At 62.8% G+C, this 54,262-nt stretch carries 56 protein-coding genes and 1 tRNA gene (2 of these 57 only partly in view); 30 read left to right on the forward strand and 27 right to left on the reverse strand.

What is annotated here, in order from left to right:
- On the reverse strand, positions 1 to 205 hold the beginning of the coding sequence (gene hisC, locus AC3WVQ_RS14925; protein ID WP_034806587.1) for a histidinol-phosphate transaminase. The gene continues 902 nt to the left of window position 1, outside the view; the window shows 205 of its 1,107 coding nt (coding positions 1-205); it begins with the start codon at positions 203 to 205; its stop codon lies beyond the left edge, outside the window.
- Positions 206 to 351: 146 nt separating this feature from the next.
- Positions 352 to 1,116, reverse strand: coding sequence for a class I SAM-dependent methyltransferase (locus tag AC3WVQ_RS14930; protein ID WP_089044490.1), 765 nt, complete (start codon positions 1,114 to 1,116; stop codon positions 352 to 354).
- 81 nt (positions 1,117 to 1,197) lie between these two features.
- Between AC3WVQ_RS14930 and gloB the strand changes: the two genes are divergently transcribed.
- Positions 1,198 to 1,968 carry a hydroxyacylglutathione hydrolase gene (gloB, locus tag AC3WVQ_RS14935; RefSeq protein WP_090299893.1) on the forward strand — a complete coding sequence of 257 codons (771 nt, stop codon included), beginning with the start codon at positions 1,198 to 1,200 and terminating at the stop codon, positions 1,966 to 1,968.
- On the forward strand, positions 1,968 to 2,405 hold the full coding sequence (locus tag AC3WVQ_RS14940; RefSeq protein WP_060518510.1) for a cupin domain-containing protein: 438 nt from the start codon (positions 1,968 to 1,970) through the stop codon (positions 2,403 to 2,405). Before gloB ends, AC3WVQ_RS14940 begins: the two co-directional genes overlap by 1 nt.
- Before the next feature lie 12 nt (positions 2,406 to 2,417).
- On the opposite strand, the gene yddG is transcribed toward AC3WVQ_RS14940, so the two are convergent.
- Positions 2,418 to 3,308 (reverse strand): aromatic amino acid exporter YddG, encoded by an 891-nt coding sequence (gene yddG / locus AC3WVQ_RS14945; RefSeq protein WP_089044491.1) that lies wholly within the window; start codon positions 3,306 to 3,308, stop codon positions 2,418 to 2,420.
- 97 nt (positions 3,309 to 3,405) lie between these two features.
- Positions 3,406 to 4,182: a DUF3108 domain-containing protein gene (locus tag AC3WVQ_RS14950; RefSeq protein WP_034806574.1), complete on the reverse strand. Its 777-nt coding sequence runs from the start codon at positions 4,180 to 4,182 to the stop codon at positions 3,406 to 3,408.
- Between the two features lie 387 nt (positions 4,183 to 4,569).
- On the opposite strand from AC3WVQ_RS14950, the gene rpmB reads away from it, so the two are divergent.
- Positions 4,570 to 4,860: a 50S ribosomal protein L28 gene (rpmB, locus tag AC3WVQ_RS14955; RefSeq protein ID WP_034806568.1), complete on the forward strand. Its 291-nt coding sequence runs from the start codon at positions 4,570 to 4,572 to the stop codon at positions 4,858 to 4,860.
- Between the two features lie 171 nt (positions 4,861 to 5,031).
- Positions 5,032 to 5,673, forward strand: a complete 642-nt coding sequence (locus AC3WVQ_RS14960; protein ID WP_034806565.1) for a VUT family protein — start codon at positions 5,032 to 5,034, stop codon at positions 5,671 to 5,673.
- A 103-nt stretch (positions 5,674 to 5,776) separates the two neighbouring features.
- Here AC3WVQ_RS14960 and AC3WVQ_RS14965 read toward each other — a convergent pair whose 3' ends face one another.
- From AC3WVQ_RS14965 to AC3WVQ_RS14985, 5 genes are all read right to left on the reverse strand, one after another.
- Positions 5,777 to 6,229, reverse strand: a complete 453-nt coding sequence (locus tag AC3WVQ_RS14965) for a GNAT family N-acetyltransferase (protein WP_162731774.1) — start codon at positions 6,227 to 6,229, stop codon at positions 5,777 to 5,779.
- A 270-nt stretch (positions 6,230 to 6,499) separates the two neighbouring features.
- Positions 6,500 to 7,504, reverse strand: a complete 1,005-nt coding sequence (locus AC3WVQ_RS14970) for an esterase-like activity of phytase family protein (RefSeq protein ID WP_090299925.1) — start codon at positions 7,502 to 7,504, stop codon at positions 6,500 to 6,502.
- Between the two features lie 185 nt (positions 7,505 to 7,689).
- On the reverse strand, positions 7,690 to 9,585 hold the full coding sequence (cobT, locus tag AC3WVQ_RS14975; RefSeq protein ID WP_034806554.1) for a cobaltochelatase subunit CobT: 1,896 nt from the start codon (positions 9,583 to 9,585) through the stop codon (positions 7,690 to 7,692).
- A gap of 105 nt (positions 9,586 to 9,690) precedes the next feature.
- Positions 9,691 to 10,686, reverse strand: a complete 996-nt coding sequence (cobS, locus tag AC3WVQ_RS14980; protein WP_034806552.1) for a cobaltochelatase subunit CobS — start codon at positions 10,684 to 10,686, stop codon at positions 9,691 to 9,693.
- Positions 10,687 to 10,760: 74 nt separating this feature from the next.
- Positions 10,761 to 11,396 carry a J domain-containing protein gene (locus tag AC3WVQ_RS14985; protein ID WP_090299898.1) on the reverse strand — a complete coding sequence of 212 codons (636 nt, stop codon included), beginning with the start codon at positions 11,394 to 11,396 and terminating at the stop codon, positions 10,761 to 10,763.
- Positions 11,397 to 11,541: 145 nt separating this feature from the next.
- Between AC3WVQ_RS14985 and AC3WVQ_RS14990 the strand changes: the two genes are divergently transcribed.
- Positions 11,542 to 11,823 carry a BolA family protein gene (locus tag AC3WVQ_RS14990; RefSeq protein ID WP_060518522.1) on the forward strand — a complete coding sequence of 94 codons (282 nt, stop codon included), beginning with the start codon at positions 11,542 to 11,544 and terminating at the stop codon, positions 11,821 to 11,823.
- 15 nt (positions 11,824 to 11,838) lie between these two features.
- Here the strand turns inward: AC3WVQ_RS14990 and AC3WVQ_RS14995 are convergent, their stop codons facing one another.
- Genes AC3WVQ_RS14995 through AC3WVQ_RS15005 form a run of 3 tightly spaced genes read right to left on the reverse strand, consistent with a single transcriptional unit; the run spans position 11,839 to position 14,859 of the window.
- Complete coding sequence (locus AC3WVQ_RS14995) at positions 11,839 to 13,146, reverse strand: HlyC/CorC family transporter (RefSeq protein ID WP_060518524.1); 1,308 nt, start codon at positions 13,144 to 13,146, stop codon at positions 11,839 to 11,841.
- Positions 13,143 to 14,276 carry a 3-dehydroquinate synthase gene (gene aroB / locus AC3WVQ_RS15000; protein ID WP_090299900.1) on the reverse strand — a complete coding sequence of 378 codons (1,134 nt, stop codon included), beginning with the start codon at positions 14,274 to 14,276 and terminating at the stop codon, positions 13,143 to 13,145. The genes AC3WVQ_RS14995 and aroB overlap by 4 nt, the downstream gene beginning before the upstream one ends.
- Positions 14,269 to 14,859, reverse strand: coding sequence for a shikimate kinase (locus AC3WVQ_RS15005; RefSeq protein WP_034806536.1), 591 nt, complete (start codon positions 14,857 to 14,859; stop codon positions 14,269 to 14,271). Before AC3WVQ_RS15005 ends, aroB begins: the two co-directional genes overlap by 8 nt.
- 235 nt (positions 14,860 to 15,094) lie before the next feature.
- Here AC3WVQ_RS15005 and AC3WVQ_RS15010 point away from each other — a divergent pair, with 235 nt between their 5' ends.
- The 5 genes from AC3WVQ_RS15010 to AC3WVQ_RS15030 all read left to right on the forward strand — a co-directional run bounded on the left by AC3WVQ_RS15010 (position 15,095) and on the right by AC3WVQ_RS15030 (position 19,174).
- Positions 15,095 to 15,244 carry a hypothetical protein gene (locus AC3WVQ_RS15010; protein WP_034806731.1) on the forward strand — a complete coding sequence of 50 codons (150 nt, stop codon included), beginning with the start codon at positions 15,095 to 15,097 and terminating at the stop codon, positions 15,242 to 15,244.
- Positions 15,241 to 16,197, forward strand: a complete 957-nt coding sequence (gene xerD, locus AC3WVQ_RS15015; RefSeq protein WP_060518526.1) for a site-specific tyrosine recombinase XerD — start codon at positions 15,241 to 15,243, stop codon at positions 16,195 to 16,197. Before AC3WVQ_RS15010 ends, xerD begins: the two co-directional genes overlap by 4 nt.
- 64 nt (positions 16,198 to 16,261) lie before the next feature.
- Positions 16,262 to 17,215 (forward strand): acetyl-CoA carboxylase carboxyltransferase subunit alpha, encoded by a 954-nt coding sequence (locus tag AC3WVQ_RS15020; protein WP_034806530.1) that lies wholly within the window; start codon positions 16,262 to 16,264, stop codon positions 17,213 to 17,215.
- Positions 17,216 to 17,495: 280 nt separating this feature from the next.
- Positions 17,496 to 18,938 carry a L,D-transpeptidase family protein gene (locus AC3WVQ_RS15025; RefSeq protein WP_060581198.1) on the forward strand — a complete coding sequence of 481 codons (1,443 nt, stop codon included), beginning with the start codon at positions 17,496 to 17,498 and terminating at the stop codon, positions 18,936 to 18,938.
- On the forward strand, positions 18,938 to 19,174 hold the full coding sequence (locus AC3WVQ_RS15030; RefSeq protein ID WP_060518528.1) for a sulfurtransferase TusA family protein: 237 nt from the start codon (positions 18,938 to 18,940) through the stop codon (positions 19,172 to 19,174). Before AC3WVQ_RS15025 ends, AC3WVQ_RS15030 begins: the two co-directional genes overlap by 1 nt.
- Before the next feature lie 45 nt (positions 19,175 to 19,219).
- Here AC3WVQ_RS15030 and AC3WVQ_RS15035 read toward each other — a convergent pair whose 3' ends face one another.
- Both AC3WVQ_RS15035 and AC3WVQ_RS15040 read right to left on the reverse strand, forming a co-directional pair.
- Positions 19,220 to 20,401 (reverse strand): CobW family GTP-binding protein, encoded by a 1,182-nt coding sequence (locus AC3WVQ_RS15035; protein ID WP_110819216.1) that lies wholly within the window; start codon positions 20,399 to 20,401, stop codon positions 19,220 to 19,222.
- 12 nt (positions 20,402 to 20,413) lie between these two features.
- On the reverse strand, positions 20,414 to 21,484 hold the full coding sequence (locus tag AC3WVQ_RS15040; protein WP_034806728.1) for a D-alanyl-D-alanine carboxypeptidase family protein: 1,071 nt from the start codon (positions 21,482 to 21,484) through the stop codon (positions 20,414 to 20,416).
- Between the two features lie 201 nt (positions 21,485 to 21,685).
- Here AC3WVQ_RS15040 and AC3WVQ_RS15045 point away from each other — a divergent pair, with 201 nt between their 5' ends.
- Together AC3WVQ_RS15045 and AC3WVQ_RS15050 are read left to right on the forward strand one after the other, a co-directional pair.
- Positions 21,686 to 22,849, forward strand: a complete 1,164-nt coding sequence (locus AC3WVQ_RS15045; RefSeq protein ID WP_034806520.1) for a M20 aminoacylase family protein — start codon at positions 21,686 to 21,688, stop codon at positions 22,847 to 22,849.
- Between the two features lie 19 nt (positions 22,850 to 22,868).
- Complete coding sequence (locus AC3WVQ_RS15050) at positions 22,869 to 23,333, forward strand: Lrp/AsnC ligand binding domain-containing protein (protein ID WP_034806518.1); 465 nt, start codon at positions 22,869 to 22,871, stop codon at positions 23,331 to 23,333.
- 68 nt (positions 23,334 to 23,401) lie between these two features.
- On the opposite strand, the gene AC3WVQ_RS15055 is transcribed toward AC3WVQ_RS15050, so the two are convergent.
- A complete protein-coding gene (locus AC3WVQ_RS15055; RefSeq protein ID WP_060518530.1) occupies positions 23,402 to 24,454 on the reverse strand; it encodes an NAD(P)-dependent alcohol dehydrogenase in 1,053 nt (350 codons plus the stop codon).
- A gap of 217 nt (positions 24,455 to 24,671) precedes the next feature.
- On the opposite strand from AC3WVQ_RS15055, the gene AC3WVQ_RS15060 reads away from it, so the two are divergent.
- On the forward strand, positions 24,672 to 25,610 hold the full coding sequence (locus AC3WVQ_RS15060; RefSeq protein ID WP_090299906.1) for an AraC family transcriptional regulator: 939 nt from the start codon (positions 24,672 to 24,674) through the stop codon (positions 25,608 to 25,610).
- Between the two features lie 30 nt (positions 25,611 to 25,640).
- Here the strand turns inward: AC3WVQ_RS15060 and AC3WVQ_RS15065 are convergent, their stop codons facing one another.
- Positions 25,641 to 26,075 (reverse strand): Lrp/AsnC family transcriptional regulator, encoded by a 435-nt coding sequence (locus tag AC3WVQ_RS15065; protein WP_034806510.1) that lies wholly within the window; start codon positions 26,073 to 26,075, stop codon positions 25,641 to 25,643.
- Between the two features lie 126 nt (positions 26,076 to 26,201).
- On the opposite strand from AC3WVQ_RS15065, the gene AC3WVQ_RS15070 reads away from it, so the two are divergent.
- A complete protein-coding gene (locus tag AC3WVQ_RS15070) occupies positions 26,202 to 29,258 on the forward strand; it encodes an aminotransferase class III-fold pyridoxal phosphate-dependent enzyme (protein ID WP_110819215.1) in 3,057 nt (1,018 codons plus the stop codon).
- 106 nt (positions 29,259 to 29,364) lie between these two features.
- Entirely contained in the window at positions 29,365 to 30,387 is a 1,023-nt protein-coding gene (locus tag AC3WVQ_RS15075; RefSeq protein ID WP_060518536.1) for an amino acid ABC transporter substrate-binding protein, read from the forward strand.
- Between the two features lie 99 nt (positions 30,388 to 30,486).
- Here the strand turns inward: AC3WVQ_RS15075 and AC3WVQ_RS15080 are convergent, their stop codons facing one another.
- Positions 30,487 to 33,411 (reverse strand): aminotransferase, encoded by a 2,925-nt coding sequence (locus tag AC3WVQ_RS15080; protein ID WP_090299910.1) that lies wholly within the window; start codon positions 33,409 to 33,411, stop codon positions 30,487 to 30,489.
- A gap of 115 nt (positions 33,412 to 33,526) precedes the next feature.
- On the reverse strand, positions 33,527 to 34,270 hold the full coding sequence (hutC, locus tag AC3WVQ_RS15085) for a histidine utilization transcriptional repressor HutC (RefSeq protein WP_034806500.1): 744 nt from the start codon (positions 34,268 to 34,270) through the stop codon (positions 33,527 to 33,529).
- A 136-nt stretch (positions 34,271 to 34,406) separates the two neighbouring features.
- Here hutC and hutF point away from each other — a divergent pair, with 136 nt between their 5' ends.
- From hutF to AC3WVQ_RS15115, 6 genes are all read left to right on the forward strand, one after another.
- Positions 34,407 to 35,783, forward strand: coding sequence for a formimidoylglutamate deiminase (gene hutF, locus AC3WVQ_RS15090; RefSeq protein ID WP_090299912.1), 1,377 nt, complete (start codon positions 34,407 to 34,409; stop codon positions 35,781 to 35,783).
- A 36-nt stretch (positions 35,784 to 35,819) separates the two neighbouring features.
- Positions 35,820 to 36,854 carry an ABC transporter substrate-binding protein gene (locus AC3WVQ_RS15095; protein ID WP_034806494.1) on the forward strand — a complete coding sequence of 345 codons (1,035 nt, stop codon included), beginning with the start codon at positions 35,820 to 35,822 and terminating at the stop codon, positions 36,852 to 36,854.
- 143 nt (positions 36,855 to 36,997) lie between these two features.
- The gene (locus AC3WVQ_RS15100) at positions 36,998 to 37,855 is read left to right on the forward strand and encodes an ABC transporter permease (protein ID WP_034806492.1); all 858 of its coding nucleotides are present in this window, start codon (positions 36,998 to 37,000) and stop codon (positions 37,853 to 37,855) included.
- Positions 37,848 to 38,675, forward strand: coding sequence for a quaternary amine ABC transporter ATP-binding protein (locus AC3WVQ_RS15105; protein ID WP_060518545.1), 828 nt, complete (start codon positions 37,848 to 37,850; stop codon positions 38,673 to 38,675). The genes AC3WVQ_RS15100 and AC3WVQ_RS15105 overlap by 8 nt, the downstream gene beginning before the upstream one ends.
- Positions 38,668 to 40,149, forward strand: coding sequence for an HAL/PAL/TAL family ammonia-lyase (locus AC3WVQ_RS15110; RefSeq protein WP_090299914.1), 1,482 nt, complete (start codon positions 38,668 to 38,670; stop codon positions 40,147 to 40,149). The genes AC3WVQ_RS15105 and AC3WVQ_RS15110 overlap by 8 nt, the downstream gene beginning before the upstream one ends.
- On the forward strand, positions 40,146 to 40,727 hold the full coding sequence (locus AC3WVQ_RS15115; protein ID WP_090299916.1) for a HutD/Ves family protein: 582 nt from the start codon (positions 40,146 to 40,148) through the stop codon (positions 40,725 to 40,727). Before AC3WVQ_RS15110 ends, AC3WVQ_RS15115 begins: the two co-directional genes overlap by 4 nt.
- Positions 40,728 to 40,748: 21 nt before the next feature.
- Here the strand turns inward: AC3WVQ_RS15115 and AC3WVQ_RS15120 are convergent, their stop codons facing one another.
- Complete coding sequence (locus AC3WVQ_RS15120; RefSeq protein ID WP_089044557.1) at positions 40,749 to 41,189, reverse strand: acetyltransferase; 441 nt, start codon at positions 41,187 to 41,189, stop codon at positions 40,749 to 40,751.
- A gap of 311 nt (positions 41,190 to 41,500) precedes the next feature.
- Between AC3WVQ_RS15120 and AC3WVQ_RS15125 the strand changes: the two genes are divergently transcribed.
- The 3 genes from AC3WVQ_RS15125 (at position 41,501) to AC3WVQ_RS15135 (ending at position 43,141) form a co-directional block, all read left to right on the forward strand.
- Entirely contained in the window at positions 41,501 to 41,659 is a 159-nt protein-coding gene (locus AC3WVQ_RS15125) for a hypothetical protein (protein WP_156133954.1), read from the forward strand.
- 216 nt (positions 41,660 to 41,875) lie between these two features.
- Positions 41,876 to 42,241, forward strand: coding sequence for a hypothetical protein (locus AC3WVQ_RS15130; protein ID WP_090299918.1), 366 nt, complete (start codon positions 41,876 to 41,878; stop codon positions 42,239 to 42,241).
- Positions 42,242 to 42,790: 549 nt separating this feature from the next.
- Positions 42,791 to 43,141, forward strand: coding sequence for a hypothetical protein (locus AC3WVQ_RS15135; RefSeq protein WP_146243018.1), 351 nt, complete (start codon positions 42,791 to 42,793; stop codon positions 43,139 to 43,141).
- Positions 43,142 to 43,279: 138 nt separating this feature from the next.
- On the opposite strand, the gene AC3WVQ_RS15140 is transcribed toward AC3WVQ_RS15135, so the two are convergent.
- From AC3WVQ_RS15140 to AC3WVQ_RS15150, 3 genes are all read right to left on the reverse strand, one after another.
- Positions 43,280 to 43,356: transfer RNA gene (locus AC3WVQ_RS15140), tRNA-Met, on the reverse strand.
- Between the two features lie 135 nt (positions 43,357 to 43,491).
- Complete coding sequence (gene mnmA / locus AC3WVQ_RS15145) at positions 43,492 to 44,745, reverse strand: tRNA 2-thiouridine(34) synthase MnmA (protein ID WP_051659745.1); 1,254 nt, start codon at positions 44,743 to 44,745, stop codon at positions 43,492 to 43,494.
- 167 nt (positions 44,746 to 44,912) lie between these two features.
- Complete coding sequence (locus AC3WVQ_RS15150; protein WP_034806462.1) at positions 44,913 to 45,662, reverse strand: helix-turn-helix transcriptional regulator; 750 nt, start codon at positions 45,660 to 45,662, stop codon at positions 44,913 to 44,915.
- Between the two features lie 478 nt (positions 45,663 to 46,140).
- Here AC3WVQ_RS15150 and sciP point away from each other — a divergent pair, with 478 nt between their 5' ends.
- Together sciP and AC3WVQ_RS15160 are read left to right on the forward strand one after the other, a co-directional pair.
- Positions 46,141 to 46,416, forward strand: a complete 276-nt coding sequence (gene sciP / locus AC3WVQ_RS15155; protein ID WP_003527546.1) for a CtrA inhibitor SciP — start codon at positions 46,141 to 46,143, stop codon at positions 46,414 to 46,416.
- Positions 46,417 to 46,622: 206 nt separating this feature from the next.
- Positions 46,623 to 46,904: a GNAT family N-acetyltransferase gene (locus AC3WVQ_RS15160; protein WP_060581188.1), complete on the forward strand. Its 282-nt coding sequence runs from the start codon at positions 46,623 to 46,625 to the stop codon at positions 46,902 to 46,904.
- Between the two features lie 328 nt (positions 46,905 to 47,232).
- Here the strand turns inward: AC3WVQ_RS15160 and AC3WVQ_RS15165 are convergent, their stop codons facing one another.
- Positions 47,233 to 47,583 (reverse strand): flagellar export protein FliJ, encoded by a 351-nt coding sequence (locus tag AC3WVQ_RS15165; protein WP_034806460.1) that lies wholly within the window; start codon positions 47,581 to 47,583, stop codon positions 47,233 to 47,235.
- Positions 47,584 to 48,024: 441 nt separating this feature from the next.
- Here AC3WVQ_RS15165 and ctrA point away from each other — a divergent pair, with 441 nt between their 5' ends.
- The gene (gene ctrA, locus AC3WVQ_RS15170) at positions 48,025 to 48,726 is read left to right on the forward strand and encodes a response regulator transcription factor CtrA (protein WP_025424706.1); all 702 of its coding nucleotides are present in this window, start codon (positions 48,025 to 48,027) and stop codon (positions 48,724 to 48,726) included.
- A gap of 274 nt (positions 48,727 to 49,000) precedes the next feature.
- Here ctrA and AC3WVQ_RS15175 read toward each other — a convergent pair whose 3' ends face one another.
- On the reverse strand, positions 49,001 to 49,363 hold the full coding sequence (locus AC3WVQ_RS15175) for a response regulator (RefSeq protein WP_034806707.1): 363 nt from the start codon (positions 49,361 to 49,363) through the stop codon (positions 49,001 to 49,003).
- A gap of 253 nt (positions 49,364 to 49,616) precedes the next feature.
- Positions 49,617 to 50,267, reverse strand: a complete 651-nt coding sequence (chpT, locus tag AC3WVQ_RS15180; RefSeq protein WP_060518553.1) for a histidine phosphotransferase ChpT — start codon at positions 50,265 to 50,267, stop codon at positions 49,617 to 49,619.
- A gap of 274 nt (positions 50,268 to 50,541) precedes the next feature.
- Here chpT and AC3WVQ_RS15185 point away from each other — a divergent pair, with 274 nt between their 5' ends.
- Both AC3WVQ_RS15185 and AC3WVQ_RS15190 read left to right on the forward strand, forming a co-directional pair.
- The gene (locus AC3WVQ_RS15185; RefSeq protein ID WP_082566315.1) at positions 50,542 to 51,135 is read left to right on the forward strand and encodes a DUF1134 domain-containing protein; all 594 of its coding nucleotides are present in this window, start codon (positions 50,542 to 50,544) and stop codon (positions 51,133 to 51,135) included.
- Positions 51,136 to 51,296: 161 nt separating this feature from the next.
- The gene (locus tag AC3WVQ_RS15190; protein WP_060518656.1) at positions 51,297 to 52,460 is read left to right on the forward strand and encodes a hypothetical protein; all 1,164 of its coding nucleotides are present in this window, start codon (positions 51,297 to 51,299) and stop codon (positions 52,458 to 52,460) included.
- 46 nt (positions 52,461 to 52,506) lie between these two features.
- Here AC3WVQ_RS15190 and AC3WVQ_RS15195 read toward each other — a convergent pair whose 3' ends face one another.
- Positions 52,507 to 53,343: a TrmH family RNA methyltransferase gene (locus AC3WVQ_RS15195; RefSeq protein ID WP_034806450.1), complete on the reverse strand. Its 837-nt coding sequence runs from the start codon at positions 53,341 to 53,343 to the stop codon at positions 52,507 to 52,509.
- Positions 53,344 to 53,347: 4 nt separating this feature from the next.
- Positions 53,348 to 53,731 carry a hypothetical protein gene (locus AC3WVQ_RS15200; protein WP_034806447.1) on the reverse strand — a complete coding sequence of 128 codons (384 nt, stop codon included), beginning with the start codon at positions 53,729 to 53,731 and terminating at the stop codon, positions 53,348 to 53,350.
- A gap of 29 nt (positions 53,732 to 53,760) precedes the next feature.
- On the opposite strand from AC3WVQ_RS15200, the gene AC3WVQ_RS15205 reads away from it, so the two are divergent.
- Positions 53,761 to 54,262, forward strand: the 5' portion of a protein-coding gene (locus AC3WVQ_RS15205) for an RluA family pseudouridine synthase (RefSeq protein WP_090299766.1). It continues 527 nt past the right edge of the window; the window shows 502 of its 1,029 coding nt (coding positions 1-502); it begins with the start codon at positions 53,761 to 53,763; the stop codon falls past the right edge of the window.

The following is a 54,262-nucleotide window of genomic DNA, read 5'->3' on the forward strand; positions in this document are numbered from 1 at the left end:
GCGCCTGGCCGTCCGGATAGCGCTCCAGATTGAAGGCCATCGCCTGGAAGGCTTCTATCGCCTTCGGGCTGGCACCGAGCGGCGTTTCGTTCGACGAGAGCTTATGCACCTTGGCGACACCCGGCGCATGCTCCTTGCCTGGCACATAGGCGGCAATGTCAAGGATGCCGGGACGCGGCTCAGGGCTCTTCGAAGCAAGGCTCATCGGGTCAGCTTTCTATGGCCATCAAGGTGCCACAGCGACCTTTGTCGCGCCTTGGGAGGCGCGGGGCGCTATAGGCAGGAAAAGAGGTCAAGCCATTACCGGCGCAAGCGGCTTTTGTCGAGGGTCCGCCGCCTGTACGCAGCGCCTTATCGGGTGAGGCGTGGCCGTTCGCGTGTGCTCGGCACGCCCTGCGGCGCCAACACCGGCACGAAGACACGGCGGGACGCACGCGCTGCAACCGGTAGCCCCTGGTAAAGCCGCTTCTGCGCCTCGACGACGATGACGCCTGAGAACACTGGCCAGAGCCAGCGGCCGAGCCGCTCAAAGCCTCGGCGCAGCCGCAGGATCGCCCGGAGCTTCGACGGCGGGAAGAACAGCGCGTCGGCCGTAGCCCCCGGCGTGAAGTTGGTCTCGCGCAACAGCGCCGTCAGCTGCCCGCGCGAATAGGGTCGGCCGGAGCCGAAGGGCGTATGCTCCATGCGTGCCCAGACGCCGCGTCGATTGGGCACGACGATCACGAGCCGGCCGCCCGGCGCCAGCACCCGCCAGATCTCCTTCATCGTCTCGCGCGGACTTTCGGCAAATTCCAGCGAATGCACCATCAGCACCCGGTCGATCGATGCGTCCGGCAGCGGCAATTCCTCGTCGAACACCAGCGCCGTCGAGGAAAGCTCGGCAACCGGCCAGTTCACCGCGCCCTGGCCCGCAGGCATGAAGGCGAAGGTGCGCTCCGTGTCCTTGCGGAACCGCTCGAGATAGGGAACGGCATAGCCGAGGCCGACCAGCCGCTCGTCCGGCAGCCGCGCCCAGACGGACGAAAGCGCCATGGTGACGGATTGCTCCGCCATCCGGCCAAGCTCGGAGTGATAGAATTCGCGAAGGTCGACAATATCGGTATGCATTCGCAACATGTTAGCTTCGAAGCGGTAGACTTCAAGGTAAGGCTCGCTACATTCGGCAGCATCTCCCCTCTCCTGACCGGAGGACCTGCCATGGCCGCGCTCGAACTCGATCTTTTCCTCTGCCGCACCGACAATTTCGGCGTGCTGATCCACGACCCCGAAAGCGGCCTGACCGCCTCGATCGACGCGCCCGAGGAGCCGCCAATCCTGGAGGCGCTGGAACGCCGCGGCTGGACGCTCACCCATATTCTCACGACGCACCATCATGGCGACCACGTCGCGGCCAATGACGCGTTGAAAGCCCGCTTCGGCGCCATCATCATCGGTCCGTTCAACGAGGCCGCGAAAATTCCGGGCCTCGACAAGACGGTGCGTCATGGCGAACGCTTCGAGTTTGCGGGCCGCAACGTCGAGGTGATCGAAACACCCGGCCATACCGCCGGCCATATCTGCTTCCATTTTCCACAGGACAAGCTGCTCTTTGCCGCCGACACGCTTTTTGCGCTCGGCTGCGGCCGTCTGTTCGAGGGGACGCCGGCGACCATGTGGCAGTCTCTCAGCCGGCTGATGGCCTTGCCGGACGACACGACCGTCTATTTCGGCCACGAATACACGCTCTCCAATGCCCGCTTCGCGGTCACGGTCGATCCCGACAATGCCGAACTCAAGGCGCGCGCTGCCGAGATCGAGGAAATCCGCTGCGACGGCGGCTTCACCGCGCCGACGACAATCGGCCTGGAGAAGCGTACGAACCCGTTCCTGCGCGCCGCCGATCCCGGCATTCGCGCCCATCTCGGCCTGCGAGATGCCGACGATGCCGCGGTCTTTGCGGAAATCCGCAAGCGGAAGGATAACTTCTGATGGCTGAAGCACAGACGGCGGAAGAGGTCATCGAGGCGCTCGGCCTCACACGCCATCCGGAGGGCGGCTGGTACATCGAGACCTTCCGTGACACGGCCGGCGGCCCGCGGGGTCATTCGACGGCGATCTATTATCTGCTTGAGCGTGGCGACCGTTCGCACTGGCACCGCGTCCGCGACGCCGTCGAGATCTGGCACTACCACGCCGGCGCGCCACTCGAACTCAGCATTGCCGAGGACGGGAAGCCCGCCGAGACGTTGCGGCTTGGGCCCGACATCCGGGACGGTGAGCGGCCGCAGGGCGTGGTGCCGGCCAACTGGTGGCAGTCGGCTGCCTCGCTCGGCGATTGGACGCTGGTCGGCTGCACGGTCGCGCCGGCCTTCGATTTTGCCGCCTTCGAGATGGCAGCCCCCGACTGGCAGCCGCCAACCCGATAGCGATCTTTCGGACTATTCCGCCGGCTGGGTGGCCGCGGCATCCTTGCGCAAGATCAGATCCTGGGCGGCGAGCACCGCCCCGCCGGTGACGAACAGGCAGGCAAGCGCTATGCGCCAGGATGGCTCGGCAAAGCCGAAGAGGATCAGGATCAGCGTCGAGAGCACCGGTGCTGCATAGCTCGAAACGCCGAGAAGCTGGATGTCGCCGTTCTTCACCCCGAAGTCCCAGGCATAGAAGGCCGCCCCCACCGGCAAGAGGCCGAGGCCCGCGACCGCCAGCCACTCGAAGGTCGTCGCCGGCCAGACCGTCGTTTCGAGCGCGAGATGGCAGACGAAGGACAGGATCGAGGTGGCAAGGCAGAAGCCGGTGACCACATCGGTCGAAACCGCCTCGAAGCGGCGTGTGATCAGCGAATAACCCGACCAGGTAAAGGCGCAGAGGAAGGCCGCGCCATAGCCGATGAGATAGGCATCGTCGAAGGCGACGCCGTTGCGCGCGACGATCAGGATCGTGCCGACGAGGCCCGCAAGCGCGCCGGCGATGTGATACCAGCGCAGCCGCTCCCCCGGCAGCAGTGCCGAACCGACAACGATCAAGAGCGGCCAGAGATAGGCGATCAGCCCGGCCTCCACCGCCGGCGCATTGCGCAGCGCCGTGAAGTAGAGGAAGTGATAGCCGAAGAGGCCGGCAATGCCCGTGATCCAGACCTTCGCCGGCTGCTTGAGCAGCGCCAGGCGCTCCGGTTTTGCCACAAGCACCGCAAGGCCGGGCAGGCTGCCGATCAGGAAACAGATTGCCGAAAGCTGGAACGGCGGCATCTTGCCCGATGCCGCCGTGAACAGCGCGAGCAGCGACCACATCAGGATGGCCGAAAAACCGATCAGAGTTGCCTTGAGTTTCATAGTCGTCCCCGGGCGCGATTTCTCTCAACGGAAACCTGCGCCGTCAAAATCACGGTGCTTGCTGGTATTTAACCTTTTAGTTGCACGCGATCGCGCGTCAACCACCAAATCGCGTCGCCGAGACCGTGACCGGCCCGAGCTTGGTGGGGATGCGGACATAGACGGGGGCATAGACATTCATGGTCTCAGCCTTGGCGAACCAGATTTCCATCGTCTGCAGTCGCCGCAGATATTCGACGTCCTCGCGGCCCTTCTTGTAGCCGGCCTTCGGCACGAAGCGGATGCCGCAGACGATCACCTCGCCTTCGAAGCCCTTCGTCTTGAAAGGCCTGGTGCCCTTCGGCGAAAGCTTGATGTCGAGCCGCGACTCGCCGTCGAAAATCGGCAGGGTGTTGGGGCAGACGCGCGCTTGCGCCGGAATGATCAGCCCCGAAAGCGGATCGAGAACGTTGCGCATGTCGCGCGAGGTGACCGGCACCCAGTTCTTCGGCAAAGGCGTGCGCTTCGGCGTCATGCTCGCATGCACGACATTGCCGTTGCGGTAGGTAACGCTGATCGCCCGGCTCTTCGAGCCGCTGCGATAGGACATCGAATATTGCGACGCGCGCAGGTAATCCTTGTCGACAACGCCGGAAACCTGTGTCTGGCCCGACGTGCGGCTGAGGATATCGAGCAGGCCCGCCGATTTCAGCGTCCCCGATATCGTGTAGCGATTCTTCTGAACCTCGGTGTGGAATGAGGCGCGCGCCACCGGCAGACCGGACAGCGAGATGCTGTAATCCGTCAGATGCTCGGCATCGGCGGCCGATGATGCTGTGGAAAACAAGACCGCCGAAAGCAGCATTGCCCCGCGAAAGCCATTTCGCAACTTCATGCCTTTAGGAATCCATCACTTGAACATCGCCGCAATACCCTGAAATGCAGGGTGTTTACGGCTTTTCTGCGCCATTTCGCTGTCGCCGGCTACGCGGTCGGTCCAATCACGGAACCAAACCGTCGTGTGTCCTCGGTCAAGAAATAGCGCATAGCAAAACCGCTTGGAATGGGTCTCACGCACCATTATTGTTGCCCGGATAGCGCTTCGCATGGGCAGATCGGCCGGGAAAAACCGCGGTTTTCCGAGAATGCAAGAGGTTTGGCTTGACGGGCGGGCCGTCTCTGACTATAGAACCGCGACTTTCCAATAATGGCCTAGGAACGCGGCCTGGGCTCTGGGCCCGCTACCGCATTGTCCGGCGGCGATAAAGAGAATAGGTGTACCATGTCCCGTAGTTGCGAATTGACCGGCAAGGGCGTCCAGTCGGGCAACAATGTAAGCCACGCCAACAACAAGACCAAGCGCCGGTTCCTTCCGAACCTGTGCAACGTCACGCTGATTTCCGATGCTCTCGGCCAGCGCTACCGCCTGCGCGTTTCCGCAGCTGCTCTCCGCTCGGTTGAACACCGTGGCGGCCTCGACGCCTTCCTGCTGAAGTCGGACGAGAACGAGTTGAGCATGCGCGCTCGCCTGCTGCGTCGCCAGATCGTCAAGAAGGTTGCTGAAGCCGCCTAATCGGCGCCAGCGCACCGTCTTTGACACGCGTTTAAAAGGCTTGCGGGTTCATCCGGCAAGCCTTTTTCTCGTGCGCACGTTTCTTAACCGATACGCGCTTTTGCCTTCATCGGCCGGGTGCACTGCCCTGCTTTCATCCCTCTAGCTGGTGGCATACCCCAGGATAAAAAAATGCTGATCAACCGCACTTTCTTCGTCTATGTCGCGCTGATGACCCTCGTGGTCGTCGCCTCGAACATCCTCGTTCAGTTTCCGCTACCGGGCTCGATTGCCGGTATGCAGCTCGGCGATCTCCTCACCTGGGGCGCCTTCAGCTATCCCTTCGCCTTCCTGGTGACCGACCTTACCAACCGCCAGTTCGGGCCGCGCATCGCGCGTCGCGTGGTAGTCGCAGGCTTCATCGTCGCCATTCTGCTCTCCATCGTCGCCGCCACGCCGCGCATCGCTATCGCGTCGGGCTCGGCCTTCCTGTTCGGTCAACTCCTGGACATATCGGTGTTCAACCGGCTCCGCCGTCAGAGCTGGTGGCATGCGCCGCTCGCAGGCTCGCTGATCGGCTCGGCGCTCGATACCGCAATGTTCTTCTCCTTTGCGTTCGCACCGTTCTTCGTGTTCTTCGGCCCGAACGACAGCTTTGCGCTGGAAACCGCACCGCTCCTCGGCGTACTTGCGGCTGAAGCACCGCGCTGGATCTCCTGGGCGGTCGGTGACTTGAGCGTGAAGATCCTCTGCGGCCTCGTCATGCTGCTCCCCTATGGCGCGCTGATGAGCATCGTGAAGCCCATGCCCGCTGCGGAAAAGCAGGCGGCCTAAGGGCCGCCTGCCGGCACGCCTCGGCCCGCGCCGAAGCGGCGACCGGGCGTCGATTGCAAGGCGCGGGGAAGAGCAGCAGCCGCCCTTCCCCGCGCCTCACCTTCTAGCGCTGCTTCAAAAGCATCTGAGCGTTTTCGAATGGCAGCCCTTCGTCGTCTTCCGACCGCCGGGACTGTTCTTCAAAGCCGAGGTTCTCGTAGAAGGCATAGGCCTGCGAATTGGCGGTGTAGACCTCCAAGCGGAGCTGCCCCTTCAGCTGCAGGGCATGCGAAACCAGCAAGCGGCCGATGCCGGCACCCTGGTGTCGCGGCGAGACGAACAGCCCGCCGATGAAATCGTCGAGCAAGCTGACGAACCCGGCCGGTTCGCCGTCCCGGATGGCGACCCAAGTCTCCGCGTTCGGCAGATAGACGGTCTCGATCAACAGGCGCTGTTCACACAACCGCGCCTCGCCGACAAAAGCGTGCGCCGTTATCGAGGCCTCGAACCAGATGGCCGACAGTTCTTCCAAATCCGCAGCACGATAGGCGCGGATCATCACACCCATTTTTTTCATGGTTTTTCCGTTCAATAGATATGCGTCAAGAGGGACGCCTGTTCGGCGCCTTGAACAACCGCGAATGCGGGTAAATTTTCAGCCTCTGCGCATAAATCTCCTTCAACGGACAATCGGCCAATAGGCCTTTGCCGGGACACCGTCAAGCATCGGACGAGCTTGTTCGGGCCTCTGCGCAGCCCCGCCGAGCGAGACGGCTCGATCCTTCACCGGCTCTTGGCCGGATCTCCACACGATCGGGCGGATCGCACTATTCAGGAGTTGGCTGGCTTATTGTGTCAGCGCGGTGTTGAGCCGGAACTCCAGCATCAGGTTGCGCTCGAGGATCGAATGGTTGTCGTCGGAGACGACGATGACCCGCACTTCGCCGTCGGGACGCACGACGACGTCGAGGCCTTCCATGTTGTCGATCTGGTAGCCCATGTCCGCTTCGAGGAGGACTTCGCCGTCGACGACCGCGCCGGGCTTGATCTTATCGCCTGGGATCCGACGGATCTGCATGCCGAGACCTGAGCCGAAGGAGAAACGTCGCTCCAGCAGCAAGAGGTCGCCGTTCGGCAGGAAGGCACCATCGGTTGCCGCATAGGGATCCTTGCGCACGACGCTGAATGCGCCGCGCTGTGGCCCGTCGAGGATGCCGGCCAAAAGATTGTCCGCCTTGTCGACGCTGCGTTCGGCAATGGCGATCATGGCGCCCGCGAGGGGGCTATCCTTCGGCGAGACCGCGATCGTCTCAATGCCGGCGTTGCTGCGCAGCTCGCTGATCGGAAACGGCAATGCCAGGCTTCCGATCGGCTTCGAGCCGGCAAAACCCGGATCCGGATAGATGTCGATGCGATGGGCCTGCTCGTAACTGACGATCGCCTGGCCTTCTCGAAGGGCAAGCCCTTCGGAATCCACCTTCCATTTCGCCAGGCCGACATCACCGTTACGATCCGCCATCGGCGTGGCGGTCAGGTTGGTGATACCGGAAAGCCGTCCCTGCTCGTCGCGGGTTACCGCACCTTCCAGCCAGTGGCCGGTATCCATGACGGCAACGAAAGAGCTGCCGTCAGGACGAAAGCGGATTGCCGAAACCGCGCCGAACAGCGGATTTGACGAGGTCATCTCCAGACCGCCGAGAAACTCCAGGGCGCCAAACCGGGTGGCGCTGGAGCCGACAGCGAAATTACTGATCTGGCGGCTGCGGATCGGCAGGTCTTCGCTATCGGAAGCGGACCATGCCGGGCAGGCCGAAGTCAGGAGGAAAAGGGCTAGGAGACCGCGGCCAAGCATCAAGAGAAGTACCTTCAGGGGGGCATCGGGAATGACGCGGCGTGCGCTCACAGTGAGCCCGCCACGCATGGTAGCTTGGTAGACTGTAAAACTATGTCCGTAAATTGACTTCGGCCGCCAGCGATGCGTGCAGGTGCCGATTGGCAGCTCGGAGGCGATGTTCCACCGCCCCCAAGGGGGAAGCATCACCCGGCGCGGCGAAGACGCGAAGAACCGCGGCGCTGGCTTTCGTCCTCGAAGAGTGCGGCCAGCTGTTCGGTCATCGCGCCGGCAAGCTCATCGGCATCGACGATCGTGACGGCACGGCGATAGTAGCGCGTCACGTCGTGGCCGATACCGATTGCCAGCAGTTCCACCGGCGAGCGCGTTTCGATCTGCTCGATGACCGCGCGCAGGTGACGCTCCAGATAGTTTCCGGGATTGACCGACAGCGTCGAGTCGTCGACCGGCGCGCCGTCCGAAATCATCATCAGGATGCGCCGCTGTTCGCGCCGCGCCATCAGCCGCTCATGCGCCCAAATCAGCGCCTCGCCGTCGATGTTTTCCTTGAGCAGGCCTTCCCGCATCATCAGGCCCAGATTGCGTCGTGCGCGGCGCCACGGAGCGTCGGCAGACTTGTAGACGATGTGTCGCAGGTCGTTGAGGCGACCCGGGGCCTGTGGCTTGCCGCCGGCCAGCCACTTCTCGCGTGACTGCCCACCCTTCCACGCCTTGGTGGTAAAACCAAGGATCTCGACCTTGACGCCGCAGCGCTCGAGCGTGCGCGCCAGGATATCGGCGCAAGTGGCGGCAACCGTGATCGGGCGGCCTCGCATCGAGCCGGAATTGTCGATCAGCAGCGTCACGACGGTATCGCGGAAGTTAGTGTCCTTTTCGCGCTTGAAGGAGAGCGGCTGCATCGGATCGATGATGATGCGCTGAAGTCGCGCCGAGTCGAGATAGCCCTCTTCGAGATCGAACTCCCAGGAGCGGTTCTGCTGCGCCATCAGGCGGCGCTGCAGCCGATTCGCAAGCCGGCCGACCGCACCCTGCAGATGGGCAAGCTGCTTGTCGAGGAAGGCGCGCAGCCGGTCGAGCTCGGCCTCGTCGCAAAGCTCTTCCGAGGCGATGGTCTCGTCGAACTCGCGGGTGAAGACGGCGTAGTCGACCTTCTCGTTGAAGTCGGCGAAGGGCTGGTTCGGACGCTTGACCTCGCCGGGCGTTTCGCTGTCCTCGTCGCCTTCGTCCTGGAGGTCGTCGTCGGAGATCTCCGCGCCGTCCATCTCGCCTTCTTCCATCTGCTCTTCGGCAGCCTGGTTCTCGTCGGCGGGTGCGGCATCGTCGCCGGCTTCCTCGTCGCTGGCGTTCTCGTCCTGCTCCTGGCTGCGCGGCTGGTCTTCGTCGGTCTCGCTTTCCTGCTCGTCCGGCTCGTTGTCGTCGTCACCGTATTTCTCGGCGACTTCCATCGAGGTCAGCATGTCGCGAACGACCCGGGCAAAGGCCTGCTGGTTGTTGATCGTCGACGACAGGTGCTCAATGTCGCCGGCAGCCTTGCCCTCGATGAACTCGCGCCAGAGGTCGAGCACCTTGCCGGCAGATGCCGGCGGCTTCTGGCCCGTCAGCTTCTCGCGCACCAGCAGCGCTACGGCCTCGCCGAGCGGCGCGTCCGCCTGGCGCTCGATCGTTGCGAAATTCGCCTTGGCGTATTTCTCTTCGAGCATGACGTTGAGGTTCTTGGCGACACCCGCCATGCGCAGCGACCCGATCGCCTCGACACGCGCCTGCTCCACCGCATCGAAGATCGCGCGGGCATCTGCGCCTTGCGGCGACATGGTCGCGTGGATACGCGCATCGTGACAGGCCTTGCGCAGCGCCATGCTGTCACCGAGCCCGCGGGTCACGGCAAGTTCCTGCAGGGTCGGGCGCTTGGAAAGTTCCGGTAGACGGATGCGTTCGCCGGTCATGCCCGGCCGCTCGTTGGCGAAGGCGACTTCCACCTCGGCATCGCCCGCGATCGATCGGATGCAGCCGGAAAGCGCCCGCTTGAACGGTTCCGCAGCATTCTCGCGCGTGGTTGGCTTTGCCTTCGAATTCGAGCTCACGACAGTTCCTTCTTCAGCCAGAGGCGACGGCGCCCCAGTGGGGCGTCATCCGGTTTGCCACAGCGTCATGGCCCACCCTCCCAAAGGGGACGGCAGGCCGTGGGATCAGGCGGTGGCTTCGAGCACGATGTTGGCAGCGCTTTCCTTCAGCTCGATGCCGAAGGCGCGCTGGTAGTGCTCGGCGACCAGCGCCCGCTCCAGCTCGTCGCACTTGTTGAGGAAGGTCACGCGGAAGGCGAAAGCGATGTCGCCGAAGATGTGGGCGTTCTCGGCCCAGGTGATGACCGTACGCGGGCTCATGACGGTCGAGAGATCGCCATTGATGAAGGCTGCGCGCGTGAGGTCGGCGACACGTACCATCTTGGAGACGGTCTCGCGGCCCTTGTCGGCAGTGAAGCCCTTGACCTTGGCGGCGACGATGTCGACTTCCTTGTCGTGCGGCAGGTAGTTCAGCGTGGTGACGATCGACCAGCGGTCCATCTGCGCCTGATTGATCTGCTGCGTGCCATGATAGAGGCCGGTCGTGTCGCCGAGGCCGACGGTGTTGGCGGTCGCAAACAGGCGGAAGGCCGGGTGCGGACGGATGACACGGCTCTGGTCGAGCAGCGTCAGGCGGCCGGAGGATTCCAGCACGCGCTGGATGACGAACATGACGTCCGGGCGGCCGGCATCGTATTCGTCGAAGACGAGCGCGACATTGTGCTGGTAGGCCCAGGGCAGGATGCCGTCCTTGAATTCGGTGACCTGCAGGCCGTCCTTGACGACGATCGCGTCCTTGCCGACGAGGTCGATACGGCTGACATGGCTATCGAGGTTGACGCGCACGCACGGCCAGTTGAGGCGCGCGGCGACCTGCTCGATATGGGTGGACTTGCCGGTGCCGTGATAGCCCGACACCATCACGCGTCGGTTGTGGGCGAAGCCTGCGAGAATGGCGAGCGTCGTTTCGCGGTCGAAGAGGTAGTCCGGATCCAGATCCGGGACATAGGCGTCGCCCTTCGAATAGGCAGGAACGCGCAAATCCGTATCAATGCCGAAAACCTCCCGGACGGAAATCGTGGTGTCGGGGAGGTTGGAAATGTCGAGGTCAATCTTGCTCATCATGTCTCCAGAGCGGCCACCGGACGGCACCCGCGCATTCGCCTGCAAAAGTGCTTCTGTATTAATCCGGGTTGTTAGCAGAAACCAGCCTGTTTTAACAATTGGTAGGCCTGAATAACCGCGCGAAAACGCTCTTCCGATCCTCTATCTCCGCCATTGGCATCGGGGTGATGCTTCTTGACGAGGTCCTTGTATGCCGCCTTGATGTCGGGAGTGGTCGCCGAGGCTCCGAGACCAAGCGTTTCGAAGGCCTTCGCCTCGAGCGTCTTCAGCTTGCGCTGACGTGGCTCGGGACGACCGGATCGCGCCCGTGCCTCGCTGACAAAGCCGAAGGGATCGCGCATGCGGGCCTGGGCGCCGGCAGAGCCAGACCGCGTCTGCGACTGGGTCGGGCCGTTCTTCGCGTTCTTGTTGACGCCGACAGTCCAGGTGGGCCGATGACCGGTGATCGCTTCCTTCTGGTAGCGGGCGACCTCGCTGTCGGAGAGGCCGGAGAAGAAGTTGTAGCCCTTGTTGTATTCCTTCACGTGCTCGAAGCAGAACATGAAGTACTGCCCCTCGGCGTTGCGACCGACGGGCGCCCGGTGCACACCCTTCTGATCGCAGCCGTCCCACTGACAGACGGGAGCCGCCGGCTCTGCCTGCGGCTCGACCTTGCGCCGGGTTCGAATGCGATCGAAGTATTTTGAATCGAGTCTCATGGCGCTCATTATGGGGTTTGGCGGGAGTCACAACAAGAATTGACAAAGCGGAATGTTGCTGGCTTTGTGCGGGCATTTTGCGCCGCCGTGCCAGCGATTACCGGGTTCTTAACTGCGAGGGGGCGCCAAGCAAACAGCAAAATGGGACGGAAGAATGTCGCTCACCGAGACCATCGAAAAGAAGCTGATCGAGGCCTTCCACCCTGAACGGCTCGAGGTCATCAACGAGAGCCATCAGCATGCCGGCCATCAGCCGGGCTTCGATGGTACCGGCGAGTCCCACATGCGCGTGCGTATCGTTTCTAGCGCCTTTGCCGGCATGAGCCGTGTCGCCCGCCACCGCGCCATCAATGATCTCCTGAAGCCAGAACTCGACGCCGGCCTGCATGCGCTCGCCGTCGAGCCGGCAGCCCCCGGCGAGCCGACCCGCTGGTAGAGGCAATCGCGGCCATCAGGCCAGCGGAGCGCCCTCTTCCGCCGGGCGGATGCGCAGCTTGGTAATGCGGTTCTTCACCCGCTTCATCACGATGAAGCGTTTGCCGTGGAAGGTGAAGGCCTGGCGTTCCTCCGGAATGCTCTTGGACTCGTGGATGACCAGACCGGCCACCGTCGTCGCCTCCTCGTCCGGCAGCGACCAGTCGAGCGCGCGGTTGAGATCGCGGATCGGCACCGAGCCATCGACGACGATCGAGCCATCGGCTTCCTGGCGCACGCCCTGAATGTCGAGGTCGTGCTCATCGGCGATATCGCCGACGATTTCCTCCAGAATGTCCTCCAGCGTCACCAGACCCTGAACCTGACCATACTCGTCGACGACGATCGCCAGATGCAGCTTGCGACGCAGGAACGCGTTGAGCTGATCCTTGAGGTTGGTCGTGTCCGGCACGAACCAGGGCTTCTGCGCGATCTTGACGATATCGAGGTTTTCCGGCTCGACATTGGGTTCGGCCAGCGCCCTCAGCAAATCCTTGGAATGCACGACGCCGATGATGTTGTCCGTCGACCCGCGCCAGAGCGGCAGCCGCGTGAACGGGCTTTCGAGAATATCGCGGACGCAGGTTTCCGGCGGCTCGTCGGCATTGATCGCCCGCATGCTGGTGCGGTGGATCATGATGTCGGAGATTTCAAGCTCGCCAAGATCGAGCACGCCGCCGAGCCGATCGCGGTCGGCCTTGATCACCGAGCCCTCACGGTGCAGCAGGTCCACGGCGCCGCGCAGTTCCTCATGCGCCGACAGCATAGACATGTCGGAGGCCAGGTTGATGCCGAAGATGTTAAGCAGGCGCCGGACGATGCCGTTGACGAGGCTCGAAACCGGGCCGACGACGGCGACGAAGAGACGGACGAGCGGTGCCACGGCAATCGCGAAACGATCCGGCGAGGCAATCGCCCAGCTCTTCGGCAGTACTTCCGAGAAGATGACGAGCAGCACGGTCATGGCGAGTGTGGCGATCGCCACGCCGCTGTCGCCGAAGAGACCGATCAGCAGGCTCGTCGTCAGTGACGAGGCAAGAATGTTGACGAGATTGTTACCGATCAGCAGCGCGCCGATCAGCCGGTCGCGACGCTCGATCAGCCGGTTGACGATGCCGGCGCGCTCTTCGCCGTTGTTTTCCAGCGTATGCATACGCGAGCGCGACGCGGCGGTCAGCGCCGTCTCCGAACCCGAAAAGAAGCCCGAAAGCACAAGCAGGCAGAAGACTGACAGGATCGACAGCCAGTACTCCGCCAGGAAGGCAATGAAGGCTTCGCCGGTCATTGCGGGTGCTTTTCCCTCAGGAAGCTCAGAACCTCGGAGGATGGGACGTCATCAGCGACGAAGGACTGGCCAATACCCTTCGTCAGGATGAAGGTGAGCTTGCCGCCCTTGACCTTCTTGTCCTGGGCAATCGCGTCCATCAGCCGATCTGCCGGAGGCAGTGTACCGGGAATTTCCGACATGCGCGTCGGCAGGCCGACGGCCCTCAGATGCGCCTCGACACGGGTTGCATCGTCGGCGCTCGCAAGGTTCATGCGCGTCGAGAACTGATGCGCCAGCACCATGCCGATCGAAACGCCCTCACCGTGCACCAGCCGGGCGCTGTCGTATTCGGTCGCCGCCTCCAGTGCATGGCCGAAGGTGTGGCCGAGATTGAGCAGCGCGCGCAGGCCATTTTCGCGTTCGTCCGCCGCCACGACGTCCGCCTTGGCCTGGCAGCTGACTGCGATCGCCTCAATGCGGGCGCTACCCCCCGCAAAGACCGCCTGCCAGTTGTTTTCGAGCCAGGCAAAGAAGTCCGGCTTGTCGATCAGCCCGTATTTTGCGACCTCGGCATAACCGGCGCGGAATTCGCGCTCGCTCAAGGTGTCGAGCACGTCGGTGTCGGCCAGCACCAGATCCGGCTGGTGGAAGACACCGATCAGGTTCTTGCCGTGCGGCGAATTGATGCCGGTCTTGCCGCCGACGGAGGAATCCACCTGCGCCAAGAGCGAGGTCGGTATCTGGATGAAGCGCGAGCCGCGGCGCACGATGCCGGCGGCAAAGCCGGTGAGATCACCGATGACGCCGCCGCCAAGCGCGATCACCGCATCGTTGCGCTCGATCCGGGCGCCAAGCACCGTTTCGCAGACCGGAATCAGATGTTCGAAGCTCTTGGTCTTTTCGCCGGCGGGAAGCACCAGCGACACGGCGTCGATGTCGCACTCCCCAAGGCTCGCCATCAGCGGCTCAAGGTAGCGCGGCGCGACGTTCTCATCGGTGATGACGGCCATCTTGCGCCCCTTGAGGCGGGCGGCGATTTCCTCACCGGCCGCCGCAATCAGCCCGGGACCGATCAGGATGTCGTAGGAACGGTCACCGAGGTCGACACGGACCTTGCGTTCGGCGGCAGGCATCGCATGGCTATTCATGGGTCTTCTTGTCCTGGTACTCGATGACGGCGGTGAGGACATCCTCGACCATCGTCTCTTTCTTCACATCGCGCGACAGCACCGTCAGGTCCGCTTCGGCGTAGATCGGGTAACGCGCATTCATCAGGTTTTCGAGCGTCTGCTTCGGGTTCTCGGTCTTCAGCAGCGGCCGGGTGTCGCGCTTGTTGACCCGCTCCCAGAGCACGTCGAGCTCGGCGTTCAGCCAGACCGTCAGGCCACCCTTCTTGATCTGGCGGCGCGAGCGCTCGTTGATATAGGCGCCGCCGCCGGTCGAGACCACGCGCGGACCGCTGCGCAAGAGCCGCTTCAGCACCCGCGTTTCAAGCGCCCGGAACTCGTCTTCGCCATAGCGGGCAAAGAGATCGCTGATCGTCATGCGCGAGACGCGCTCGATCTCATGGTCGGAATCGACGAAGGGAATGCCAAGCGCCTGAGCCGTCAAACGACCGATTGCCGATTTGCCGGCGCCCATCAGGCCGATGAACACGAGATTACGTTTACCGAGTACAAGCTTCGCCCGCTCGGCAAGCGTTGCGGAAACCGGTTCGATCACGTCGTTCATTGGACTTCTTATTCCCCATTCCCTTTCGGTATCGACAAATCGGGGTGTAGCGTCAAGTCGTCGCGCGCGTCCGCTCACGGTTCTTGAACTCGGCGGAAGCGGCGTTCATATAGGTCTGGCACCCGCCACAGCGTCGCGCGCTCATTCCGAGCGCCTGAAACGCACTGGCCGTTTGAACGCCTGCATGTAACCTTACGTCCGCTTCGATCGAAAGGCACATGCAGAGGAGATTGAAATGCCGACCCTCTTCCGGTTCCTGTTCTTCTGCGCCGTAATTGCCGGGATAGTGTACGGCACGATGATCTCTCTCGTCACCTTCGTCGAGCCGACGGAGCGCGACGTCACCGTGAAGATCCCGTCCGAACGGGTGAACAAGACCCAATGAGCGATCTTTCCGCCGCCCATGTCGAGGCTTTCCTCGAAATGATGAGCGCCGAGCGGGGTGCAGCGGTCAACACGCTGCAATCCTACGAGCGTGACCTCGAAGATGCCTCCTCGCATCTGCGCACGCTCGGAACCGGGCTGACCGGGGCGACACCAGATGACCTTCGCGGGTATCTCGCCCATCTCGCCGGTCAGGGCTTCAAGGCTTCCTCGCAAGCGCGGCGGCTTTCGGCGCTCAGGCAGTTCTACAAATTCCTCTACGCCGAAGGCATGCGCGGCGACGACCCCACCGGGATCCTCGACGCCCCGAAGAAGGGACGTAGCCTGCCGAAGACGCTGAGCGTCGACGACGTCTCGCGCCTGATCGGCCAGGCGGAGACCGAGGCGGCAGCCGGCGGTACCGACCACCTCGCCAAATTGCGCATGCATGCGCTGATCGAACTGCTCTATGCGACCGGCATGCGCGTCAGCGAACTGGTGTCGCTGCCGGCAAGCGTGCTCGCCCAGAACGGCCGCTTCCTCGTCATCCGCGGCAAGGGCAACAAGGACCGCCTCGTTCCACTATCGCAGGCAGCGATCCGGGCCATGCGGGCCTATGGCGAGGCGCTCGCCGAGGAGATTGCGCGCGAGGAAAGTGGCAACCGAGAGAGCCCGTGGCTCTTCCCCTCCTCGGGCAAGCAGGGGTTCCTGCCGCGCCAGGTTTTTGCCCGCGATCTGAAATCGCTGGCCGCGCGCGCCAGCATTCGCGTCGCCACGATCTCCCCGCACGTGCTTAGACATGCCTTCGCCAGCCACCTGCTGGCCAATGGCGCCGACCTTCGCGCGGTGCAGGAACTGCTCGGTCACTCGGACATTTCAACGACACAAATCTATACACATGTTCTGGAAGAACGGCTGCACAACCTGGTGCAAAACCATCACCCTCTTGCCAAACAGGCGAAAAAACAGGATTAGGACCGCCGGGCAGGCTGGTTTCGGCCCGCAGACCCTTGTCGCAAAATGATCGGAAACGCATCTCATGCACAACTATCTCGATTTCGAAAAACCCATCTCCGACCTCGAAGGCAAGATTCTCGAATTGAAGAAGCTCGCCGGCGAAGACGAGAGTGTGAACACTTCGGATGAGATCGAACGCCTGGAGACGCGCGTCCGCGACGCGATGGTCGAGATCTATTCCAAGCTGACGCCGTGGCAGAAGACCCAGGTCGCCCGCCACCCCTCGCGCCCGCACTTCCTGGATTATGCCGCCGAACTCTTCACCGAGTTCACGCCGCTTGCCGGCGACCGCAACTTCGCCAACGACGACGCCATTCAGGCCGGTCTTGCGCGCTTCCGCGGCATGCCGGTCGCCGTTCTCGGCCAGGAAAAGGGCAACGACACCAAGTCGCGCATCAAGCACAATTTCGGCAGCCCCCGTCCGGAAGGCTACCGCAAGGCGATCCGCGTCATGGAAATGGCTGACCGCTTCGGCCTGCCGCTGATCACGCTGGTCGATACCGCAGGCGCCTACCCGGGCGTTAACGCCGAAGAGCGCGGCCAGGCGGAAGCGATTGCCCGCTCCACCGAGATGTGCCTGAACGTTCGCGTGCCGATCGTCACCGTCGTCATCGGCGAAGGCGGCTCCGGCGGTGCGATTGCGATCGCCACCGGCAACCGCGTCTACATGCTCGAGCATGCGATCTACAGCGTCATCTCGCCGGAAGGTGCAGCCTCGATCCTGTGGCGCGATTCCACCCGCGCCAAGGAAGCGGCCAGCAACATGAAGATCACGTCCGAGGATCTGAAAGCGCTCGGCGTCATCGACGGCATCATTCAGGAACCGGTCGGCGGCGCGCACCGCGACCCGAACGCGGTCATCGGCCGCACCGGAACCGTGATCGCCGACGCGCTCAAGGAACTTTCCGGACGCGATGGCGACCAGTTGCGCACCGATCGCCGACAAAAATATCTGAATATCGGCCGTAACCTCTAAGCCGGATCGGCAGTCCTTAAGCGGGAGCGGGGCGGAAATCCCACGACCTTCCCCTCGCCCGATCTGATGGCCCGCGATTGCGGAAGCGGATTTCGCAACTGCAAAGCGGAGTGTGGCCAAATCTTGGCCATATTCATGAGGTCATGAACAGCGCATCGGCAGGGCCACCCTGCAGGGTTAAGAATTCGTGAAGTATAATCGCTTAGTGATTCTCTAAAAGGCCCACCCTCGCGGACTTGGGCTTTCCTAGTCGAGTTTGGGTTTGAACGGGCCTCTGCTGATGCGTTTCTGGAACCTTTTAGCTTCCGCCGCCATTGTCGCCGCGCTTGCCGGCTGCACCAACGAAACGCTGGATGCGACGACATCGGTCGATATCAAGTCCGTCAGGAACAAGACCGAGTATCAGGTCTCTGCCCCGATGGTCAAAAAGATGAGCGAGCTCGGGATGCAGAAGCAAGCCCCGATCGCGCTGCGCATCTTCAAGGAAGAAGGCACGCTCGAGGTCTGGAAGGCCAATACCGCCAACCGCTTCCAGCTTTTGAAGACCTACAAGATCTGCGCCTGGTCCGGCAAGCTTGGGCCCAAGGTGAAGGAAGGCGACCGGCAGGCGCCGGAAGGCTTCTACCCGCTCTTCCCGCGCCAGATGAACCCCAATTCCAACTACTATCTGGCGATCAACACCGGCTATCCCAACGCCTACGACAAGGCGAACGGTCGCCAGGGCACACACCTGATGATCCACGGCGCCTGCTCGTCGTCGGGCTGCTACTCGATGACCGACGAGCAGATGATCGAGATCTTTGCGCTCGCCCGCGATAGCTTCAAGGGCGGCCAGGAAAGCGTTCAGCTGCAGGCCTTCCCCTTCCGCATGACCGCGGAGAACATGGCGCGGCACCGCGACAATCCGAATATCGACTTCTGGAAGATGCTGAAGGTCGGCTACGACCAGTTTGAAGTCACCAAGCGTCCGCCGGAAGTCAATGTCTGCGAGAAGAAATACGTCTTCAACCAGCAGGCCTCCGGCCCGTTCAATCCGGGTGGCCAGTGCCCCGCCATGTCGACGCCGCCGGCCCTGCAGGTGGCGATGGCGAGCTTCGAAAAGAGCTACCAGACCGACTACGACAAGGCGATGAAGAAGTATGACGGCATGGTCTGGTACGAGCCAAGCGAAGCCGAGCGCAAGGCGATCGTCGCCAAGCAGCGCGTCGGCCGCGAACTCGCCTATGCGCCGACCGGAAACTCGCTTGACGCCGGCAAGATGATGAAGGCGAGCGATCTCGAAAAGAAGATCGCCTTGCAGAAGGAAGCGGAAGAAACCAAGCAGGCCGTCGAGATCCAGAAGAAGGAACTCGAAAAGGCGACCGATGGCGGCAAGCACGTCCCGGTCCCGGCCGCCAATCCCATTCCGCAGCCAGTGATGCAGGCGGCCGTCGAGCAGCCGAAGAAATCCTTCTGGAGCCTGTTCTCCAAGAGCGAGCCGGAGTTGCAGATGCCGGCCCCGGTCGTCATCACGCCTGAACAGCAGGCTACTGCCGCACCGCAGACACAAGCCGCCCCGGCAACGACCGCAAAGCAGGCGAAGGCGCCGGCCCCTGCCGCCCAGCAGCAGGCCGCTGCCGTGACCACGGCAACGACACCGTCAGCCGATGCGGCCGCCGAAGCGCCTGTTATGACGGAAGAGCCGCCGAAGAAGCGGCCGTTCTGGAAGATCTGGGGCAATTGATGCCGGACGAACAGAAGATCGTCTATGACCTGAGGGGGCTTAAATGCCCCCTTCCCGTTTTGAAGACGCGTAAACGCATGACTTCGCTGGCGCCGGGCGCCTTGCTGGAGATTGAGACCACCGATCCGCTGGCGGTGATCGACATTCCGCATTTCTGCAACGAGGACGGCCACAAGCTTGTAGAGGCCGCACCCGCCGACGGCGGCCACCGGTTCCTCATCCGCAAGGGCTCGTAAGACGCCACGTCTGCCGCGCGGCAACGCTTCGATTACTGAGGTGATTTAGAACCGCATGCCTGGCACGGCGAGCGGATTGTCAGACAACGCTTGGGCGTCTGGCCGGTCGATGCGCGGCTTGCCGGTGAAGGCGTCGAAGAGGTCGCGGACGAAGGCCTCTTCCAACCCCTTGGTGATCAGCACCATGCGCGTGCGACGGTCGTTCGGGTCCGGCCAGGCGGCGAGCCGCTCCGGCGTGTGGAAGACGTTCTGCACGCCATGCAGCACCAGCGGCCGGTCCGGCCTGTCGGCAACCGCGACGATCGCCTTCATCCGGAGCAGCTTCTCGCCATGCGCCGAGCGCAGGAGATCGATGAACATGTCGAGCGCCATAGGCTCGATCGGCCGGTCGTGCACGATGCTGAAGGAGCGGATGTCGCCGCCATGTCGCGTCACATCGTGATGGTGATGATGATCGTGCCCATGATCATGGTGGTGATCGTGGTCGTGATGATCGTGACCGTGGTCATGGTCATGGTCATGATCATGATCATGATCATCGTGGTCGTGGTGCGCCTCGTCCTGCAGCCAGCGGCCGACATCGGCGATCTTCGACGACGGGTCGTAGAGGCCACAATCGAACAGCTCTGCGCGCCCGGCTTCGGCGCTGTCGCCATCGATCAGCGGCGCGCGCGGATTGAGCCCGCGGATCCGCGCCGTCAGCGCATCACGCTCCGACGTTTCGGCAAGGCCGGTCTTGCTGATGACGATGCGATCGGCAACGGCAATCTGCTTCAGCGCTTCTTCGTGATTGGCGATCGTCTGCAGGCCGTTGACGGCGTCGACGACGGTGACCACGCCATCCAGCCGGAAGTTCTGCGCAATGACCGGATTGCCGATCACCGATTGCAGCACTGGCGCCGGGTCGGCAAGGCCGGTGGTTTCGATAACGACGCGCTTCAGCGGCTTGATCTTGCCAGTCTGCATGCGGTCCATGAGATCGGCAAGCGTATCGACCAGTTCGCCACGCACGGTACAGCAGAGGCAGCCGTCGGAAAGCTCGATGACCCCGTCGCCGGAGGCTTCCACCAGCAGATGATCGATCGACACGTCGCCGAACTCGTTGATGATAACGGCCGTATCCGAGAGATCAGGATCCTTCAGCAGCCGGTTGAGCAGCGTCGTCTTGCCCGCACCGAGGAAGCCGGTAAGGATCGAGACCGGCACCGCCGACAAGGGACTAACCATCATGCACTCCGATCAGAAGGTCGGCCGCGGCACCGGGATCGGCACATTGGCGACATCGCCCTGGCCGGCCGGGTCGCCGGCAAGCTTCGGCGCTTTTTCGCCGCTGCCGGCGATCAGCCCGGCGAAGGCAAGCTTCAGCGGCCGGTTGATTTCGTGGATATAGGGCGAGAGCAGCTTCTGGCGGCCGGCTTCGTCGCGGCCCTCGCTGCGAACCTTCGCGGCCGCCTTCGAGCAGATCTGCTTGCTGACATCGGCCACCATGTCGCGCGTCTCGCCATAGGCCGGGATCTGCACCAGCGACGGCTTGCCGTTGCCGTTCGTCGTCAGTGCCATCTGCAGGAGCCGTGCGGACTCATCCGCACGCGCACCGAGGCTGTCCTCGCCGAGCACGACCGAGACGACGCTGCGCCCCTCGCGGGTGGCGGATGAAACCTGGTTGAAGCCGGAGGCGCAGATGAAGCCGGTTTTCATGCCGTCAGCCCCTTCGAAGCGGCCGATCAGCATGTTGTAGTTCGGATAATCCTTCTTGCCGGTGGTGAAACCTTCCAGCGAGAAATAGGAGGCGTATTGCGGAAACTCGCGCTTGAGCGTGATCGCGAGTACCGCAAGGTCGCGGGCGGTCGTGTACTGGCCGGGACCAGGCAGACCGTTGGGATTGATGAAGTTCGAGGAGGTCATGCCGATGCGGCGGGCCTCTGCATTCATCCGCTCGATGAAGGCGGGCTCCGAACCGGCGACCGTTTCGGCGATCGCGACCGCAACATCGTTTGCCGACTTCACCAGCATCATCTTCAGCGCGCTGTCGAGCGTCATCGCCTGGCCGGGCTTGTAGAACATCTTGCTCGGCGGCTCGGCGGCGGCGTTCTTGGTCATGATGACCGGGCTCTCGAGCGTGAGCTGACCGGACTTGATGGCGCGGAAGGCCGTGTAGGCCGTCATCAGCTTGGTCAGCGACGCCGGATACCATTTCTGGAAGATATCCTGGTGCTCGTAAACCTTCAGCGAATTGACGTCGACGACCAGCCTTGGATTGGCCGCAGCCGGCAGCGCCGCAAGAAGCGTGGCGCATGTCGCCGCCGTCACTCCGAGCGCCTTCATCTTGCCACGCGTGAAAAATCCTGCTGTCACCACGATAGGACCTCGAAAATCCGCTGTTGCCTCGTCTCGTCCGGCTATTTAGCCTATATGGCGAGGAGATGGCAAAGCCCATTCACGGGCAGTCGTGCCAATCCACACCGATACGCAGATACAATTAGTGATCGAACAGACCGACAGGACGAAACGATGCCGATACTTAACCGTGCCGCCGAGCTCCAGAATGAAGTCACCGAATGGCGGCGCCACCTGCACAGGAATCCGGAGCTCCTGTTCGCGGTCGAAAATACGGCAGCCTTCGTCGAAAAGAAACTGAAGGAGTTCGGCGTTGACGAAATCGTGACGGGGCTTGGCCGCACCGGCGTCGTCGGCCTCATCCGCGGCAATCTCGGCGCGGGCCGCACCATCGGTCTGCGCGCCGACATGGACGCGCTGCCGATCACCGAGACGAGCGGCAAGGACTGGGCCTCTGAGACATCCGGCAAGATGCATGCCTGCGGCCACGACGGCCACACGGCCATGCTTCTCGGGGCGGCGAAGTATCTCGCCGAGACCCGCAACTTCGCCGGCCAAGTCGCGGTGATCTTCCAGCCTGCAGAAGAAGGCGGCGGCGGCGGCAACGAGATGGTCAAGGACGGCATGATGGAGCGCTTCGCCATTGCCGAAGTCTACGGCATGCACAACATGCCGGGCATGCCCGTCGGCCAGTTCGGCAGCCGCGTCGGCCCGATCATGGCCTCGACCGACGAGTTCACCATCACCATCAAGGGCCGCGGCGGCCATGCGGCCCAGCCGCACAAGACGATCGATCCGATCATCGTCGGAACGCAGATCGTGACCGCCTTGCAGACGATTGCGTCGCGCACAGTCGATCCGCTCGCCTCCGTCGTCGTCTCCGTCACCAAGTTCAATGCCGGTTTCGCCCACAACGTCATTCCGCAGGAAGCCGTGCTTGGCGGCACCGTGCGCACCCTCATGCCTGAGGTGCGCGAGATCGGCGAAAGCCGCATCCGCACGATTGCCGAGGGTGTTGCCCAGATCTACGGCGCGACCGTCCAGGTCTCCTACAACCGCAACTATCCGGTAACGGTGAACCATGCCGACGAGACCGGTTATGCCTTGCAGGCGGCAGCCGAGATTGCCGGTGCCGGCAATGTCCAGCCGTCGCTCGATCCGATGATGGGCGGTGAGGATTTCTCCTACATGCTGCTTGCCCGCCCCGGCGCCTTTATCTTCATGGGCAACGGTGACACCGCCGGGCTGCATCACCCGGCCTATGACTTCAACGACGAGGCGATCCCGCACGGCATTTCCTACTGGGTGAAGCTCGCGGAAACGCGACTTGCCGCCTGAGGCACGGTTGGGAGGCACGATGCATCAGATCGACAAGATTGACCGACGAATTCTCAACATTCTCCAGGCGGACGGCCGCATCACCAATCTGGAGCTTGCCGATCGCATCGGCCTGTCGCCGACCGCGACCAGCGAACGCCTGCGCCGGCTGTTGAAGGAGGGATACGTCTCGGGCTTCGGCGCGCGATTGGACCCGCAGAAGCTCGGCTTTGGGCTGCTGGTCTTCATCGAGGTCATGCTCGACAAGACGACGCCCGACGTCTTCGACCAGTTCGCCGCCGCCGTCAAACAGGCGCCGGCCGTGCTCGAATGTCACATGGTGGCAGGCGGCTTCGACTATCTGGTCAAGACGCGGTTCGAGGACATGGCGGCCTACCGCAACTTCCTCGGCCAGGTTCTCTGGACGCTCCCGGGCGTCAAGGAGACCCGCACCTATGCTGTCATGGAAGAGATCAAGAACGACGGGCCGCTGCCGCTGGTGTGAGCCTCTGTCGCAGAAAAATAGGAGAACGGCCCGGGATCTACACAGATCCCGGGCCGTCTGCTTTCAGCTTAGGCGGCGTCCTGCAGCGATGCCATGTCGATGACAAACCGATAACGCACGTCGCTCTTGACGACGCGTTCATAGGCTTCGTTGATCTCTTGGATGCGGATCGTTTCGATTTCCGAAACGATGTCGTGTTCGCCGCAGAAGTCGAGCATTTCCTGGGTCTCCTTGATCGAGCCGATCATCGAGCCGGAAATGCTGCGGCGCGCCGGCACCAGCGAGAAGGCATGCACCGGCACGGCGTTCTCCGGAATACCGACCAGCACCAGATCGCCATCGACCTTGAGCAGGTTGAGGTAGGCGTTCCAGTCGATCTCGGCGGCAACCGTGCAGATGATCAGGTCAAACGTGCCCGCCAGCGCCGTGAAGGTCTCGGGGTCGTTGGTGGCATAGTAGTGATCGGCGCCGAGCTTCAGCCCGTCTTCCTTTTTGGAAAGCGTCTGGCTGAGAACGGTCACGTCTGCGCCCATGGCATGCGCCAGCTTGACGCCCATATGTCCGAGACCGCCCATGCCGACGATCGCGACCTTCTTGCCGGGGCCGGCCTTCCAGTGGCGCAGCGGCGAATAGAGCGTGATGCCGGCGCAAAGCAGCGGTGCCGCAGCGTCGAGCGGCAGGTTCTCGGGGATCGACAGAACGTAGCCTTCCTTGACGACGATGCTGTCGGAGTAGCCGCCCTGGGTCGGTGTCTTGCCGTCGGCTTCGACGCCGTTATAGGTCACGACCAGGCCGGGCATGTAGTGTTCCAGATCCAGATCGCGGGTAGCGCAGGTGGTGCAGGAATCGACGAAGCAGCCGACGCCGGCGCGGTCGCCGACCTTGAACTTGGTCACCTTGGAGCCGACCGCCGTGACGATGCCGACGATCTCGTGGCCCGGAACCATCGGGAACGCCGAGTTGCCCCATTCGTTGCGGGCCTGGTGGATGTCCGAGTGGCAGACGCCGCAATATTTGATCTCGATCACCACGTCGTCGTCGCGCGGTTCGCGGCGTTCGAAGGTGAAGGGCGTCAGCGGCTTCGACGCATCGGTCGCCGCATATCCTCTTGCAATGGCCATCAGTCTGTCCTCATTTTGGGAAAGGGTGCAGGTCCGGAGGGAGCCCGGCCTGACGCATCAGGACTATGAGGGTGCGCACGCTGCAAGCGTTAGAGCGATCCTGCAAAGTTTTTGCACGATCCTACAAGATTGACAGCGACATCCTGGAGATGGCACGTCGAGACCCTATCTGAGCGTTGCCTCACACAACGCTAAGCCGCTGGAAAGACCTGAGATTATGACAGCCACGCGACAGACTGCCCGTCCCGAGATGATCGACGTCATTGCCCGGTTTGCCAAAACCGACGGTGATCACATGACGCAGATTGCCGGCCTGAGCCTGCACCGCCACGGCGGCGACGCCCCGGTTAACTGCTCCGCCTACAGGCCGAGTTTGGCGATCATCGTGCAAGGAGCAAAGCGCGTGGTTCTCGGCGAAGAGACGCTGATCTACGGCGCCTCGGATTATCTGCTGACGTCGATCGACCTGCCGGTTCTGTCCCAAGTCTGCCAGGCCTCTGCAGACGAGCCCTATCTCAGCATGGCCTTCACGCTCGATCCGGGTAAGATCCAGGCGCTGCTTGCGTCCCTGTCGCAGCTGCCGGCACCCGCCGCCTCCGTGCGCGGCATGAGCGTTAGCAAGATCACTGTCGAACTCGAAGATGCCGCACTTCGCTTGCTGCGTCTGCTCGAGCGGCCGGACGATATCCCTGCGCTGCTGCCACTGATCGAGCAGGAAATCCTCTACCGGCTTTTGACCGGGCCGCACGGCCATCGCCTCAGACAGATGGCGACGACCGACAGCCAGCCGCATCAGGTCGGCCGCGCAGTCGCCTGGCTGAAGGAACACTATTCGCGGCCCTTGCGGATCGACGATCTCGCTAACCGTGTTTCCATGAGCGTCTCGTCGCTACACCATCACTTCAAGGCGATCACCGCGATGAGCCCCCTGCAATACCAGAAACAGCTTCGGTTGCAGGAGGCCCGGCGGCTGATGCTGGAGGAGAGTCTCGACGCCGGCGATGCCGGCCATCAGGTGGGTTATGAAAGCCAGTCGCAGTTCAGTCGCGAATATGCCCGCCATTTCGGCGAGCCACCGATGCGCGACATCGGCCGCGTGCGCCGCTCGCTGCTCGAACGGCTTGCTCCGCAGGCGGAGCTGCTGAGCGAGGGCTGACGAGGCGCCCTCGGTTCCGCTGGCGGCGTATCAGCTTCGCTCGATATCCCGCCTAAGCACGATCGAGGTGGTCAGATCCTCGACATTGTCCATCGTCGCCACCTCGTTGCGCAGCTCGTTGAGCGCATTGATCGAGCCGACCTCGACCTCGACGACGAGATCCAGCTGGCCGCTGACGGAGGACACCTTGCGGACCGCAGAGAAACCGGCAAGCCGGTCGAGCACGCCGATCGATGGCGTGCGCTTCAGCGTCACCAGCAGAAAGGCCTGAATGGTGCCCTCGTCCAGCTGGCCGATATCGGCGCGATAGCCGCGAATGACGCCGGCCTTTTCCAGTCGCGTGACCCTCTCGGTCGTCGCACTTCTGGAGAGCCCGATCCGGCCCGCCAGCGACTTCATCGGGATCCGCGCCTCCTGCGACAGAATGCTGAGGATGGTGCGGTCGATCGCGTCGATGTCCTGCATGTCCCCTCCTCCGTGCCCGCCGACAAGATGACGGTTATTATAAACATAGTGCCGGTGCAACCGGCATATTGCCGGATGCATCGGAGCACAGCCCATGCAAATCTCGTCATCGAGATGAGGATCCCCATGAACGATATGCTGAAGACCACGCCCGACTTTTCGACCGAAGCGGCAGCCGCCTTGCTGAAGGAGCATTACGGCCTCTCCGGCGCACTCTCGCTGCTTGCCAGCGAACGCGATCAGAACTTCAAGGTCGAGGCTGAGGACGGCAGCATCTCCATTCTGAAGATCATCAATGGTGCCGAGCCCGAGGTCGAAAGCGATTTCCAGACCGCACTGCTCAGCCACGTCGGCGCCCATGCCGCCGACCTGCCGGTGCCGCATATCCGCCCGACGCTGTCAGGCACGAGCCTTGCTTCGACCACGAGCACGCGCGGCGTCACCCACCGCCTGCGGCTCGTCAGCTGGGTCGAGGGCCTGCCGCTTGCCGAAACCGGGCGCAACGATGCGGCGCTACAGTCGCTCGGACGGATGCTCGGCCGCTTCGATGCCTCGCTCAAGGGCTTCATGCATCCGGGCGCGCTGCGCGATCTCGACTGGGATATCCGCCATGCCGGCCGTTCGGCCGACCGGCTGCACCACGTCACCTCGGCCGAAGACCGTGCCTTGCTCGAACGCTTCCTTGTCCGCTTCGAAAAGACCGTGGCACCACGACTTGCAACCCTTCGTGCCGCCGTCATTCACAACGACGCCAACGATTGGAACGTGCTGGTCGATAAAGTCGATCACGACACCATTTCCGGCCTCATCGATTTCGGCGACGCCCTGCATGCGCCCGTGATTGCAGAGGTGGCGATCGCCGCCGCCTATGCCGGGCTCGACCATCCCGATCCGATCGGCGCCGCTGCGGCAATCGCCCGTGGCTTCCATGCGGAGTATCCGCTGGCGGAAGAAGAGGTCGATCTGCTCTTCGATCTCATCGCGATGCGCCTCGTCACGTCGGTCACGATCTCGGCGTCCCGCCGCGCCCATACCGACGACAATCCCTATCTCGCCATCAGCGAACGGCCGGCCTGGACGCTTTTGCGCAAGCTCGACCGGATGAACCCGCGTTTCGCCACCGCCATCCTGCGGCATGCCTGCGGCTTCGAGGCAACATCCGGCGCCCGCAAGGTTGCCGCCTGGATCAACGCGAACCGCAAGTCGCTGAAGCCACTGCTCGAACGCCCCGCCGCCACCTATCCGGCAGCGCTCGTCCCCTATGGCGACCCCACCCACCCGATGACGGTAAAATCCGCTGGCGAACAGCCGGATGAAGCCCAGGCGATCTGGGAAGACTATTGTCGCGCGCATGGCGTCGAACTCGGCATCGGACCTTTTGGCGAGGAACGCACCGTCTATGCCGGCGAGATGTTCGTATCGCGCTTCATCGACCACACCCGCCGCACTCGCCATCTCGGGCTCGACCTGTTCATGGCCGCCGGCACCAGGCTCTACACCCCGCTTGCCGCAACCGTCGTCAGCGTCGAGATCGAGAAGGACCCGCTCGGTTATGGCTGCCTGATAGCACTTCGCCATGAGCCCGAGGGATGCCCGCCCTTCGTCACGCTCTGGGGTCATATGGCGCACGAAGCCATGGGACGCATCAAGGCCGGCGACCAGCTTGCGGCCGGCGCGCTTGTCGGCGAGATGGGAGCGCCGAAGGAAAATGGCGGCTGGGCGCCGCATCTGCACCTGCAGCTTTCGACCGACATCGCTCTGTCGGCGACCGAAATCCTCGGCGTCGGCGAGCCGCAGTTCCTCGACGTCTGGGCCGAACTCTTCCCCGATGCGCGCACCTTCGCCGGGATCGCCGAGGAGTTCTACGAGAAGAAAGGCCGCTCGCACGACGAGATCGTCAAGCGCCGCAAGGAATTGCTCCTGCCGAACCTTTCGATCTCCTACGACAAGCCGATCAAGTTCGTGCGCGGCGAAGGCGTCTGGCTGATCGACGACAGCGGCCGCGCCTATCTCGATTGCTTCAACAACGTCTGCCACATCGGTCACGCCCATCCGGCAGTGGTCGAGGCGATGGCAAAGCAAGCGGCGATCCTCAACACCAACACCCGCTACCTGCACGACAACATCGTCGCCTATGCCGAGCGGCTGACGGCAACGCTGCCGAAGGAATTGACGGTCGCCGGCTTCGTCAACAGCGGTTCCGAGGCCAACAGCCTGGCGCTGAGGTTGATGCGCGTCCATACGGGCCGCGAGAATGCGATCACGCTCGACTGGTCCTATCACGGCACGACGCAGGAGCTGATCGATATCAGCCCCTACAAGTTCCGCCGCAAGGGCGGCAAGGGACCGAAGCCGCATGTGCATGTGGCCACCATTCCCGACAGCTACCATGCACCGGCCGACTGGCCGGTCGAGGAACACGGCAAGCGGTTTGCCGAAAGCGTCGCCGAACTGATCGCGACGATGAAGGCCAAGGGCGAAGGCCCGGGCTTCTTCATCGCGGAATCGATCCCGAGCGTCGCCGGCCAGGTGTTCCTGCCGGAGGGCTACCTGAAGGAAGTCTATCGCCTCGTACGCGAGGCCGGCGGCGTCTGCATCGCAGACGAAGTGCAGGTCGGTTTCGGCCGCGTCGGCAGCCATTGGTGGGCCTTCGAGACCCAAGGCGTCGTGCCTGACGTCGTCACCATGGGCAAACCGATCGGCGACGGCCATCCGCTCGCAGCCGTCGTCACCACCCGCGAGGTGACCGACAGCTTCAACAACGGCATGGAGTATTTCAATACCTTCGGCGGCAACCCGGTCTCCTGCGCCGTCGGTCTCGCGGTGCTTGACGTGATCGAAGGGCAGGATCTGCGCGGCAATGCGCTTTCGGTCGGCAACTATCTGATAGATGCCTTCCGCGCCATGCAGACCCGCTACGAGGTGATCGGCGATGTGCGCGGCATGGGTCTCTTCCTCGGCATCGAACTTGTCACCGACCGCAAGACCAAGGCACCGGCAACCGAATTCGCCCGCGCCGTCTCCAACGGCGCCCGCCGCCGCGGCGTGCTGATGGGCACCGAAGGCCCGCATGACAACATCTTGAAGATGCGCCCGCCGATGATCTTCTCGAAACGCGATGCCGATCACCTGCTCGCCGTGCTCGAAGAGACTTTTGCGGACGTCGCAAGGACGCTCGGTTAAGGCCGGGTCGAACAGCAGAAAAACCAAACGCAATGACCGGGGTGCCCGACACGCATCCCGGCACGAAGACGCATGCCCTAAAAACATCAATGAGGAGAACAGGACAATGAAACTTGGAGTGAAATTTGGAGTTCTGGCACTGGCGAGCACGGCGTTTCTTGCCGGCACCGCCGCCAACGCCGGCATGCTCGACGTCATCAAGGAACGCGGCGAACTTCGCTGCGGTGTCAGCCAGGGCGTGCTCGGCTTTTCCGCCCCCAACGACAAGGGCGAATGGACCGGTTTCGACATCGATTTCTGCCGTGCGGTGGCTGCCGCAGCGCTCGGTAATCCCGACAAGGTGAAATACGTACCGCTGTCGACCAAGGAGCGGTTCACCGCGCTGCAGTCGGGCGAGGCCGACCTTCTGTCGCGCCAGACCACCTGGACGCTGTCGCGCGACACCGATCTCGGCATGAGCTTCGTCGGCGTCAACTACTATGACGGCCAGGCCTTCATGGTGCGCAACGACCTCGGCGTGAAGAGCGTCAAGGAACTCTCGGGCGCCTCCGTCTGCACCGAGACCGGCACGACGACCGAACAGAACATGGCCGACTATTTCGGCGCCAACAACATCCAGTACCAGGTCGTCGCCTTCGAAAAGGCCGACCAAACGATCCAAGCCTTCAACACCGCCCGCTGCGACGTCTATTCGACCGACGCTTCTGCGCTTTATGCCCAGCGCCTGACGCTGAACGACCCCGATCGTTTCGTCGTGCTGCCTGAAGTCATCTCCAAGGAGCCGCTCGGTCCGGCCGTCCGCCAGGGTGACGATCAGTGGTTCAAGATCGTGCGCTGGACGCTGTTCGCGCTGACCGAAGCCGAAGAACTCGGCATCACCAAGGACAATGCCGCAAAGCTTCTCGAAAGCGGCACGAACGCCCAGAAGCGCTTCCTCGGCATCGAGAACGAAGCCGGCAAGTCGCTGGGGCTCGACCCGAAGTGGGCCTACCAGGTGGTTTCCGCCGTCGGCAACTATGGCGAAGTCTTTGAACGCCACCTCGGCAAGGACAGCCCGCTGAAGATCGATCGCGGTCTCAACAAACTCTGGAGCCAGGGCGGCCTGATGTACGCCCCGCCGGCACGCTGATCCCCAGGAGCAGTTCCGGCAAAGTCTCCCGTTTGGAATTGCTCATCCAAGGAAAAGCGCCAACGAGACGCCGCGGCCCTCCCCGCGGCGTTTTCGCCTTTACCAGCCCTCCTCCAGCACCCGGCCCAGCATGTCGGCGAAAAAGTCGGCGCTCTCGCGGGATAGGCAGAGCGGCGGCTTGATCTTCAGCACGTTCAGGTGGTCGCCGGTCGGCTGCATGATGACGCCGAGATCGAGCAGGCGGTCGCAGATCGCCGCCGTCTCCTCGGTCGCCGGCGACAGGGTCTCCCGATCGCGCACGAATTCGACGCCGAGATAGAGTCCCATGCCATGCACCGCGCCGATCAGCGGGAAGTGCTGCCCTAGCGCTTCGAGCCGCGCCTTCAGATAGCCGCCGACCACCTGTGCGTTTTCCGGCAACCGTTCTTCGGTCAGGATATCCAGGACCACCTGCCCGACGACGGAGCTCACCGGGCTGCCGCCCGAGGACGAGAAGAAGTACCCCTCCTTCTCCAGCGCATCGGCGATCTCGCGGCGGGTGATGACGGCGCCGAGCGGATGGCCGTTGCCCATGCCCTTGGCGACGGTAATGATATCGGGCACGACGCCCTGCTCCTCGAAGCCCCAAAAATAGTCTCCGAGGCGACCATAACCGACCTGCACCTCGTCGGCGATGCAGACGCCGCCGCGGGCCCGCACCATGGCATAGACCGCGTCGAGATAGCCCTTCGGCAGCGGAATACCGCCGGCATTGCCGTAGACCGGTTCGCAGATGAAGCCCGCGAGCTTCTCGTCCGCCGCGTCCAGCTCGGTCAGTTTCTTGACGACGGAGCGCACATAGCTGTCGGTCGTGTCGGCGCCGCGGAACTCGCCGCGATAGGTGTTGGGCGCGGTGACCGGATGTACCCAGGCCGGGCGGGTTTCGAGCGCCTGCGGATTGTCGGCGATCGAGGTCGACACTGCGTCGCTCGCGACCGTCCAGCCGTGATAGGCCTCGAGCAGGCTCACGATGTTGCGCGCGCCGGAATAGGCCCAGGCGAGCCGCAGTGCCAGATCGTTCGCCTCCGAGCCGCTGTTGACCAGAAACACCGTGTCAAGCCCATCCGGCGCGAGCGCTGCAAGCCGCGTCGAGAATTCGGCGACGGAGGCATAGTGAAAACGCGAATTGGTGTTGAGCAGCGACCATTGCCGCCCCACCGCGGCTGCAAGCCGCGGATGCCCATGGCCGAGAATGGTAACGTTGTTGACCATGTCGAGATAGCTGCGGCCCTCGATGTCGAACAAATGGTCCTTCCAGCCGCGCTCGATCTGCGGTGGTTTCAGGTAGTAGTTCTTCTGCGGCTTGGCGAAGTGCTGCTGGCGGCGGGCAAGCAGTGTTTCGCTGTGCGGCTCCGGCCCATCGCATTCGAAGCCGAGGACGCCGGCCGGCGACGGGCACAGGTGCTTCCACGCCGCCGCCTGACGCGGCACGACGAAAAGCGGAGGCACGAGACCATGCTCGCGGCAAAGCTGGACGCGGATCAGGCCGTAGGAGTGCTGTTCACCGGAGACGACGCCCAGCACGGCACCAGCAACGATCGTCTCCTCGAGGTCGGCACCGGCTTCCACGCCCTCGAGAAACAGGCTGGCTTCGGCCCCTTCGAGCACCAGCAGCCCGTCCCGCCGGACGATACGGGCGGCAAAGGGAGCGACAATCTCGCGACCGGCCTCCAGGCAAATGTCGACATGCAGTGCGAAGGTGGCATCGGGCTTCGGTGACCGCAACTGGGTCTCCGTCATCCGGTATTCGCCATAGCGCGTCGTCGCGATGCCGATTGCATGGGCGGCGTGTTGCAGCAGCGAGATCGGCAATCCCTGGTGCTGCCAGCGCTCCTCTGGCAACAGCGGGCTCAGGATCGAGAGGTCGATCTGGCGCACGTCAGTGGGGCCGAGCCCCTGGATGAGGCTCTCCCCGGTCACCTGGGCCGATACCGGCGCAAAGCCGACGGCCGAAAGAATGGCGTGCTCCATCAGCGCAGAAGGCACCGACGACGCGACCTCGAAGATCTCCCGCTCATGCGCGGCATTGCCCTCGACGTAAGCATTGTCGGGCTCGCGGGAGAGCTGGTGTTCGGAGCTTGCGACCAGCACCGCAGCGCGCGCGACGATCAGCGGCCAAAGCGCCTTCAGTTCCACCTCGGTCAACGGGCATGCCGCATGAAACGCCTTGACCGCGGGTAGGATGAACCACGGGTCTCCATCCGCATGATGCAGCAGCGAGGCGCAGGTGACAGCGAGTTCGGCAGCCAGCCAGCCATTGAGGATATCGCCGAAATCGATGACGCCGTCCGGCATCGCCCGGCCGGCGGCGTCGAGCCGGCTGACCACATTGTCGTCGGTGACGTCATGGTGGATCGCCTGGGTCCTGAGTTCAGGGGTAAGCGGCTGCAACCGCCGCATGGCGCCGACCATCACTTCAGCGATGCGCTTCTTGCGCTGCTGGTCCGCCATATCGGTAAGCAGATGCAGGACGACGGGGCCGGCGCGCCTCAGATCCCATTGCAGTTCCCGCTCGAGCCCCGGATGCTCGAAGTCCTCCAATGCCGACGCGAGCTGACCCGCCAGGCCGCCGAGAGCAGCCACGGCTTCGCGCGACAGATGTTTGCGCCGGGTGAGCGGTTCGCCTTCGAGATAGGTGAGCAAGCGGATGCGATAATCCGCGCCGCGGACGGCAACGCTCTCGATCGCCTCGCCCTTGAGAGAGGGCACGACCTCCGCAACGCGTGCCGTCGGCAGACGTTTGCCAAGGTGCCGCAAGGCCGCATTCTGCGCTTCCAGTTCCAGCGGCTCGTATTCCGCCCGGCATATCTTCAGCACATAGCGCCGCTCGCCGGTGTCGAGACGGTAGTTGCGGTCCTGCTGGCTGCCGAGTTCGCTGATCGTGCCCGACAGGCCATAGTGTTCGGCGAGCAGCGAACGCGCCTCCTCGGCTCCGACATCGGGTCTCGGGAGCTCGGTGCGAAGCTTCAGCGGGTCCTCAACCATGATCTCGTCATCCTCCCCTTAGGCGGTCGATCCTCCGAATCGACCGGAATGTTGTCGAGAATAGAGCGGGATCAAGGAAAAGATGTGCGGCTTCCCGATTACACCCACCCGCAACCTACTGCGACATGCCTTCGAGCCGATAGCGCGTGCCGGGATAGAGCAGCCGCGCTGTCGTCACATTGCCTGCGTCCGACCACGTGCGGCGCCGGATCATCAGGCACGGTTCGTTGCGGTCGATGCCGAGCAACTTGCATTCCCAGAGCTGCGGTGCGACCGCTTCGACGATCTGCTCGGTGCGGGTGATCGGCGCCATCGCCGTCAGATAGGCGTTCGGCGTCATCGCCTGGAAATCCTGCTCCAGATAGCGCGGGCAGATCGCCGGATTGACGAAACGATCCTCGATCTGGATCGGCAGGCCGTTTTCCGAGTGCACCATGATCGAATGGAAGACGCGGGCGCCGGTGGCAAGCCCGAGTGCATAGCCGATGTCAGGCGTCGCGACCTCTTCCTTGAGCAGCGTCATCAACGACGTATGGGCGTGGCCACGTTCATGGATCTCGTCGGCAATGTTGCGGACTTCAAGCAGCGCGGTGCTGCCCTTGTGCGCGGCGACGAAAGAACCGACGCCCTGCACCCGCGTGATCGCGCCTTCGGTTGCCAGTTCCCTCAGCGCCCGGTTGGCGGTCATGCGGCTGACGCCGAGGTCGGCAACGATCTCGTTTTCCGAGGGGATGCGATGATGGGCGGGCCATTCGCCGCTCTCGATGCGGCTGCGGATGAACTGCTTGACCGCCTCGTAGCGCGGCATCGGGCCGTCTTCGAAAGCGATTGTCTCGTTCCGTTTTCCCAGTGCCGTCATCAACTCAAGCCCCGCCTTTCCGCGCCGCCGAACAAATCATGCGCATTCGCCCTCGAATCTTTTCGTTCATTTCACGCTTGCGCGCCAGCGTAAAATATCTATAGTTCCATATACAACTACGTACAGGAAAATGCACATGGCTAGTTTTCCCGTCAACCGGATCTTTGCAGAACGGGCTCTCCTGCCCGGCGGCTGGGCCGAAAACGTCGCGATTTCGCTCGACGCTTCCGGTCGCACCGCAACGATCGAAACCGGCACCACCGCCGCTAGCGGCGACGAGCGCACGGCCGGCCCGCTGATCCCGGCGATCGCCAACCTTCACTCCCACGCCTTCCAGCGCGCCATGGCCGGCCTTGCCGAAGTGGCGGGCAGCGGTGACGACAGCTTCTGGACCTGGCGCGAGGAAATGTATCGCACCGTCGGGCTGGTAACCCCTGACGACGTCGAGGCGATCGCCGCCAAGCTCTATATGGAAATGCTGAAGGGCGGTTTCGGCCACGTCGCCGAGTTTCACTATCTGCACCACCAGGCCGACGGCACCCCCTATGCCGACCCGGCCGAAATGTCGCTGCGCATTCTCGCTGCCGCCCGCACGACCGGCATCGGCCTCACGCATTTGCCTGTCTTCTACGCCCACGCCAATTTCGGCGGCGTCGCGCCCAACCCCGGCCAGCGGCCGTTCCTGCACGATCCTGATCATTTCCTCGCACTGCTTGAGCGGCTCGCGCCGCTCTGCCGCGACGCCGGCCATACGCTCGGCTACGCCATCCATTCGCTGCGCGCCGCAACGCCCGAGGAGATGCGCATCATCCTCGATGCCGCACCCGTTGCCGGTCCGATCCACATCCATGTGGCCGAGCAGACCAAGGAAGTCGACGACAGCCTCGCCTGGAGTGGCCGCCGCCCGGTCGAGTGGCTGCTCGATGAAATGCCCGTCGACGCACGCTGGTGCGCAATCCACGCAACGCATCTGACGGAAAGCGAACGGCAGCGTCTGGCGCGTTCGGGCGCCGTTGCCGGTCTCTGCCCGGCGACCGAGGCCAATCTCGGCGACGGCATTTTCCCGGCGGTCGATTTCATGGCCGAAGGCGGCGTCATCGGCGTCGGCACCGACAGCCACGTGGCGACCAGCGTCGCCGAGGAGTTGCGGCTGCTCGAATACGGCCAGCGCCTGCGCGACCGCCGCCGCAACCGGCTGGCCACCGGGCCGGGCGCCTCGATCGGCCGAACCATCTTCGACGCGGCGCTCAAGGGCGGCGCCCAGGCCGCCGGTCAGAAGGCGGCCGGCATCACCGTCGGCGCGCGCGCCGATTTCGTCGTGCTTGACGGCAGCAATCCCTACATCGCCGCCGCCACCGACAACCAGATCCTCGACCGCTGGCTCTTTGCACTCGGCGGCGAGACTGTCCGCGACGTCATGGTCGCGGGCGCGTGGAAGATCCGGAACGGACGCCACGACCGGGAGGACGATATCGACCGCGCCTTTGCGCGGGTGCTGATGAAACTGAAGTAATCGTCAAAGCCAAAAATCAAATCAGGGAACAGCTTAATGTCGATCAACAAATTGAAACTCACCCTGGCCGCAACCGGCCTCGTGCTCGCGGCCTCCACCGGCAGCGCCAGCGCTTCGTATTGCGGCGACGGCAAGACCGTCATGTTCGCCGGCATCGATTGGGAAAGCGGCGCCTTCATCACCGAAGTGATGAAGACCATTCTTGCCAAGGGCTACGACTGCCAGGTGGATTCGATCCCCGGCAACTCGGTGACGCTGGAACAGGCAACCGCCAACAACGACGTCCAGATCTTCGCCGAGGAATGGCTCGGCCGTTCGGACGTCTGGAACAAGGCGGTCGAGGAAAAGAAGGTCGTCGCCGTCGGCAAGACCTTCGTCGGCGCCAGCGAAGGCTGGTTCGTGCCGGAATACGTCATCAAGGGCGATGCGTCGCGCAGCCTTGAAGCCAAGGCGCCGGATCTGAAGAGCGTGTCGCAGCTCTCCGATCCGAAGATCGTCGAGCTCTTCGCCGATCCGGAAGAGCCCAGCAAGGGCCGCTTCCTCAACTGCCCTTCGGGCTGGACCTGCGAGGGCGTCAGCTCCGCCAAGCTCGAAGCCTACAAGCTCGGCGAAACCTATGTGAACTTCCGCCCGGGCACCGGCACGGCGCTCGATTCCGCCATCACGTCCGCTTACCTCCAGGGCGAACCGATCCTCTTCTACTACTGGTCGCCGACGGCGATCATGGGCAAGTTCAAGCTCGTGCAACTCGAGGAGCCGGCCTATAGCGAGGAGTGCTGGAAGGAGCTTTCGAGTGCCAACGGCAAGCGCGAGCAGGGCTGCGCGTTCCCGTCGGTCGACGTCTCCTACGGCGTCAACAGCACCTTCGCGCAGGAAGCCCCTGAAATCATCGCCATCCTCGAAAAGGCGACTTTCCCGCTCGACGCCGTCAACGGCAGTCTCGCCTACATGGCCGACAACAAGGTCGACGCGACGGCAGCGGCCGCCGAGTTCCTGAAAACCAAGGCCGATGTCTGGGGCAAGTGGGTTTCCGACGAAGCCCGCGGCAAGATCGAAGCCAGCCTCAAGTAATCGCGACCAGCCGCTGACTTGGGCTTCATCGCCGCGTCTAGCGCGGCGATGAAGCCCGATCCGGCGGCCGGCCACATACCCGTGGCAAGTGCCGCCGGCGGCCGATCTGTGTCCGCTGGCAGCCCGAGCAAGGAACGCATCCGATGTTTCCGGATTCTCTCAATCTCTCCATTCGCGGGCCGGTGAACGATTTCATCCAGGCGCTGGTCAGCGGTTATGGCTGGGTCTTCAAGGCGATCAGCGCCGTCATTCTGAAAGCCGTTCTATTCATCGAATGGATCCTGCGCGGCCTGCCCTGGTGGGTCGTCATCCTGATCTTCATGGCGCTCGCCTGGCAAAGCTCGAAGCGCTGGACCCTGACGGTCGCCGTCGGCGTGCTGCTGTTCTTCGTCGGCGTGCTCGGCCTCTGGGACCTGACGATGCAGACGCTCGCCCTGATGCTGATGGCAACGATCGTCTCCGTCGTCATCGGTGTGCCGATGGGCATCTTCGTCGCCAAGAGCCGGACCGTGCGCAGCATCACCCTGCCGGTGCTCGACGTCATGCAGACCATGCCGAGCTTCGTCTACCTGATCCCGGCCTTGATGCTCTTCGGCCTCGGCAAGGTCCCGGCGATCCTCGCCACCATCATCTATGCCGTGCCGCCACTCATTCGCCTTACCGATCTTGGCATCCGCCAGGTCGACCATGAAGTGGTGGAAGCAGCGACCGCTTTCGGCGGCAGCCCCAACCAGATCCTCTTCGGTGTCGAGCTGCCACTCGCCACGCCGACAATCATGGCCGGCCTCAACCAGACGATCATGATGGCGCTGTCGATGGTGGTCGTCGCCTCGATGATCGGCGCCCGCGGCCTCGGCGAGCAGGTGCTGAACGGCATCCAGACGCTCGACGTCGGCAAGGGGCTGGAAGCCGGTATCGGCATCGTCATTCTCGCGATCGTTCTCGACCGCATCACGCAAGGCTTCGGCAAGAGCCGGACGGAGGATCCCCGCAATGGCTGATATCGAGATCCGAAACGTCTACAAGATCTTCGGGCAGGACGCGAAAGCCGCGCTCGCCATGGCCAAGGAAGGGCTCAACAAGTCCGAAATCCTCGCCCGCTCCGGCTGCAGCGTCGGCCTCAACAATGTCAGCCTGACGATCGGCGCCGGCAAGATCTTCGTAATCATGGGGCTTTCCGGCTCCGGCAAGTCGACCCTCGTGCGCCACATCAACCGGCTGATCGAGCCGACCAGCGGCGAAGTGGCGTTCGACGGCAGCAACATCCTGGACCTCGACGCCAAAGCGCTGCGCACCTTCCGGATGCACCGCGTCAGCATGGTGTTCCAGAGTTTCGCGCTGATGCCGCATCGCACCGTGCTGCAGAACGTCGTCTACGGCCAGCGCGTGCGCGGCCTGCCCAAGGCCGAGGCCCGCGACATCGGCATGAAATGGATCGAGACCGTCGGCCTTGCCGGCTACGACGCCAAGTACCCGCATCAGCTTTCCGGCGGCATGAAGCAGCGCGTCGGCTTGGCTAGGGCGCTGGCCGCCGATACCGATGTGATCCTGATGGACGAGGCCTTCTCGGCACTCGACCCCTTGATCCGCGCCGACATGCAGGACCAGTTGCTGCAGTTGCAGCAGAACCTTTCAAAGACCATCGTCTTCATCACCCATGATCTCGACGAGGCGCTGCGCATCGGTTCGGAAATCGCCATCCTCAAGGACGGCCAGGTGGTGCAGGTCGGCACGCCGGACGATATTCTGGAACGGCCGGCCAACGATTACGTTGCCCGCTTCGTGCAACGCCGACAGGGACGACCGGAAGCCCATGAGTGAGAATGTAGTCCTCGATGCACCACTGACCTGGAAGCAAATCGCAGCGGTCGCCAATGGCGCACCGCTCGCGCTTTCCGATGCAGCACGCCAGCGCATCGTCCACGCTCGCCGGGTCGTCGACGCTCTGGTCGAGCGCGGCATCCGCGGCTACGGCATCAACACCGGTGTCGGCGCGCTCTGCGACGTCGTCATCGACCGCGAGAACCAGCAGGCGCTATCGCGCAACATCATCCTCAGCCATTCCTGCGGCGTTGGCGAACCGCTCGCCCGGCCCGAAGCCCGGGCGGTGATGGCCGCCCAGATCGCCAACTTCGCCCACGGCTATTCCGGCGTGCGCATCGAGACGGTCGAGCCGCTGCTGGCACTGCTCAACGCCAACCTCATCCCCGACATCCCCTCGCGCGGCTCGGTCGGCTATCTCACCCATGCGGCCGCAATCGGCCTCGTGCTGATCGGCCACGGCACCGTCGATGACGGCAAGGGCAAGATCAGCGGCGTCGAGGCGCTCGCGCGGATCGGCCTCAAGCCGCTCAGGCTCGAAGCCAAGGAGGGCCTGAGCCTTGTCAACGGCACGCCCTGCGCCACCGGCCTTGCGGCATTGGCACTGTCGCGCGCTACGCACCTCTTCGACTGGGCGGATGCCGCCGCCGCGATGACCTATGAAAACCTCGGCAGCCAGGCGAATGCCTTTGCCGCCGGTCCATTGGCGCTTCGCCGCTCCAAGGGGCTGGATGAGGTCGGAGCATCCCTGCGCGATTTTCTTGCCGGCAGCCCGATGCTCGCCGAGACCGCGGGCACCCGCACGCAGGATCCTTTAAGCCTTCGTGCCGTGCCGCATGTCCATGGCGCTGCCCGCGATGCACTGGCCCACGTCGCCGACGTCGTTGACCGCGAGCTTGCAAGCCTCACCGACAACCCGGCCGTGTCGGGCACGCCCGAAGCGCCGGAGGTGCATTCGCAGGCCCATGCGGTCGGGGCTGCCCTCGGCCTTGCCATGGACAGCCTGGCCGTCGCCGTTGCCGAAGTCGCTGCCATCTCCGAGCGCCGCATCGACCGGCTCGTCAATCCGCTGGTGAGCCGCCTGCCGGCCTTCCTCGCCGGCGATAGCGGTGTTGCCTCCGGCTTGATGATCGCCCAGTACACCGCCGCTTCCCTTTCCGCTGAAAACCGGCGCCTCGCGGCCCCCGCCAGCCTCGATGGCGGCATCACCTCGGCGCTGCAGGAGGACATCCTGACGCATGCGACGCCGGCCGCCTGGAAGGCACTTGCCATCGCCGACAACCTCGAAACGATCCTTTCGATCGAACTGCTTGCGGCGTCGCAGGCCTATGACCTGCAGCCGCGTGGCCGCGCCGCACGCACCGACGCGCTTTACCGGCGCATTCGCTCGGAAATCCCCACCTATGCCGACGACCGGCCGCTCAACGGCGACTTCGCCCGCATGCGCACACTGATCGAAGGAGGCACGCCATGAAGGTGCTGCGCGCGAAAGACTACAAGCGCATGCCCTGGAAGAACGGCGGCGGTGAGACGGTGGAGATCGCCATTTTCCCCGAGAAGGCGTCGCTTGCCGATTTCGACTGGCGCGTCAGCATGGCGACCGTCGCCACCGATGGCCCCTTCTCCAGCTTCCCCGGTATCGACCGCACGCTGTCGATCCTTCAGGGCAAGGGTATGCGGCTGATGATCGAGGGTCGCAGGCCCGCTTTGATGACCGGCGAGACGGCGCCGCTCCCCTTCCCGGCCGACGTCGCAACATCAGCGACCCTCGTCGACGGTCCGATCGTCGACCTCAACGTCATGACACGGCGCGGCAGGCTCACGCACTCGGTTCAGCGACTGGCACTCGATCATCCGCGCAGGGCAGAAAACCTGGGGGGCACGACCCTCGTGCTATGCCACGGCGGCGCCGTGCGGTTGACCGCAAGTGACGCCACGGCCGACCTGGCAGCGGGCGACACGGCCGTGCTGACGGGCGCAGCCTCCTTAACCATCGAACCGGCGGCCTCTGCCGTCCTCTTCCTGATCACCATCGACAAGCCGGCCGCCTGATCGGGCGCCGTCTCGCGTCGTTCAGCCGCGCCTCAGATGCAGCAGGGGATAGGGCCGGCCTGCATCGTCGACAGGCGAACGCCCGACCACCTCAAAACCCATTCGCCGATAGAAACCGGCGCCGGACACATTCTGCTCGTTGACGTCAACCGTCAGCACCGGATGCAGGCTCATCGCATGCTCGACAAGCCGCCGACCGACGCCAGCGCCGCGCGCCTCGGCGTGGACGAAGAGCGAGTCGATCTGCGCCCCACTCATGCCCATGAAACCGAGCGCCAGGTCATTTTCATCCGCGGCAATCCAGAACTCGGCGGCCGGCAGATACTGGTCGCGCACCAGCACCTCGATCGCAGCAAAATCCTCCGGCGTCAGGAAATCATGGGTGGCGACAACGGCGCTGCGCCAGATCTCGAAGGTGCGCGGAAAATCGGATGGACGGGAGGGGCGGATGGAGATGGTCATGATGCAATCGCTTCTGAAAATGCGGCAGCGCGAGGCGTGCCGCGCGTCCGGCTGTGGCCAACGCGACTTTGCGAGGGCGTCAGCCTGTGAAGATGTCCGGTCCTGATCCGGTCCCGGACCGCGCACCTTATCCGCAGCCCCGACGATCGCAAGCGATCTCCGCACCTGCGGTTTTCAGGCCACGCCGGTTAAGAATTCAGCAACCATATTCCATGTTCCCCGGGGAACAGCACGATTGACGCCACACGATAGTCTCCATGTCACGGTTCTTAGTCACACATCAACGAACGCAGGGACTGGAGGACAAGGACATGATCAAAACCGCTTTCGGCGTCAACGTCACCGTACTGGTCTTCTCGATCACCGTGATCGCCATCATGCACTTCGCCCTGTCCCAATATCGCGCAGCCGAAATCGCCAACATCGACCTGCCGGACTACACGACGATCACTTCGTCGATTCATCGCTGAGGCGACCTACCCCGCGGCGGCAGCCGGGCAGCATGCCCGACTGGTTTCTACGCACACCCTCTCAAGCCGCATCTGCAGGCGCTGCCATCGATGATGGCGGCGCCTTTTGCATCGATCATCGGCTCCATGTATGGCCAGAGGGATTATGATAGGGAACGCTGACTGAACGAATCGCCGCTCAAGACAGCATTAGCAGCATATCCAGGAAGGCCCGAAATGACGGATCCGCAAAACGAACTGAAACTCAGCGCGTTCAAGTTCCACGAGCAGGCCGTCCGCGCCTCCGTCGGCGGAAAACCGCTCGCACTCGATGTGTTGGAACTCGGCGGCGAAATCCTGGTGGTACTGACCTGGCTCGGCAATTCCGAAAGAGGCCTGCGCAAGCCGGAATACGTCCTGCCCCTGAGCGCCGTGGCGCATCAGGCGCTGAGCAACGATCAGGACGCCAAATACAAATGGGCCATCGGCGCCCCGCTGCCGCAATCGCTCTTTGACGGCAGCGCGTCAAGGCAGTTCCGCAGACAGTTCGGGGTCAAGAGCGGACCGGCGCTGACATTGCCCTTGAAGCCGCCGCACCATTGACGGCGATTGTGCGTGCCTCAGACGAGCGCTTTCGTGCCAGATCTCCCTCATCAATCATTGCAATCTTAAAATCGTTAGAGATTGATGCCGTAACCGGCCAGCCACGAGCAGTCATCTCCAGATTGCGGAATGGAACCGTCCCCGCTTACCATGCGTAGGATGGGGATATGCCTATGAACGACAGAGGCTTCTACATTCCGGTTCTAAGCGCGCTGACCTTGGCCGCCTTTGTACTGCTTATTCGCTTCTTTCCAGATGTGACGAACTGGGAGCTCTGCGAAGCGTCGAGATGCACCGTACAGGATTGGCTGGCAGCGACGGCCGGCGGGTGGGATTTCTCGCAGCCGCGGTCGGCGCATACTTCGTTTATCACCAATTGGCGGAACAAAGGCGACAACTGCATTCGCGCTCGGAGATGGCGATCCCGTCTTTCAGGTCCACGTCTACGCTTTCGACCACACACGTGCGGTTCTGCGCTTCATCAATTGGAACAGGCGTACCCTCGCCATTCACCGGATCAGGATCCGGTGCGCGGATGTCGCAATTCCCATGCCGATCAAGTTTCGCTGGTCTGAGGACCAATTCACGCCCGGCGGAGTCGTCAACGACTGCGGGATCAATGCGGCAGGATGGCTCAACACAGTGCCTGGCGTAGAAGGCTGGATAGACAGACAAGGTCGTCCAGATATCTTCGACTTCCAACTGCTCTTCCAGGAAGAAGTTGAAGACTTCATCGAACTCATTGGGGGTCTTAGCACTACAACGATCGCTGAGATCATTGTAAACGGACAATATGAAGACGGTACGGAAAGACCGATTGATTTTAGGCTGAGGGTACCCGTCATCGATTTCCTGCCGAACACCGCAGCACGTGTACATTTGCACACTGCGGATGGCTAAGAGCATTCAAACAGAGTGCCCGCTTGGCGCCTTTTCAGCAACTCATCCAGCGCGCGTAATGAATCGACCACCTCATTCGCCCCGAGGTGGTAACGCATGCCGTACAAGCAAACTATTATCGATTCACTCGGGAACAAATGGTAGCGGAGGAGGGATTCGAACCCCCGACACAAGGATTATGATTCCTCTGCTCTAACCTACTGAGCTACTCCGCCGGGTACCGCGTCAGGGCTTCGAAGTGGAAGCCGTCTTGACTGGACGGGCGGCTTATACGGCCCGCTTCCGCCCACTGTCAACCCAAGTCTCCGGGAAAATGTGAAGTTTTCACAACAGCCCGGAAATCAAGGGCTTCAGGCGGCTGCCTGCGCCGAAAGCAGCGCCTTCAGCGCGGCTTCTGCGCCGGCTTCGCGTTCCGATTTGCGAATAAATCCGCCGCCATAAACGCGCGCATCCTCGCCGACGCCGGAATAGAGTGCGCAGGCTTGGCCGGGTGCAATACCGGCTTCGCCTTCCGCAAGCTCCACATAGATGCCCTCTTCGTCCATCGCGAGCACGGCAGGCGCCGGCTGGCGGGTGGAGCGCACCTTGGCGAAACATTCAAAGCCCCGCGCAGCGGCCACTTCGACGTCCTCATCACCCAGCCAGTTGACGTCGCGCAGGTAGACGCGGCGCGTTTCCAGCGCCTCCTTGGGGCCGACGATGACGCGGCGCGAGCGGGCGTCGAGATAGACGACGTAGAGCGGCTCGCCGGTCGCAACGCCGATGCCGCGGCGCTGGCCGATCGTGTAGTGCAGGATGCCCTCATGCGTGCCGAGCACGCGGCCGTCGAGATGCACGATCTCGCCGGAAAGCGCTGCATTCGGCTTCAGCTTCGACACGATGTCGCTGTACTTGCCCTGGGGCACGAAACAGATGTCCTGGCTGTCTGCCTTCTGGGCGACGACGAGGCCCATCTCCTCGGCGAGCTTGCGGGTCTCGGCCTTGGAGAGATGCCCCAAGGGGAAGCGCAGATAGTCGATCTGCTCCTGCGTCGTTGCAAAGAGGAAGTAGCTCTGGTCGCGATCGGCATCCGTCGGCCGGTAGAGCGCCCGCTGGCCGGCATAGCGCGGTTTCGGGCTCGGGCGCGAGCGGATGTAGTGGCCGGTCGCCAGCGCATCGGCGCCAAGCTCCTTGGCGGTTAAAAGCAGGTCGGCAAACTTGACCGTCTGGTTGCAGGCAACGCAAGGGATCGGCGTTTCGCCGGCGATATAGCTTTCGGCGAAGGGATTGATCACCGTTTCGCGGAAGCGCGCTTCGTAGTCGAGCACGTAGTGGGGAATGCCGAGGGTTTCGCAAACGCGGCGTGCATCGTCGATGTCCTGGCCGGCACAGCAGGAGCCGGCACGGTGCACGGCGGCGCCGTGATCGTAGAGTTGCAGCGTGATGCCGAGAACGTCGTAGCCCTCGCGTTTGAGCAGGCCGGCAACGACGGAACTATCGACGCCACCGGACATGGCAACGACGACACGCGTATCTTCGGGCTTGCGGTCAAAATCGAGACTGTTCACGGGATCCAATCCGGCCTTCGGGCGGCAACCTTGCGCCTGCCCTGTTTCACGCTTCATGCGATGCTTTGCCGAGGAACTCTCGGCCCACGGCATCTTCGGCTCCGCGGCGGCCGGCATCAATCGGATGCATAGAGCGCGCCGCAGTACTTTCAGTTCCGCGACATATAGAAACTTGTCCGTCCGGCGGCAAGGCCGGCCGCTGCCGCTGCCCGGCCTTAAAGGCGTCAGATCAGCTTCAATCGCATGGCGCGGGCAATCGCCTGCATGCGGTTGACGGCATCGAGCTTGCGGGTCGCGCTCTTGAAGTAGCTGCTGACCGTGTAGGTCGAGATCCCCAGGATGATGCCGATCTCGTCGCTGCTCTTGCCGGCAGCCGCCCAGCGCAGACATTCCAACTCGCGGCTCGAGAGTTTTTCACGTGCCGTATTGCCGGTGTCGAAGGTGCGCTCCAGGCATTCGAAAAGCTGGACCAGCGTGAGATACAGCGTCGCCCGCTCGACGCCGGCAGGTGCCTCGCGACGGCCCGAAAGCATGGCGATGAAGGGATCGCCGCCACTCGTGTGCAGCAGCACCGCGAAATGGCGCGCCATCTCCGGATGGGCCAGCAGGCGGTGCACCATGGCCTCGTCCGCGGGCTTGGCCGCAACATCGAGCAGCTCGGCCCCGCCGGTCACCGGCAGCTTGGTGAACCGCAACTTTTCGACCAGCCCGCTCGACTGGAAAGTCTCGCAGGCGTCGTACTGGCGCACCAGTTCGGACGGCCAGTTGCTGAGCACTAGCCGCTCGGAAAAGCGCTGCTGTTCGGCCAGCGGCATGCGCGCGATCATGAAATGGCCGAAGCCATAGCGCGCGATCAACCGCCGCATGAGATGCAGAAGTTCGTACTCGGTGCGGACGGTGGCCGTATCGATGTCCGAAAACATCTCCACCGTTTCAGCCTCGCGCAGCAAGGCCGGTTCATGCGATTCCTTCATCTGCGATCACCACATCCCCGGCGCCACCGCACCGGTCGAGAGAAATACAAACAACGCCCCACATCTTCAGGAGCATGAAATTCACCCGACAGGCGAAATAAAACTGCCGCTCCCGGCCTGCCCGCGAAAGAAACGCGCCCGGTTGTGAAAACTATGACGATGCACCAAGAATGAATGCGGGAGCGTACATACGACGCTCATCCTTATTTCGGGGCTTCGTTACCAAAAATTTTAGTTAAAGTGAAATGTGGTATTTGCATGGCTCCCATGTCAATTCCGCGAGAATCCGGATTGTTCTCAAGCGTTTCCACAAGTCGGGGAAATATTGCCCCAAGATCTAAGGGGCGCCACACGCGGATAAAAGCCCACCGGAAGTGTCTCAAATTATGAGCAAATTGTTACTTGACGCTTAGGCAAATGTTAAATGTGGCAGGCTAAGGTCACGGTCATATGGTCTTGAGTTTGTGTAGAGAGTCCCATGACCGAAATGATGCGACCACGCGTGAAATATGTCATCGGCCCCGATGGCAGCCCTCTGACGATTGCGGATCTGCCGCCGGCTAATACCCGGCGCTGGGTGATCCGCAGGAAGGCTGAGGTTGTTGCCGCCGTGCGCGGTGGCCTGTTGAGCCTGGAAGAGGCGTGCGAACGCTATACCCTTACCGTCGAGGAGTTCCTGTCCTGGCAGTCCTCGATCAACGATCACGGTCTCGCCGGCCTGCGCACCACTCGCATCCAGCAGTATCGCCACTAGTTCGCCCATCACAGGGCCATAGGTCGCGCGGCGGCTCCGGGTTTCCCGGGGCCGCCGCCGTCGTTTTTCCAGGTCCCGCGCGCACCGGCATTGGTTGCGTTTAACGAACGCTCTGTCCTCCGGCGATGGCGGGGCAGGCGATTCCGATTTGCGGAAAACTGCGCTAGCTTCCACGCAGACAAACCCGTTCATCAAGGAAGGCTGCCATGGAAATTATGCACGAGGAAACCGGATCGCACGGCCGCTACTCGACATCAGTCGAAGGCCATACCGGTGAAATGACCTATTCGCGCACCTCGCCTCAACTGATCATCGTCGATCATACGCTCGTTCCGGATGCTCTGCGCGGCAAGGGTGTCGGCCAGGCGCTGGCCAAGCATGCGATCGAGGAAGCCCGCAAGGGCGGCTGGAAGATCATTCCGCTCTGCCCTTTCATGAAGGCCCAGGCGATGCGGCATCCCGAATGGCAGGATGTCATCCAGGGTTGAGACAACCGCGGCAGCCACGGCACAAATCTTAAATCGAAATCGCGACCTTGGCGCGTCTTGAAAGAGGCGCGGCCCTGCAGGCCTCAAAATGAGAAGACCCGCCCGGATGCCGAGGCATCGGGCGGGTCTTTTTGTCTTGTCACGATCGTGCCGGATCGGATCATGCCAGCCGCATGATCCGTCAAGGATGGAACCATCTGCTCCGAAACGGGCAATCGGCCCGTCCAACGGACAAATCCCCCTTGCCGGATCCGGCTCGGGGTTCAAATCACCCTTTGGAACAAGGCGTTACGGCCCGCTGCGCCGGATTTTGGCGCAGGAGCCGCAGCTATGCCCGCAGGCGGGTCGACGTGTCCCGCTCTTCGAGGGCCGCCGCCTTCGCGTATTCAGCCTGCACTTCTTCGAGCGCGAGTTCGGCAGCATCCTGCTGCGTCTTCAGTTCGCGAATGGAAACCTGAAGATTGTCGGCTCTTTGACGTGCGGCCTTGGCGAAGGTGGGATAGGCGAAGTGCTGGGGATCGGAGATACCCGACTTCTTCTCCTCGAAAATAATCTGATTTTCCAGATCCTTGGTCATCCGTTCGAACTCAGCCATCATCATCTGAAGCTGGTTCAGCTGACGCTGCTTCTCCCGGACCTGAAATTCCTTCAGGCGGACAAGGCTCTCACGTGCTTTCATACGCAATACTCCCGTGGATAACGAGACCCCGGTTACTGATTTGCCCGCGAGCCGGCCCGAACAGGGCCGGAAACGAAAAATCTTCAGCGATATTAACAAAAGCCTACCGCTGGTAACCTTTCGTTTACGGGCATCGTTAATCATAGGCGTGATGATTTAAGGCTCCGTAAATGCTGAGGCACGAAATGTGACCGCCCCGGCATTAACGAGTCAGAAGAGTCAGATAACGGCATTTCCTCATGTTTCACATGAGATTAGCCGTTCTGGATTCACGTTTGAAATCAGGAGACTGCTAAAAATATTTAACAAACTCGATACACCTTGCCAGAGGGAATCAGAATTTGTTAACCATTTGGTGGCAGCCTCCAAATCAGGCAACGACTGGATCCGTATCGCGTAAGGGTGCCACGACAACCTTGGGCGGCGGAAAAGGGGAAGAATATGCGGGTTCTATTAATTGAAGACGACAGTGCAACGGCTCAGAGCATTGAGCTGATGCTCAAGTCCGAGAGTTTCAACGTCTACACCACCGATCTCGGTGAAGAAGGCGTCGATCTCGGCAAACTTTATGACTACGACATCATCCTTCTCGACCTCAATCTGCCGGACATGTCCGGCTACGAAGTCTTGAGAACGCTGCGTCTTTCCAAGGTGAAGACACCCATCCTGATTCTTTCGGGTATGGCCGGCATCGAAGACAAGGTTCGCGGCCTGGGCTTCGGCGCAGACGACTACATGACCAAGCCGTTCCACAAGGACGAACTGGTCGCTCGCATTCATGCGATCGTCCGCCGCTCCAAGGGCCACGCCCAGTCGGTCATCTCCACCGGCGAGCTCATCGTCAACCTGGATGCCAAGACGGTTGAAGTCGGCGGACAGCGCGTCCACCTGACCGGCAAGGAATACCAGATGCTCGAGCTGCTCTCGCTGCGCAAGGGCACGACGCTCACCAAGGAAATGTTCCTGAACCACCTCTACGGCGGCATGGACGAGCCGGAACTGAAGATCATCGACGTCTTCATCTGCAAGCTGCGCAAGAAGCTTGCAAACGCCGCCGGCGGCGCCAACTACATCGAAACCGTCTGGGGCCGCGGCTATGTGCTGCGCGAGCCGGATGGTGCCGAATACGCCGAAACTGCCTGATTCCCCGCCAGGGCTTGCATCGATCCCCGCATGATGCGGGCCCGACATTCAAGAGTTTCGCAAAACCCGCCTATGAGGCGGGTTTTTTTTTGCGCGCAAACGACCACGCTTGCCGGTCCTGCAATGCCCGGCGGATGCCAGGGTTGCGCGCGCCTGCACCCTCCCCTTCCCCGACGCTCGAAAATCTGATCCGCTCGCCCGCTCCGCACACAACAAAAAGCCGCGGCAAACGCCACGGCTTGATTTTGCTGCAAACAGATCAGGATAAGGCGGCTCAGGCCGCCATCGACTGGCTCGCGAAAACGCTGGTCAGGATCTTGCGGTCGAAAGGCTTCAGCAGGAAGTCGTCCGCGCCAGCGCGCTTGCCGGCCATCATCTTCTTCAGGTCTGCCTCGACGACGCAGTAATAGATCCGCACCGAAGGGCCGTTCGGCAACCGGCGAATATTGCCGATGAGCTCGAGCGCGCCTTCGAGACCCGCGTCGATGATCAGGATGTTCGGGAGTTCAGCTTCGCAGCGCACAAGCGCCTCGAGGCTGTTCGACGCCTCGTAAACCATGAAGCCCATGCCGGAGAGGATACGTTTTCCAACTTTCCGCACGACATCCGAGCCGTCGGCAATCATCAAACGTCGCATGTCCAACTCCCTTCGCCACTTACCTATACGCGTATCGGCATTCCTGAAACAACTCTATACAAATTTGGGAAAGATTTCGTTACGGAGTTTGCTTAACGAAGCTTTTTCATGCGGGATCAACACTCTGAAAACATTAAATTTTCCAGAATGCGAGCGAGATCGAAACGCATATGGCAGATACGTTTCCGCCGGATGCGATGGCACCCGGCGGCTGTCGAGAAGTCAAGAAATCGGAATACCTGGCGCCGTCGAATTAAACCTCAGGCTGCATTTTGGCCGTAAAGATGATTTCCTCGCCGGTCGAGGTAACGGCGATGTCCATGCGCGCCTCCTCGCCGAGAAGCACGGTGTAATAGGGCTGGATCGAATGGGCATCGACCGCCTCTTCCGGCGTGCCGGACAGGAGTTCCACCAGCCTCGGCGGTACCCGCATCATCCGGCCCTTCGCAACGAGCGTGAACGCGGCGTCGAATTCCGGATTCTCGAGCGTCACGTCGATCGAGCCGCCGCGCGGAATGGCGCCGTAGGCAATCAGGAAGAGGTTCAGAAGCAGCTTGACCCGGTTCTTGGCGATGATCGCCCGCGGGCCGTGCCAATTGACCTCGGTCTTCTTCTCGGCAGCGGCAAAATCCTTGGCGGCCTTTTCCGCCTCGCCAGTGTCGATCGACGCGCCGACCGAACCCGAGGCACCGAAGGCAAGGCGCGCAAACTTCAGCCGGACAGAGGCGTTGAGCGCGCTCGTGCGGATGAGGTCCATCGCATCGGCATCGGCGCCGCCCTCGTCGAGCAGTTCCAGGCCGTTGTTGATGGCGCCGACCGGGGAAATGATGTCGTGGCAAACCCGGCTGCACAGAAGCGCGGCCAGATCGGGTCCCGTCAATGTCAGGTTCGGATTCGTTGCCATCTTAGTTCCTTGTTTGGTGCCATCGGCCGTCGCCTGGAGCACGCGCCGTGGTCACGCCGGTAAAGCCTCACGCGTGAAGACGCAAGTCATGAGCTGCCCGGCGCAGCCGTTCATCAGTGGAACATAATGACACCACATTTGGTAAACCGATTGTTAAGACCATCAGTTCAAATTGCATGGCATTGGTCCAGACCCCAACTGGCCGAGCAGTGATCTGACTGTCGGCCACTGCAAACCCGCAAGCGAGCAATTTTCGCGCCTGACGGAGGATATGATGCATCAGATCATGAAGGCAGCCACATCGGCTCGCCGTGTTGTCCTGGCCACGATGTTTCTGGTCGCCGGCGCCCTGTCCGCTGCGCACGCCCAGTCGGCGAACAACAACAGCCAATACACCATGCAGGAAATCGTCGATGCCGGTCACGGCTTCTTCGGCGAAACTTCGGGCGGCCTTGCCAAGGTCGTCGAACGTGCCTTTGAACGCTACGGCCTGCCGAACGGCTACATTCTCGGGCAGGAAGGCTCAGGCGCGTTCATCGCCGGCCTCACCTATGGCGAAGGCGAGCTCAACACCAAGAATGCCGGACAGCACAGCGTCTTCTGGCAGGGTCCGTCGCTCGGCATCGACTGGGGTGGCCAAGGCAGCCGCGCGATGATGCTCGTCTACAATCTGCCGAGCGTGCCGGCGCTCTACAAGCGCTTCGGCGGCGTCTCCGGCTCGGCCTATGTGGTTGCCGGCGTCGGCATGACGGTGCTGACCGACGAGAACATCGTCGTGGTGCCGATCCGCACTGGCATCGGCGCGCGCCTCGGCGTCAATGTCGGCTACCTCAAGATGACCCAGACCCCCACCTGGAATCCCTTCTAAGACCGTTGCCGGACCTGCCTGTCGCAAAATCCGGCACCATAGACTTGCAGCGCACGAAACGTCATGTTTAGTGCAAGGAAGCGGAAGATGGAGCGCCTGCCGTGCCCTTTGTGGCCGGGCAGGCGGTTCGGTTTCCGGTCCAGTTTCGAAACGGCCAGCTCGTGATCCAATTCTCGCTTCTCTTTGCCCTGGGCTTTCTGACGGCGATCATCATCGGTCTCCTGGTCGCACCGGCGATCCACCGCCGGATCGTGCGTTTCGCCGAGGACCGGCTGAAAGCGACGATGCCGCTCAGCCCTCAGGAGGTGCGCGCGCAAAAGGATGCTGCCCGCGCCGCCTTTGCCGCCGAGAATGCCCGCACGCTTCAGGCCCTGAAGCGCGAACGGGACAAGGGCGTGTCGCTGATGCTGACCAACGAGAAGAGCCTGCAGGAAGCCCGTCGCCTCAGTGGCGAAAACGCCGATCTGCACGCCCAGCTGGCCGACATGAACGTTGAGGCGGCAGACATGCGCTCGGCCATCCGCCAGTTCGAACAGCGGCTGGAACGCATGAAGGCGACCCTCGACAGCGTCGAGCGGGACAACGCCGGCAAGGCTGACGAGATCAGAAAGCGCGACGCCCAGCTCGCCCAGGATGCGGCCCAGACCGACAATCTGCGGATCGATCTGGCTGCGCGCGAGACCGAGGTCGAGCATCTGAAGAGCCGGATTGCCACGCTGCGCGACGAGCGCGAAGCCCTGCGCAGCGACTTGAAGACCGAGACCACCCATGCAAAGGAAATGGAGCTCCGCCTGTCGCGCGACGGGACCCGCCTTCACCGGCTGGAAGACAAGCTTGCGCGCGAAATGGCGACCAGCGCCGATCGCGAGAGCGCGCTCGAAAGGCGCGCCGGGGAAATCGAGAGATTGAAAGCCAAGGTCAAGGACACCAACCAGGAAATGCGTGACGCCGCCAAGGCTCTCCGCGCCGCGGGCGTCGCCTTTCCCCTGCGCCGCGACCGCAAGCCGGCATCCGAACCGGCCGCCAACGGCGCCGCGGAACCGGCCCAATCCGTAGGAGGGGAGCCCGGCTCCATCGTCGCCGCCGACGACCTGCGCAATCGCGCCACCGCCCTTTCGGAGCGCCTAACCAACTCCAAGTCCGCAGCCCATGACGAGGCGCTTCGTGATGAAGTCGCAGCAATCGCCGCGGGCATGGTCGCACTGACGGCGACGAACGAAGGCGCCGCCTCCCCCATCCTCGGCCTGCTCTCGGGCGAGGAAGAAGGCACCGGTAACAGGAAAAGCCTGGCAAAGCGCGTCAAGGACATCCTGCCGCGCGAGTAGTGCGCGCAGCGGTCGGAATCATCTGCCCTTACACCAGTGCGAACCGTCAGATCCGGCCGTTGATCAATGCCACCTGGTGCAATGCGATGCCCGCCGCGGTCGACACATTGAGGCTGTCGAGCCCAGGACGCTGGCGGATGCGCGCCGTCTGGATCGCCGTCATCACCGATTGCGGCAGCCCCTCGCCCTCGGTCCCCATCAGAAGCGCCGTGCGCTGTGCCGCCGGGATCGCCCCGATGTCGATCGTTCCCGCCGGCGACAGGCCCCAGATTGCAAAGCCCGCATCCTGCAGCTGCTGCAGCATGACGGCAACGGACCCTTCGCGGGCAAAAGGCACCGTCAGCACGGAACCGACGGAAACGCGGATCGCCTTGCGGTACATCGGATCGCAGCTCGTCTCGTCCATCAGCACCGCATCGACCCCGAAGGCCGCGGCGTTTCGGAAAAGCGCACCCATATTGTCGTGGTTGGAGATGCCGCACGCCGCCAGCACCAGGCTCGACGCGGGTAGCGACGCGATCAGCGCGTCGCGATCCGGCTCGCCTTCGCGGCGCCCGAGTGCCAGCACGCCGCGATGCATGTTGAAGCCGGCGATCGCGTCGAACACCTGCGCATTCGCCACATAGACCGGCACGTCAGGCGGGAAACGCCGAAGAATGTCGCCAACGCCCTCCAGACGGTTTTCCAGAAGCAGGAGGGCCTCGGCCGCAAAGCCACGGCCGGTCTCGTGCGCGGCAGCCAGCATGCGCAGCACCACGGTGCCTTCGGCGATGAAGCGACCCTGCCGCCCCGTCAGATCGCGCTCCTTGATCGAGACGAAACCGGCGATCCGGGGATCGGCGGGATCGTCGATGCGCAAGACGGGCGGGAGGGCGCCTGGCATGCCGTCAGTTCGTCCGAACGGTAATATCCGCAACGATGCGGCCGGTGCCGATGTCGAAGACGATGGCGCGCGGCTCGGCGCCGGGCAGGTTGCCGTAGAACAGCACCTGCGAGCCCGAAAGCGCGACATTCGTCACGGTGAAGCCTGCGGGCAGCGCGGCAACGGCGTTGAGCGGTGCCTCGCTCGGGACGACGGCAGCGGACGTCTGGGCCGGCGCTTTCTCATCCGTGCGTGTCAGCTTGTAGACAATCGTTCCAAGGACAGCCATAAGCATGACCAACATGACGCCGGCCGAGACGAGCTGCAGCTTCACCATCTTGCGGCGGACATTTTCCATCGCCGGATCTAGCGGCTTGTCTTCCTGGTCGTCGGGCTCGATTGCGGTCATGGCTGGCCTTTTTTCGGATTTTTAGCGGAATGAACGACCCCTTTAAACAAGCAACGGCCAATAGGAAAGTCCTGACGGCGGGCGAGGATGCCGCAGGGCGGCTCGATTCCTTCCTGACGGACGCACTTTCGGGTGAATTCTCCCGCAACCGCATCAAGGCCCTGATCGAACAGGGTGCGGTGTCGGTCAACGGCAAGCCGGTGAGCGAACCGAAAAAGAAGGTACAACCGGGCGACGTTTTCGAGATCGACCTGCCCGAGCCGGAAGATCCCGAGCCGAAGGGCGAGAACATTCCCCTCGACGTGCTCTATGAGGACAGCGACCTGATCGTGCTGTGCAAGCCGGCCGGCCTTGTCGTGCATCCGGGCGCCGGCAACTGGACCGGCACGCTGGTCAACGCCCTGATCCACCATTGCGGCAGCAGCCTGTCGGGCATCGGCGGCGTCAAGCGCCCCGGCATCGTCCATCGCCTCGACAAGGAGACGAGCGGCGTCATGGTCGTCGCCAAGAACGATGCGGCCCATCGCCATC

The sequence above is a fragment of the Ensifer sp. EB106-05-01-XG146 genome (assembly GCF_058791875.1).

What these genes read in the sequence shown, in the direction of transcription:
- AC3WVQ_RS15150 (WP_034806462.1), bottom strand. Translation starts at nt 45,662, where the DNA reads ATGAAGGAATCGCATGAACCGGCCTTGCTGCGCGAGGCTGAAACGGTG.
- mnmA (WP_051659745.1), bottom strand. Translation starts at nt 44,745, where the DNA reads ATGAAGCGTGAAACAGGGCAGGCGCAAGGTTGCCGCCCGAAGGCCGGA.
- AC3WVQ_RS15135 (WP_146243018.1), top strand. Translation starts at nt 42,791, where the DNA reads ATGCCGATCAAGTTTCGCTGGTCTGAGGACCAATTCACGCCCGGCGGA.
- chpT (WP_060518553.1), bottom strand. Translation starts at nt 50,267, where the DNA reads ATGGCAACGAATCCGAACCTGACATTGACGGGACCCGATCTGGCCGCG.
- AC3WVQ_RS15100 (WP_034806492.1), top strand. Translation starts at nt 36,998, where the DNA reads ATGTTTCCGGATTCTCTCAATCTCTCCATTCGCGGGCCGGTGAACGAT.
- AC3WVQ_RS15120 (WP_089044557.1), bottom strand. Translation starts at nt 41,189, where the DNA reads ATGACCATCTCCATCCGCCCCTCCCGTCCATCCGATTTTCCGCGCACC.
- AC3WVQ_RS15105 (WP_060518545.1), top strand. Translation starts at nt 37,848, where the DNA reads ATGGCTGATATCGAGATCCGAAACGTCTACAAGATCTTCGGGCAGGAC.
- AC3WVQ_RS15095 (WP_034806494.1), top strand. Translation starts at nt 35,820, where the DNA reads ATGTCGATCAACAAATTGAAACTCACCCTGGCCGCAACCGGCCTCGTG.
- AC3WVQ_RS14930 (WP_089044490.1), bottom strand. Translation starts at nt 1,116, where the DNA reads ATGTTGCGAATGCATACCGATATTGTCGACCTTCGCGAATTCTATCAC.
- AC3WVQ_RS15165 (WP_034806460.1), bottom strand. Translation starts at nt 47,583, where the DNA reads ATGAAAGCACGTGAGAGCCTTGTCCGCCTGAAGGAATTTCAGGTCCGG.
- AC3WVQ_RS14965 (WP_162731774.1), bottom strand. Translation starts at nt 6,229, where the DNA reads ATGAAAAAAATGGGTGTGATGATCCGCGCCTATCGTGCTGCGGATTTG.
- AC3WVQ_RS14990 (WP_060518522.1), top strand. Translation starts at nt 11,542, where the DNA reads ATGTCGCTCACCGAGACCATCGAAAAGAAGCTGATCGAGGCCTTCCAC.
- AC3WVQ_RS15125 (WP_156133954.1), top strand. Translation starts at nt 41,501, where the DNA reads ATGATCAAAACCGCTTTCGGCGTCAACGTCACCGTACTGGTCTTCTCG.
- AC3WVQ_RS15075 (WP_060518536.1), top strand. Translation starts at nt 29,365, where the DNA reads ATGAAACTTGGAGTGAAATTTGGAGTTCTGGCACTGGCGAGCACGGCG.
- AC3WVQ_RS14970 (WP_090299925.1), bottom strand. Translation starts at nt 7,504, where the DNA reads ATGCTTGGCCGCGGTCTCCTAGCCCTTTTCCTCCTGACTTCGGCCTGC.
- hutF (WP_090299912.1), top strand. Translation starts at nt 34,407, where the DNA reads ATGGCTAGTTTTCCCGTCAACCGGATCTTTGCAGAACGGGCTCTCCTG.
- AC3WVQ_RS15045 (WP_034806520.1), top strand. Translation starts at nt 21,686, where the DNA reads ATGCCGATACTTAACCGTGCCGCCGAGCTCCAGAATGAAGTCACCGAA.
- gloB (WP_090299893.1), top strand. Translation starts at nt 1,198, where the DNA reads ATGGCCGCGCTCGAACTCGATCTTTTCCTCTGCCGCACCGACAATTTC.
- yddG (WP_089044491.1), bottom strand. Translation starts at nt 3,308, where the DNA reads ATGAAACTCAAGGCAACTCTGATCGGTTTTTCGGCCATCCTGATGTGG.
- AC3WVQ_RS15010 (WP_034806731.1), top strand. Translation starts at nt 15,095, where the DNA reads ATGCCGACCCTCTTCCGGTTCCTGTTCTTCTGCGCCGTAATTGCCGGG.
- AC3WVQ_RS15175 (WP_034806707.1), bottom strand. Translation starts at nt 49,363, where the DNA reads ATGCGACGTTTGATGATTGCCGACGGCTCGGATGTCGTGCGGAAAGTT.
- AC3WVQ_RS14940 (WP_060518510.1), top strand. Translation starts at nt 1,968, where the DNA reads ATGGCTGAAGCACAGACGGCGGAAGAGGTCATCGAGGCGCTCGGCCTC.
- rpmB (WP_034806568.1), top strand. Translation starts at nt 4,570, where the DNA reads ATGTCCCGTAGTTGCGAATTGACCGGCAAGGGCGTCCAGTCGGGCAAC.
- AC3WVQ_RS15020 (WP_034806530.1), top strand. Translation starts at nt 16,262, where the DNA reads ATGCACAACTATCTCGATTTCGAAAAACCCATCTCCGACCTCGAAGGC.
- AC3WVQ_RS15065 (WP_034806510.1), bottom strand. Translation starts at nt 26,075, where the DNA reads ATGCAGGACATCGACGCGATCGACCGCACCATCCTCAGCATTCTGTCG.
- AC3WVQ_RS15055 (WP_060518530.1), bottom strand. Translation starts at nt 24,454, where the DNA reads ATGGCCATTGCAAGAGGATATGCGGCGACCGATGCGTCGAAGCCGCTG.
- AC3WVQ_RS15050 (WP_034806518.1), top strand. Translation starts at nt 22,869, where the DNA reads ATGCATCAGATCGACAAGATTGACCGACGAATTCTCAACATTCTCCAG.
- aroB (WP_090299900.1), bottom strand. Translation starts at nt 14,276, where the DNA reads ATGAATAGCCATGCGATGCCTGCCGCCGAACGCAAGGTCCGTGTCGAC.
- sciP (WP_003527546.1), top strand. Translation starts at nt 46,141, where the DNA reads ATGACCGAAATGATGCGACCACGCGTGAAATATGTCATCGGCCCCGAT.
- cobS (WP_034806552.1), bottom strand. Translation starts at nt 10,686, where the DNA reads ATGAGCAAGATTGACCTCGACATTTCCAACCTCCCCGACACCACGATT.
- AC3WVQ_RS15080 (WP_090299910.1), bottom strand. Translation starts at nt 33,411, where the DNA reads ATGGTTGAGGACCCGCTGAAGCTTCGCACCGAGCTCCCGAGACCCGAT.
- hutC (WP_034806500.1), bottom strand. Translation starts at nt 34,270, where the DNA reads ATGACGGCACTGGGAAAACGGAACGAGACAATCGCTTTCGAAGACGGC.
- AC3WVQ_RS15160 (WP_060581188.1), top strand. Translation starts at nt 46,623, where the DNA reads ATGGAAATTATGCACGAGGAAACCGGATCGCACGGCCGCTACTCGACA.
- AC3WVQ_RS14985 (WP_090299898.1), bottom strand. Translation starts at nt 11,396, where the DNA reads ATGAGCGCCATGAGACTCGATTCAAAATACTTCGATCGCATTCGAACC.
- AC3WVQ_RS14995 (WP_060518524.1), bottom strand. Translation starts at nt 13,146, where the DNA reads ATGACCGGCGAAGCCTTCATTGCCTTCCTGGCGGAGTACTGGCTGTCG.
- AC3WVQ_RS15035 (WP_110819216.1), bottom strand. Translation starts at nt 20,401, where the DNA reads ATGGTTAGTCCCTTGTCGGCGGTGCCGGTCTCGATCCTTACCGGCTTC.
- AC3WVQ_RS15060 (WP_090299906.1), top strand. Translation starts at nt 24,672, where the DNA reads ATGACAGCCACGCGACAGACTGCCCGTCCCGAGATGATCGACGTCATT.
- AC3WVQ_RS15185 (WP_082566315.1), top strand. Translation starts at nt 50,542, where the DNA reads ATGCATCAGATCATGAAGGCAGCCACATCGGCTCGCCGTGTTGTCCTG.
- AC3WVQ_RS15115 (WP_090299916.1), top strand. Translation starts at nt 40,146, where the DNA reads ATGAAGGTGCTGCGCGCGAAAGACTACAAGCGCATGCCCTGGAAGAAC.
- AC3WVQ_RS15200 (WP_034806447.1), bottom strand. Translation starts at nt 53,731, where the DNA reads ATGACCGCAATCGAGCCCGACGACCAGGAAGACAAGCCGCTAGATCCG.
- xerD (WP_060518526.1), top strand. Translation starts at nt 15,241, where the DNA reads ATGAGCGATCTTTCCGCCGCCCATGTCGAGGCTTTCCTCGAAATGATG.
- AC3WVQ_RS15110 (WP_090299914.1), top strand. Translation starts at nt 38,668, where the DNA reads ATGAGTGAGAATGTAGTCCTCGATGCACCACTGACCTGGAAGCAAATC.
- AC3WVQ_RS15005 (WP_034806536.1), bottom strand. Translation starts at nt 14,859, where the DNA reads ATGAACGACGTGATCGAACCGGTTTCCGCAACGCTTGCCGAGCGGGCG.
- AC3WVQ_RS15130 (WP_090299918.1), top strand. Translation starts at nt 41,876, where the DNA reads ATGACGGATCCGCAAAACGAACTGAAACTCAGCGCGTTCAAGTTCCAC.
- AC3WVQ_RS15025 (WP_060581198.1), top strand. Translation starts at nt 17,496, where the DNA reads ATGCGTTTCTGGAACCTTTTAGCTTCCGCCGCCATTGTCGCCGCGCTT.
- AC3WVQ_RS14960 (WP_034806565.1), top strand. Translation starts at nt 5,032, where the DNA reads ATGCTGATCAACCGCACTTTCTTCGTCTATGTCGCGCTGATGACCCTC.
- AC3WVQ_RS15195 (WP_034806450.1), bottom strand. Translation starts at nt 53,343, where the DNA reads ATGCCAGGCGCCCTCCCGCCCGTCTTGCGCATCGACGATCCCGCCGAT.
- AC3WVQ_RS14950 (WP_034806574.1), bottom strand. Translation starts at nt 4,182, where the DNA reads ATGAAGTTGCGAAATGGCTTTCGCGGGGCAATGCTGCTTTCGGCGGTC.
- ctrA (WP_025424706.1), top strand. Translation starts at nt 48,025, where the DNA reads ATGCGGGTTCTATTAATTGAAGACGACAGTGCAACGGCTCAGAGCATT.
- AC3WVQ_RS15030 (WP_060518528.1), top strand. Translation starts at nt 18,938, where the DNA reads ATGCCGGACGAACAGAAGATCGTCTATGACCTGAGGGGGCTTAAATGC.
- AC3WVQ_RS15070 (WP_110819215.1), top strand. Translation starts at nt 26,202, where the DNA reads ATGAACGATATGCTGAAGACCACGCCCGACTTTTCGACCGAAGCGGCA.